We start from the raw sequence: 57,671 nt of genomic DNA, 5'->3' as shown, positions 1-57,671 counted from the left end.
AAAATGCCGTGTCAGTCACATCTAATGGCAGCAACTTCACTGATTCATTGGAGTAGTTATTCTCCTTAAACCACTCTTTAGCTGATTGCTCGCTCTTTGGATGATAGGCGGCAATAACACGAAAGCCTGCGTCAACTAAAGCCTGAGTAATTGAAGATCCGATACCACCTTTAGCACCTGTCACTAATGCTACTTTTTTCATTTCCAAGGCTCCTTCCTTTGATCTTATCTGTATTTGTTTAAATAAATTTTCAAGCTGGTTTGTCATTATTTATAGTTACATTTAGTTATCATTTTTCTGATAACAACTTCAACATAACTCTTATTAATTACAAACATATTGCATATGACAAATATAACAACACAGATGCATATCTATGGCAAGCAAAGGAGTTAACATTTTTAAAACCACTCACCGTGATTATTAACAACCAAATCACTAACAAACAATACGAATATATATTTTAACATTTTAAATTATTTGACAATTTACTCAAAAATAAAAAAGTCATACCTGTCAATATCTTATAATTACATAAAAATGACACCACATTCAATTGTTAACACTATGTTGCCGCAAATCTCATGGCATGATGTTTCAAAATAAAAACGACTAGGCAAAATTATTAAAACGATAACGATTGCTATACTTTTACTTTCTCTGAAAATGTTACAAAAATGGCACAAAATCATAAATCACAATTCATGAATTACATCTATAAATATCGTCGATATGAAATTAAACATAATAATTACTCTATCAAGCACATAATTTTCACGCTCACCATTCATCAATAAGATAATTAAATGTGAACTTAATCAAATATTAGTAGTCCGAAAAACAATTGTTTCAGCTTCAGTCTTTTGAATACCAAAGGAAATATTTGTATGTTAGCAAGCACATTTAAGCGCCTAAGTGATTACCTTCAAAGTCAGGTTATCGGTCAACCTAATTTAGTCAAACAGCTTTTAATTGCATTATTGGCCGATGGTCATATTCTTGTTGAAGGTCCTCCAGGATTAGCAAAAACACGGGCAGTAAAAGTACTGGCTGATTGTATCGAAGGCGATTTTCACCGCATCCAATTCACACCAGACTTATTACCTTCAGATTTAACAGGTACTGATATTTTCCGTCCAGAAACGGCTGAATTCACTTTTCAACCAGGACCTATTTTTAATTCATTAGTGCTTGCTGATGAAATTAACCGTGCCCCCGCAAAAGTGCAGGCGGCAATGTTAGAAGCGATGGCTGAAAAACAAATTACCACAGGGCGTAAAACATACCCGTTACCTGAACTATTTTTAGTGATGGCGACACAAAACCCAATCGAACAAGAAGGAACTTATCCACTACCAGAAGCACAGTTAGATCGCTTTCTATTACAATTGAATGTTGATTACCCTAATGCAGAAAGTGAACTCGAAATTCTGCGCCTTAATCGTGGTGAAGCACTTGGCATAGAAAAAGCAGAACCCGTTCGTCTTAGCCAAAGTGATATTTTTGCCGCACGAAAAGAAATCTTAAACATTCATATGGCTGATGACGTCGAGCATTACATTATTCGTTTAGTGATGGCGACACGCGAACCACATCGCTTTAGTGAACAACTACAATCATGGTTGCAAATGGGAGTGAGTCCTCGTGCGACATTAGCGCTTGACCGTTGTGCTCGTGCACATGCTTGGTTAAATGGCCGTGATTTTGTAACACCAGAAGATGTTCAAACAATGGCTTATCCTGTATTACGTCATCGTTTATTATTAAGCTATGAAGCACAAGCCGAAGGTATTGCAGCAGATCGTGTTGTTGAAACACTTATTTCGCAGGTTGCTAGCTTATGAAAACTACACACATCAACGTAGCGCTGCCACCTCATAGCGATGGCGTCAATGTGTGTCTAGCAGAGCTACTGCCATATAAAAATCAAGCGGTAAGATGGCTGGCACCCGCTAAAAGCATTTGGTCTCAGCTCAATGGTCACCATCAAAGCCGTCATAAAGGACGTGGAATGAACTTCTCTGAAGTGCGTCCTTATCAGGCAGGTGATGATATTCGATCTATTGACTGGCGAGTGACTGCGCGTACAGGAAAAACACATACCAAATTATTTACCGAAGAACGTGAACAACCGATCATGCTCTTTATTGATCTCAGTAGTAGCATGCAATTTGGCTCACAATTAATGCTAAAATCGGTACAGGCTGCGCATTTTGCCAGTTTATTAAGCTGGTTAGCTATTGATGAACAAGATCGTATCGGTGCTGTTATTTATAATGGAATTAACACCATCGAGTGTAAACCTACCGCCCGTCAGCGGGGACCATTACAGATCATCAATGCATTAATTTCAGCTCAACATGACGCACTACAAGCAATCAATACCAGCCGTCACGATGGTTTTTCAATCTCATTAAAACGGTTACATTATCTCTGCCCCAAAGGCAGCGAAATTGTTATTATCAGTGATTTTCACACCTTAAAAGCCACAGATAAACGTCGTTTAAGCCAACTTCGACAACATAATCGTATTCAATTTGTCCAAATTTATGATCCTCTCGAACAAGGACAAACACAATTCCGTGGCTATGAGCACGTAACCGATAATAAACAATCAGCATGGCTGGATTTCTCAGCAAAAAAAACACGTGATTCACTCAGTCAACAATATCAAACCCATCAGAATTTTATTCATGAAATGGCAACATCCCTTGCCATTCCATTACATAGTCTCTCGGCTGCACAACCCTTATTACAACAGCTTGGCGCTCATTCTCAAGGAATAAGGTAATGACAACACTGACAGCACCAGCATTACCATTGGCAGATATTCATCTTCACACAGTACCAAGCTATTGGCCACTCGCGTGGGGATGGTGGGCGGTGATTACTGTGAGCCTGATTGTAATCATTACTGTGGGTTACCAACTTCACCTCCGTAATCAACATCTTGTGGCGAAAAAAGAAGCCATCGCAATATTAAAAAGTTATCACTTTGAGGGCGGATTAACAGCTATTAATGTCTTATTAAAACAAGCAGCATTAAGCTATTTCCCCCGTTCCATTATTGCCCCTTTAACAGGTACGCAATGGTTACTATTTCTTGATCAACAGTTACCGCTTAAATACCGTGGTTTTATTGATCAACAATCATCGTGGCAACAAGGGCTTTTCTCCTCGATACCATTAACAGAACCGCAATTTAATGATTGTCAGCAACAGGCATTATTATGGCTACAATATGCCCTGCCAGCTAAAACCATAAGTCATGATAATCATGAGTGTGTGATCACCAAGGAGTCATCCAATGTTTGAATTTGTGTGGCTATGGGCGTGGGCCTTATTGCCATTAGCATGGCTAGTTTATCGATTCAGTAAACCCGTTGCACAACCTGCGGCAATCCATTTACCTCAGTTACCGCAAGGCGTTGGTCAAAAAAAGCCCAGTTCTATTATTCGAAAAGTATTAATGTCTTTAGTTTGGGTAAGCCTTGTGTGTGCGATAGCACGACCAGTGTGGTATGGCGATCCAATAGAAATAAAACCAGAGCACCGTGACATGTTATTAGCGGTCGATCTCTCAGGATCAATGGCGATCCCTGACATGGTAACCAAAAATGGTAAAAGTATTAACCGCTTAACGGCTGTGAAACATGTACTGTCTGATTTTATTGCTAAACGCAAAGGCGATCGTCTTGGGTTAGTGATTTTTGCTGATCATGGCTACTTACAAACGCCATTAACGTTTGATCGCAAAACCGTTGAACAACAACTCAACCGTACTGTCCTTGGCTTAATTGGTCAAAGTACTGCAATTGGTGAAGGACTTGGGGTAGCAACAAAAACCTTTATCGACAGTAAAGCACCACAGCGGGTGATTATTTTACTCAGTGATGGTGGTAATACATCCGGCGTTATCGGTCCAATTGAAGCGGCAAAACTGGCCCAAGAAAGCCACGTTAAAATTTATACCGTCGGTGTTGGCGCTGATAAAATGATTCAAAAAGGCTTTTTCGGTGATCGGGTTGTTAATCCATCATCTGATCTAGATGAAAAAACATTAAGCAAGATCGCCGCGATGACGGGTGGTGAGTATTTCCGTGCACGAAATCCACAGCAGCTGGAAAAAATTTACAACGTGATCAATAAACTTCAACCCGTTAATAATGCTCAACAAACGTGGCGACCACGTGATGAGCTATTCCGTTATCCATTAGCGTTAGCATTGCTTTTATCCGTTATCATCGCTTTCATGAGGAAACGTCATGGCTGATTTTACCTTTATGCACCCATTATGGTTTGCTGCATTAATTCCCTTGATCATTGTTCTGCCATGGTTAAAAGGCAAAGCACAGCATTCAGGCTTAATTGCTCCCCACCTTGCGCAAAAACTGGGTCTAACTCAACAACAGCCCAAAACATGGCCGATGGCTTTATTAGCATTAGGCTGGCTTATTGCTGTTGTTGCTATGGCAGGACCTAGTTGGCAAAAAGTCAAACTTCCCGCTTATAGCCTTAGTGGCGCGCGAGTGCTAGTGATGAATATGTCACAATCAATGTACGCCACCGACATTAAACCTAACCGCTTAACCCAAGAAAGATTTAAAGCTTTAGATATGTTACCGAGCTGGAAAGAAGGCAGTACAGGTCTTGTTGTTTTCTCTGGCGATGGCTATGAAGTCAGCCCTCTCACCACCGACAGCAGTACATTACGTAATTTAATTCCAAGCTTATCACCCGATGTTATGCCCATTGCGGGTAATAATGCAGCGGCCGGTATTGCTGAAGCGATAAGATTACTTAAACAAGCAGGTCACAATACTGGTGACATCATTTTAATGACCGATGGAATGACTAAGACTGTCGCAAAGCAAGCATTGACCGATCTCAAAGGGACTCACTATCGCGTTTCTATTCTGGCGATGGGAACCGTTGAGGGCGCTCCGATTCAACTTCCTGATGGCAGTTTATTATCAGAAAATGGCATACCAGTAATCAGTAAAATTAATATCAATACACTGATGTCAATTACTGACAGCACAGGTGGCATATTACAAATGGCACAAACAACTGATAATGATGTTAATGCTATTGCTAACTTCACAGCAAAGCCTTTAGATAATGGCAAAAAAGGCCATGAAAAAGAGCTGCAAGAACGTCTAAATGGCGGTTTCTGGTTAATTATTCCATTACTCTTATTGGCTCTACTGGGATTTCGTCGCGGCATTGTTTTAGCAGCAATGTTTGTTTTGTTACCCATCGATCACGCTCAAGCAAGCCCATGGACAAACACTAACCGCCAAGCATATGAAACATTTACTGATGGTAATTATAAACAGGCAGCACAAGATTTCACGTCGCCACAGTGGAAAGGTATTGCTGAATATAAAGCCCAGCAGTATGAACAAGCGATAGAGACATTAAAGCCACTACAAGATCCAATATCGCAATATAATCTCGGTAATGCTTATGCTCAGAAAGGAGATTATAAACAAGCGGCTGCAACTTATGAAAAGCTGTTAAAACAACACCCCGAATTTACCGATGCTAAAAAGAATTTCACCATTGTTGAACAAGCTAAAAAGCAAAAACAGGAAAAGAAGGAACAATCAAAGAAAGAAGGTCAGCAAGGTAACAAAAACCAGCAGCAAAAAGGTCAGCAAGGTAACAAAGACCAACAGCAAAAAGGTCAGCAAGGTAACAAAAACCAACAACAACAAGGTCAGCAAGGCAACAAAGACCAGCAGCAACAAGGTCAGCAAGGTAACAAAGACCAGCAGCAACAAGGTCAGCAAGGTAACAAAGACCAGCAGCAACAAGGTCAGCAAGGCAACAAAGACCAACAGCAACAAGGCCAGCAAGGCAACAAAGACCAACAGCAACAAGGTCAGCAAGGCAACAAAGACCAGCAGCAAAAAGGTCAGCAAGGTAACAAAGACCAGCAACAACAAGGACAGCAAGGAAACAAAGACCAGCAACAACAAGGTCAGCAAGGTAACAAAGACCAGCAACAACAAGGTCAGCAAGGTAACGAAAACCAGCAAGGTAACGAAAACCAGCAACCGTCAATGAGTGAAGCGGACAAGAAACAACAAGCTGAACAAAATGCTAAACAAGCATTAAGCCGACAAGCTCAACAGCAAGATAAGCAACAAGATAAAAACGGTAAAGACCAACAACCATCAGCAGTAACGATGCAGCAAGGCAAACCAAACGGTAAGCAGCAACAAGTGCTTTCAGTCAGTAACCCTATATTGAAAAAACTTGAGCAAGTACCTGATGATACCGCTGGGCTAATTCGAGCCCAATTAATGTTGCAAGCACAGCAAAGAGCCAAGCAACAACAAAGTAATAAATCATGGTAATAGAGAAGATGAAAATGTCAGTAAATAAAAGTAATTGGATTAAAAAATGCCGCTCGCCATGGTTATTACTTCTAACCATGTTCATCACATTATTGCCGTTACAAGCAATCGCAGCACAAGCAGAAGCGACGGTATCAAAAAATGTTGTTGCCGTGAATCAAGTCTTTCAGCTAACGGTTTCAATTGATACCGCAATCAACCCTAACAGTGTCGATTTTAGTGTATTAAGCCCCGATTTTGCATATGGTCAACCCAGTGTCAGTAGCTCGACATCATTAATAAATGGCGCGATGTCTCGTAATACAACTTGGACGCTTGCGGTTGCGGCAAAAAATGTCGGAACGGCCACGATCCCCGCCTTTAAAATAGGCAGTTCTCAAACAACACTGATCACAATTACAGTACTTAAAGGCAGTCAAAAAAACACGGCAACGGCATCTAATCAAGCTAATGTTCAAGTCACTGCTGAAATTGACAAAAATATACTTTATGTTGGTGAAAGTATTAATTATCGCGTTAAAATATTGATTGGCGAGCAGCTATCTCAAGCCTCATTAAGTGCACCATCAGGCGATGGCCTAGCCGTATCACAAGTGGGTCAAGATGCTCAACATAATATTGTTCAAAATGGTCGTCGTTATTTAGTCATCACGCGTAACTATCAGCTGACGGCAGAAAAGGCAGGCAAGATCATTATTCAAGGTTCGAAATTCAATGGTAGCGCAGTACGTGGCGCAAATGGTTTTAACTCAGGCATTACCGTACCAGTAAATGAAGATGCTCGAAATATCACCATCAACATCAAGCCTAAACCAACGGCTTATAAAGGATTATGGTTACCAACCTCCGACTTACAGTTACAACAAACATGGCAACCACAGGTTTCGAATCTCAATGATGTAACCACCAAAGTTGGCGAACCCATTACCCGCACCATTACTTTGCGAATTAAAGACGTTGCTCAAAGTAATATGCCAAATGTAAACCTGACCTACCCTGATACTGTGCGTATTTATAATGAGAAGCCTGAATACCGTACTGAAAATGGCTACAGTGTAATGACGTTAAAACAAGTCATTATTCCTCGTCAAACAGGTAAAGTAACACTACCACCATTAACCATTAATTGGTGGAATACAACCACAGAAAAACAACAACGCAGTAAAATTAAAGGGTTAACTTTAAATGTCATTGCTGATCCTACAGCAAATAACCAATTTTCATCACCAGCAACAATAACGCCACCAGCAGCAACAATACATTCAGCAAAAACCATTACTGCGGCGGGCATATGGCCATGGACAACGCTTGTTTTTGCCCTATTGTGGTTAATTACTTTAGTATTATTAATTAAAAAACGTCAGCAAACTGTTATAGCAACAACCGTAACAGCGACACAAACAACAGATATAACATCAATGCTTGAAGCGGCGATTAATGCTAATGAGCCAATTAAAGTACAAACTTATTATCAACAATGGCGTCAACAGCAATATTCAACATTGACGACTCAACCACAACTATTACAGCAACTTGATAATGAAGTACAAGCGATGATGGCAACGCATTATTCACCATTAGATAGTGCATGGAATAACCAAACATTGTTAGCCTTATTAACCCAAGTTAAACAACTTACAGCAACAAAAAAGGCACCAATGACATTATCTAGTCTAGATCCACAATAACCTCGGTTAAAAAATATAAGGCTATATTTATAGCCTTATTAAAACGCTTAAGATTGATTGATACATTCATAAAAACAAATCAATTTTAGGCGTTTTACTTTCTGTAACCAAATGTAAAATAACATGACATTAGCTACCCTCTTTACAAATAAAATCACCACTAAATCCTTAACAATTAAACATCTCATCTTAATTAATATTTTTTAGTTACGTGACACATACCAATAAAAATACACAGCTTGCTACTCAATTGTGAAGTTAACGTAATAAGAATTGTTAAAAAACAGCAATAAGTATGCTTATTAAAAGAAGACTGGCTATTTTAAACAGATCCTGTTAAAAAATGTTTCTGTTACAAAATATAAAACGTAAATACAAACACAAACACAACAATAAAAATGCAGGATAAACTATGAGCCAATCACAACCCTTTCTTGCCAGAGTCGCTAATGGCAGTTTAGTAATACAAATATTGGTGGGTATTATTGCCGGCGTTGCTTTAGCCGTTATATCCCCATCATCAGCATTAAGTATGAGCTCTTTGGGCGGGCTATTTGTTGCCGCATTAAAGGCAGTCGCACCTATATTGGTATTTATTTTGGTGGCGTCATCAATTGCCAATCAAAAAAAAGGCACTCATACTAATATGAAACCAATAATTTTCCTTTATTTATTAGGAACATTATTAGCCGCTTTTACCGCCGTAGCAATGAGCTTTCTTTTTCCAACCACTTTAACGCTTGTTACTAGCACGACGTCAATTGCACCACCTGAAGGTATTGCAGAGGTTATTAATTCACTATTTTTTAAAATGGTTGATAACCCAATTAACGCTTTAATGACAGGTAACTTTATTGGTATTTTGGCATGGGCAATCGCATTAGGTTTCTCACTACACCAAGCAAGTGATGCCACTAAACAAGTTTTCCAAGACATGTCTGATGGCGTAACATTAATTGTGCGCTTTATTATTCGTCTAGCGCCTATTGGTATTTTTGGTCTTGTTGCGCACACTTTTGCTCAAACAGGCTTTAATGCATTATTAGGTTATGCACATCTATTAGGTGTATTACTTGGTTCAATGGCTATTATTGCACTCATTGTTAACCCACTTATTGTGTTTGTAAAAATCAGAGCCAATCCTTATCCGCTGGTATTTCGTTGTTTACGTGAAAGTGGTATTACCGCCTTCTTCACTCGTAGCTCAGCGGCAAATATTCCAGTAAATATGCGATTATGTGAAGATCTTAATCTACATGAAGATACTTATTCCGTTTCTATTCCTTTAGGTGCGACCATTAATATGGGTGGCGCTGCAATTACCATTACCATTTTAACGTTAGCAGCGGTACATACGCTCGGTATTGAAGTTGATCTTGCGACAGCCGTATTACTCAGTGTAGTTGCCGCAGTATCAGCGTGTGGCGCATCGGGTGTTGCTGGTGGTTCACTGTTATTAATTCCGTTAGCTGCAAGCTTATTTGGTATTCCAAATGAAATTGCAATGCAAGTAGTCGCTGTTGGCTTTATTATTGGGGTAATTCAAGACTCAGCAGAAACAGCATTAAACAGCTCAACGGATGTCGTCTTTACCGCAGCAGCATGTTTAGCGGCTGAACGAAAAAAAGCAAAAGTACGCCTACAAAAATCATAAGTACGTTGCTAACAATATAAAAACACAACATTAAAAATACGGCTATCAAATGATGGCCGTATTTTTTTATCTATCATATCGTTTTTATTAGTAGATATTAGTCGCTTTACAAATAGCATTATTTGAGCAATTAATAGATTTGTATTATTTGAAATTTCATTCTTATTGTACAAATATTACCTACAAAAATACTGATTTCAGACTAAAATGTAATAATAAACACTAAAAATAGTGTTATTGTTACAATTTAATACGTAATCTAGTCGTTATTCTAATAAGTTAAACAAATATCGAAACTTAAATATTGATGAAAAAATCTAATGACGATGATTGAATTTTTTAGTTGGTAAGCAGGTGTATTCGCCCGATAAAATCGAGTGATATAGACAAACGTTACCCCTATTAACATCAATAAAAGAGGGCTTCGTCATGGTAACCATCACCGCGCATAACACGGGCTATACCATCGCTAAATCTGCGGTAACTAAAGCAAGTAACCAACTCTCTGCCGCTGGTTATTTTACTGATATATACTGTATGGATCATCGATTTAGATTAGTAATCGCTAACGATAAACAATTACCATATGAATATACAATCCACTTTATTCCCAGTGTTGATGGCGATGGAACACATATTGAAGTCTTCCTTAAAAATGATCAAAAACGCTATTTTGTCGATGATTTTTCAGAACCAGAACTCATTGCAGATATTATTAATCACTACCAACATTACAATAGCAGTGAGTTTTAACACGGCTTATAGTGAAATTAAACCGTATAGCGCAATAAAAAAAACCTGCCACTGGATAAACAGCGGCAGGCGAACCGGAATACAATAGTTATTATTATAATTTACAAATGCTTACATTGACCATACATAGAAAACTTGTGCTTTCATTCGAATGATAATGCCACGAATAACATCTAAAAAACCAAGAAAACTGATCGGTTTTTCAGCACTGACCCAAGCTAAACCGACGGAACCAACAGGAATATCATACCCTTCTGTTTCATAAAGCTTTAAGCGTACAAAATGGTGTTTATTCGCAATATTGACACCGGTTGTTTGACGAACATTGGTTTCACGTCCAATCAAATTACCCTGCGATTCACCCGTTGCCTCAACAATACCTTCAACTTCTGCGGCAAAGACTTTGCCCGGATAAACAGCAGAAGCAAACTCAGCCATTTGTCCTTGTTTTACATTACGAATAGCTTGATGATTAACGCGCATCAATACATATTTTTCATTGGTATACATTTGAATCCGTGGAACAGAGCCAACATATTGACCTTCACGCATAATAAAATTCGTTACAAAACCGTCAGCTGGCGCATAAACCTTAGTATTGTCCAGATCCCATTGTGCTTTCGCGACATTTTCTTGTGCAGTAATAATATCAACCTCACGACTCTCTAAGGTTAAATGGGCTTTTTCTATTCCTAATTGGGCTTTTTTAACCGCAATATGGGCTTTTTCAATTTGTGAATCCAACATCACTTGCTGCGATTTCGCTACATCAACCGCAGTACGTTGCTCATCTAACATACTTGCTGTTATTGTATGTTTCACGACATTATTTTGCTTCACATAACGCGCCAACATAGTGCTTTTTAAGCGATAATCCGCTTTTGCTGCTGACAACTGTTTAATTGCAATATCAATATCTTTCACTGCTGCAACTTCTGATGCTTGTGCCATTCCAATGTCTTGTTTAGCCATATTTCGAGCTACTTTTGCAGCATCAAGGCTGGCTTGTGCTTTGTTAAGTGCAATAACATAGGGTTCAGGCTCAAGCTCATAAATCAATTGGCCTTGAGTAACCTTACTGTTTGGTTCAACGTGAATGGCTTTTACACGGCCATTAATTGATGTCGATGCTGGGCGCAACTGTACATGTGGTGATTGCACTAACGAACCACCAGATAAATCCATTGGCGCATAAGTAATTAAACCAAACCAGACAAAGATTAACCAACTGCCGCCACCGATGTACGCAAAAGCTTGAGTGAATTTATTCCATGGCATGCCCACTAAACGCAGTAAATAGATAAACAGAGCCCAAACAGCTAAACCTTCTAACATACTATTTCTCCTCCGTATCTGTCGTCATAGCATCTGTAGACATAGCATCTGTAGACAGAGCTGGCACTACAGGCAAACGATCCCCATGCCAAATATCTCGAATACGGCACAAAGCTTTTTCACCATCAACAAATGCAATAATTACCGCCAACACCCATACCCAATGCCACACAAAGCCTATCCATGTTAAGGCTGTTATCAAGCCTATTTGGTGATGCTCTTTAGTCGATGCTTTATGAATCGGTAATTCATGTATTTTCCAAAAACCAATTCCAACAGCGGCAATAGTTGCAATTAAGACTACTCCCGCAAAAACACTTAATACTGTATCTATATTGGTATCGACAAAAGGCATACTCAATAAGCTCATCCACACTCTCCGGTTCAAAACTAAAATAGTTAATAAGCACCACTCATGCAGTGATGAATAGCCGTCATTATGGAGAGAGCTCACATTAACGGTATAAATCAAGTCTATTTAAATCGAAAATAGCTAATAATTGATATAATCAGACTTATACTAACGATAATAATCCTACTTATTTCAGCAAAATACCCATTAGCACCATAAGAAGAACATCATGATCAATATTGCCTTTATTCGAACCGCCTTTCTTAAACCATTAGAACTTGGCTTACAAAAACACTATGGGATCGGCTTGGCTGAATTAGGTATTCCCCCTCAATTACTTAAAGAACCGATGTCTTTAATCCCTTTCAATGATTATTTACAGTGGTTAGAACAGATTGAAGAATTAACCAACGATCCAGCGTATATGATCAAAATAGCCGCCGATCTAACATTTGAAAATATCGGGCCAATTGGTAAGTGGTATGTGACTTGCCCTGATCTCGCGTTAGCATTTCGACGGATCAACTATGGTGTGTCATGTTTACAAGGAGGGGCGTCTTTTCATGGTCAGCAATCAGGTAAAATTGTTAAGTGGGTATATTACAATAACTATGCACATGGGCGTGCGGCGAGTTTTGACAGCTTAAAAATTGCGATTTTATTTACCCAAGTCACCCGTAACTACATGGGGGATGATTATGTCCCTTTAAAAATAGAGTTATCGGGTGCTGAAATAATAGATCCGGCTATTCAACAGTTTTTCGGCTGCCCGATCACATGGCAATCACCTGCGACAAAGGTTTGGTTAAATCTTTCGATGTTAGAACATGGTAATCAACGCCCACTACCAATAACCAAGCCTATTCTTGTTTCAAATTTACAACTTGATGATTTACTCAACATGCCCCAACCGTTAGATCTGGCTAAAGTCATGTTTGAAATTATTAACTATTCACGTTATTACGGCTTTCCTACACTGGATTTTATTGCCGAAAAAATTGGGTTATCACGTCAACAATTACAACGTCGATTACATGATAATGGTTGGACATTTACGAGCATGACAAATTATATTTTATGTAATTTAGCCATAAAATATATGCTCTCAGGTATGAGTATCGAGATGATAGCGATGGTACTTAGCTACAGTAATGTGCAAAGTTTCAGTAAAGCATTTAAACGCAATCGAGGCCTAACGCCCGTACAATATCAACAACAACTATTAGAACGTAGTCTGAATTAATCGCTGTGCCTTCTTAAAAAACAGCCATAAAAAAACGCTAAATAACGATTATTATTTAGCGTTTTTCTATTGTCACATTACTTAAATCACACCACGACTATCCATTACCGATGGTTTAGATTATCGAACGATTTCATTATCAACAAAATGCTCTTTAATTGTCGACATCAATACAATCGGTCCCATCATAGTCACGTTAAGCGGTGTCCCACTTAAACCAAATTGCAAATCTGATAAGTCTGCTGTGGAGTAATTATAACGACAATCAAATTTATCACTCGCAATATGTAACAAATCAAAATCTTTACGATGACATGAAATATGCGCACACCAATACATAGCATCAATGATCTCATCTTGACACATCGCACGGATCACAAAGCGCCAACTTCCCTCTTCACCATAAAAATCAACGGGAAATTGATTTTTTTTCTTTCGTCTTTTAAACAACGCAAACCTTCCACAGCCCATTTAATACTTTAAGTTATCCCAAAATTTAATCATAGCTTGTAAAAAGAGATACTCACTGCAATATAATTTATTTCAAACTCATCAATAACATAAATTATGCAGAGATTAACAACAGATTAAAATTAAAAAATGATAAAAAAGAAGAGATTAATTATAAAAAAGTAGCCGTTATGAACAAATTCAGTTTCATTAGGATATATTTGTTTACATTTTAGGGGTTGTATTTAACAAATCTATGCCTATAATGCTGAAAACCGGAGCGTCTGCCAACGCTCCGGTTTTTTTGTGCCTGCTCAAAAGGCAAAAAAGTTACCTGCCAGTAACGATTTAACCTGAGCTATATTCGATAAGATTTAAGGAATAAATATCATGCGTATCGAACAAGATCTAAAATTAGGGTTTAAAGATGTATTATTTCGTCCAAAACGTTCAACATTGAAAAGTCGCTCTCAAGTTGACTTAACCCGCGATTTTACATTCAAACATAGTGGTCGTCAATGGTCTGGTGTGCCAATTATTGCTGCTAATATGGATTCAGTCGGTAGTTTTGATATGGCTATCGCATTAGCACAACACAAAGTAATGACCGCAATTCACAAACATTACACTGTTGAGCAATGGGCCGAGTTCATTAATGCTAACGATGCCTCAGTGTTAAATAACATCATGGTTTCAACAGGCACATCTGACGCTGATTTCCAAAAAACCAAAGACATCATGGCGCTAACCGATGACATTATCTTTATCTGTATTGATATTGCCAATGGTTACTCTGAGCACCTTGTCGAGTACGTTGAACGTATTCGCGCACAATTTCCTGATAAAGTAATCAGTGCGGGTAACGTGGTTACGGGTGATATGGTTGAAGAGCTTATTCTTGCGGGTGCTGATATCGTTAAAGTCGGTATTGGCCCAGGCTCTGTATGTACTACGCGTGTTAAGACTGGTGTTGGTTACCCACAACTTTCAGCAATCATCGAATGTGCAGATGCTGCTCACGGCCTAGGTGGTCGTATTATCGGTGACGGCGGTTGTTCATGTGCGGGTGATGTTTCAAAAGCCTTTGGTGGCGGTGCTGATTTCGTAATGCTTGGCGGTATGCTTGCAGGCCACACTGAAAGTAACGGTGAAATCATTGAGCAAGACGGCAAGCAATTCATGAAGTTCTACGGCATGTCGAGCCAGAGCGCAATGTCTAAGCACTCTGGTGGTGTCGCTACATACCGCGCAGCTGAAGGTAAAACAGTATTATTGCCTTACCGTGGTTCTGTAAATTTCACCATTCAAGACATCATGGGCGGTATACGTTCTACTTGTACTTATTTAGGTGCTGCACAGCTAAAAGAATTAACTAAGCGTACGACGTTTATCCGTGTTCAAGAACAAGAAAATAACGTTTACGGTAAAGAGTAAGCTTAATATTTTTCAATAAATATTATTGAAACAACCTTAAACGCTATATAAAGCCAGAGAAAGATAATGATCTTGCTCTGGCTTTTTTGTGTTCTTTTTTTAACAACAGCCGTCATTCCCTACAGTGAATGCCCACGAGGGCGATAGGGAATCTATTTACAGAATGTTGAAACCTTAAAGCGTTTAACAATCAAGTTAGCTCGTTTTTTCCCCAAAACTTGTTAGATCAAATACTCATTTATATTGTATTAACGTTATTTTGGATTAGTTTTAATAATAATTTTAATCTTGCGGTTTAAAAATGAGTTTTTTATTATCCTGTTTTTTGCGCAAGAAAGTGTAATGAATGTTATTTAGGTGCCAAAGCACAGTTGATTTTATCTATTTATTAATGCCGTTATGCTGTATTTTATTTTGGTGATTTAATTTTTAGCATTTATATGGATATAGAAAGTATGTCTAATACCGATTCATTTTTAACTAAAGCTATTGAGACAGAGACAGGAAAGTATGTTTCTGGACTATTATTTAAAAAATTAGATAAATTACTTGAAATTAGAAATAGAGATGTTGAAATCTCTAATGCATTAAGCTCAATTATTATACCTAATGATGCTGAAAAACGAGCTATTCTGGAAGAAAAGGTTATAGATAGATATCTAAAGTTTAAAACAATTAACTCTGATAATGTAGATGTTCACATTGATGATATTTATCACCCGCTAAAGTTTGTTTTTTGTGATAATGGACAAAAAAACTTAGTTGATGAATCTTTTACACTTGTGAATAGGAAAATAACTTGTGTCATAGGTAAAGCTGGACAAGGAAAAACAACAATTATAAGAAAGTTGGTACAAAAGGAGTTAAATGAAGAAAACGGTCGAATCCCACTAATAATAACTCTTCGGGATATAGACTGGGATAAACACAATAATGTGTGCGAAATTATAAGTTTAGAGTTTGACAGATTTGGTGTGAGTATTCCAAGTGAAACTATTATTTATCTCTTACAGTTTAATAAACTATTAGTATGTTTTGATGGTTTTGATGAAGTAAAAGATGAATATAGAAAGTTAGCACTAAAGGCTATAAATGATTGCTATTCAAAATATGATTGTCAGACAATTGTTACAACAAGACCTGGTACTGAAGTAACTTTATCTCTAGATTCATCACGAAATGCTAATCTATTAGATCTAACATTAGATGATGTTTTTAATATAATAGATATAAATAAAAACATCGACAAGAAATATAAAGAATTATTAAAAGATGCAGCTAAATCAAAAGAAGAAATTGGAAGTATACTTTTAACTCCAATAATTGTGGATATTTTCATACTAGTTTATAGTTCATTAGATTCAGAGCCAAAGACATTAGCTGAATTTTATGGTCAATTATTTTCTATCATTATAAATAAACATGATAGATTTAAGTTTCTAACGCGACAATCTAAATCAGGTTTAACTAATCATGAATTACACAATGTATTCTGTCATGCTTGTTTTCATATGATTGTTTTAAAAGCTCCTCTTGTTCTTTCAGAAGATTATTTAAGGAAAGTTTTTTCTGAATCATGCGAATCTCTTGGTATCAATGAGCATAATGACTTATCACATATTGATATAGTCGATAAAACTAGTTTATTAAAGCGTGATGGTGATTTTTTTTCTTTCATCCATAAAACAATCCTTGAATATCATGCCGCAAGGAAAATATCCGATTTAGACTCCAGCTTAAAAACTGAATTTTATGAATTAATTATAAATAACTATGATTCATCCTTTGAAAATGTACTCTCTTTTGTTAAAGATATTGATACACCATCATTTTATAAGTTATTTGTTTCACTTGTACTTAAAAATTCAAAAATAAAAGCATCGTATGATTTTTTTGATGACGATCTTTTATATATTATTTTGGGATATAATACTTTTGAATATAAGATTAGCTCAAAAGATATACACTCCAATAAATTTAGAGTTCAACCAATTTCTCTATATGAAAGCAGTTATCTTGAAAAATTAGATATGGTTTCAAAAATAATTAATATTCTTGATTATCCACGAAGTAATTTAATAACATCAAAATTAAATAGTATTGTTAATTTATCAAAACGAAGCTTACCAAAGCTAGTGGCTGAAAATAAGGTTAAGTTCCAGTTGACAAAAGAAAATATTGAAATAACCAAAAAATCAGGGACAACGGTAGAAACAATTTCAATTTATAAAGTAAAAGTTTTAGATTTGATAGATTATATGATAAACAACAAACAAGGTCATAAAAAAGATTATTTTTCTAAAAATATTAATGCTTTTTTATATAAGTTAAATTCAGATGTTAATAACTATCTTCAATCTTCAAAAGCACAATCTAATTTAATTAAATTATTGAAAAAGTGATATCTACTATTAAGTAGCCTTTTATTCTCACAGATTATTTAATGTTAGTTTGATAATCTCTAACTCGATCTCACCTTGCCTTTCATAGTAGGTGCGTTATTGACAAGTATAATCTATTACACCTTTGCCAAAATAATCGCCAAGTGACCTGAAAAATAAGGATATGTGTCGCGCAGCCGACACCTATCCGAAGTGTTGGACAAGCCCGAGCAACCTTATCTAAGTAAATATTGTAAATACCGTTAAGGGTGATGTTGAAAAGTTGAACATAACATTACCCTTATTTTTTCTAATACCTACCAGTCTAAATAGAGTAGAAAGTCTAACAAGCTTCTGTCCAATTTTGAGTTAGTCACATGACTAGCTCAAGCTTCATGCATCAGGATTGTTTAAACCACATATAGAATCTTACAGTATTTAAGACTAATACCATTTGACCTAAATTAGTCGCAATAAGTTAGGTCAAATGGTGGCTTCTACACATAACAGTAAAAAATATATAAGTAACATTCATAACTAGAGACCACTTTGATGTGGCCTTTTTTATTTTAAATAATATACTTATATATCTATCAAAGTATTAATAAATCATTAAACGATTTATTTTTGTAGCACTAATTGATTATCTTTTAATTGATATATTTGTGATTTCGCGACGTCAGCAGGTAGAGCATAAGGTGTGTTTTCACCATGCGTTTTATAATCAATTTTAATCATTAGCGGATTATTATTAACAATAGCAATTTTTTCTATGTTAATTCGATCGCCAATAAACACATTGGTCAGATTTTCAAGTTTTTTATTGTGCTGTTCAAATACGGATAAATAGTAAAATGTACCACTACCCGAATTCGTGGTTACAAAAGATGTCGCAATATACTTACCTTGCTGAACAGCCTGATTAGCATCAAGGTAAATTGTTGTATTATCAGCGCCATCAGGTGTTTGATACTCCCCCATAAGATAAGGTTGTTGTTGTAATTGTTTTATGGATGTTAAATGAATACTCGCCGTTGTATCGGGTACTTTAACCTGCCATTGTTGAGGTTGAGTTATTAATTCTTTTAATGTTATAGGCGGTTCTGTACGTGCTACCGTGTAAAAAACACCTGTTCCAAGTATGATCACAAAGACCAATATTATCCACTTTTTCATCATCTTCCTCTTATATTATTAAAGTAAAAAACCAGATCGCTGATTCACTAGGATCTTGATGCTAAATATTTATTGGCAATAACCATACCTAAAATCATAGCAGCAACAAAAGCAAAGACCGCATAATTACCACCGCCTAAATTAGTTATTGCAGGACCGGGACAAAAACCAGCCAGTCCCCAACCAATACCAAAAACAATGGCACCAACCGTTAATTTAGCATCAATCTTATTACTATTTTTAGGCGCTATTGTATCGCCATTAATGGCTGTTTTACGTTTTTTTATAATCAGATGATAACAAAGTGCAAACACAAGCAGAGCCCCTATCATCACAAAGGCAAGGCTTGGATCCCATTGACCAAAAATGTCTAAAAAAGCGATAACTTTATGCGGATTAACCATTTCTGAAATAATCATTCCAGAACCAAATATAATCCCAGCAATAGCACCAACAACAATACGGTTTATCTTTAAGCTGCTCATTATAAATCACCTAATAAACGACGAATAAATACAACAATAATGGCTGAAATCATAAACATACAGGTTGCATAAATTGAACGTTTAGAAAAACGTCCCATGCCAACAATACCATGACCACTCGTGCATCCATTACCTAACCGCGTACCAAAACCAACCAATAAACCCGCAATTAAAACAATACCTATATTAGGTTCACTAATAGTCGGCAACATTACGCCCAAGGGAGATAAGATAAATACGCTTAAAACCATTCCAACTAAAAATGCGATTTTCCACCCTAATTCTTGTTTATCTCTCTTAATTACGCCATTAATAATGCCACTGATTCCTGCTGTCTTACCAATAAATAACATCAATATAACGGCAGATAGCCCAAGTAACATACCACCAAAAAATGATGGCCAAGGTATTTGAAAAGTCATACTCACCTCACCTTAATCTTGATCACAAAAAATATCATGGAAACTGGTTATAAGGGCTGTAATACGCGGATCAGCTAAAGAATAAAAAACCGATTGTGCTTCTTTTCGGATTTTCACAATATTATTTTTTCTTAATATTGCTAAATGTTGTGAAAAGGCAGATTGACTTAATGTTGAATTAAGCTGCAATTGATTGGCACTCATTTCTCCATCCATTAACTGACAAAGTACGATTAATCTTTCCGGATGTGTCATTGTTTTCAATAAATCTGCAACTTCCGTTGCCTGTTGTTTCATTTTATCTAATTGCATTTTTATCGCTTCTTAATAAGAACATTAGAGATAAGGTCTAACTATAACCCACAATATTAGATAACGCTAATTTAGCATAACCTTTATTAGTAAAGTCTAATATATTGTCGTATAGTATGGTAAGTCTTAATATTGGAGTCAGTGATATGTCAAAAATTATAATCGTAGGTGGTGTTGCAGGGGGAGCTTCAGCAGCAGCTAGAGCACGTCGTTTGAGTGAAACCGCAGAAATAATCATGTTTGAACGTGGTCCATTTATCTCTTTTGCTAATTGTGGCTTGCCGTACCATATTGGTGGCGATATCAAAGATAGAAATAAACTGTTATTACAAACACCTGAAAGTTTCTTGGCACGCTTTAATGTTGATGTTCGTACCATGAGTGAAGTGGTAAGTATTGATCGAAAAAATAAAACAGTAACAATAAATACGTTGATCGATAACACTCAATATACTGAAAGTTATGATTTTTTATTATTAAGCCCTGGTGCTAATCCTATTATCCCGCCCATTGTTGGTATCAATAACCCATTAACTTATTCGTTACGAAATATTACAGATATGGATCGCATTATCCAAGCGATTGAAATCAATAAAGTTAACCATGCGACGGTTGTTGGTGGTGGTTTTATTGGTTTAGAAATGATGGAAGCATTCCACCAGCGAGGGATCAAAACAACATTATTAGAACGTTCTGATCAAGTAATGATGCCCGTTGATCGTGAAATGGCAGGGTTTGCACATGCTGAAATTCGCGATAAAGGGATTGATTTACGTCTTAACACGGCACTAACCGACGTTCAATTTACTCCAGACACAAAAACTAATGATCGTTTAACCTTATCATTAAGTAATGGTGATTCATTACAAACCGACATCCTCATTATGGCTATTGGCGTTAGCCCTGAAACCCAGTTAGCGAAAGACGCTGGTTTAGAGATTGGACTAATCGGTGGCATTAAAACAAACGCACAAATGCAAACAAGTGACCCAGCTATTTTTGCTGTTGGTGATGCGATTGAAGAAACTGATTTCGTTACTCAACAACAAACCGTCGTCCCTCTTGCTGGACCTGCCAACCGTCAAGGTCGAATAGCGGCAAATAACATGCTAGGCCGTCATGATAGTTACCAAGGAACTCAAGGTACATCAATCTGTAAAGTCTTTGATTTAGCCATTGCCGCAACAGGAAAAAATGAGAAACAATTAAAACGTGACGGCATTAATTTTGAAAAAGTTTATGTTCACACAGCCAGTCACGCCAGTTATTACCCTGGGGCTGAAACAGTCTCTTTTAAAATGTTATTTGACCCAATAACAGGGAAAATTTTAGGAGCGCAAGCCGTCGGTAAAGATGGCATTGATAAGCGTATTGATATTATGTCCGTTGCTCAACGAGCAGGAATGACGGTTGATCAGCTTCAACATATTGAATTAACGTATGCTCCACCTTTTGGTAGCGCTAAAGACGTCATTAATCAAGCGGCTTTTGTTGCGAACAATATCATCAATGGCGATGCAACGCCGATCCATTTTGATGAGATAGATAACTTAACTGAAAATCAAATATTACTTGATGTACGTAATCCGGGCGAATTAAGCACACAAGGCTATATTGGTAATGCGATAAATATTCCAGTCGATGAATTACGCCACCGCATGCACGAATTACCAAAAGATAAAGAAATTGTTGTTTATTGTCAGGTTGGTTTACGGGGTAATGTTGCTTATCGTCAATTAGTCAATAATGGCTTTAAAGCACGAAATCTTATTGGTGGTTACCGTACTTATCAATTTTCTAAAATATAAACGTGAATACGCTAACTTAAAAAGCCTTCACTGAAGGCTTTTTTTATCTATAAATTATATTCAACCATTAACAACTTAATGTACAAGCGATTATAGTATTTTTTCATTTACTGGTTCATAAACTGATAATACATCACCAATATTCACCTGTTCATGCATGTATTGCGAACCACCTTGGCTATCACAAGCACGTTGAACCTCAATTTGATAGACCCCTTCAATAGCAGAGTCACACAGAGCATAAGCACGTTTTAAACCATTGGGTAACTTCACGGTGACGTGTGCACCGGCACTAAACGGAGGCAAAGCACCAAGATCAGTTCGACTTAAGTAGAATCGCTTTATCATGGCTGATTTATCAACAATTTTTACCACTCGCATTTCTAATTTAATTAATCCTTCAAGTCGTGAATTCCAATCTTCAATCTCGTTAACGATTAAACGACGCTGAAAAACCTTTTTCACCTCCTCGCCTAATTCAGGCAAAGTAGCAAGTGCCGTTGTTGCTGTTACATTGTCGGTTTCGATATAAAGATAGTGCTGCACCGTGGCAATTGTCCATTGTGGATAAGGCCGTTCAATAACCTGTATTGAGTCATCTTGATGAATATCACCTGTTTGCAATACACGATAAAACCAGCCTGTTTTACTGTTATGTTGTGAATAGCGTGCAATCGTGGGTTCATTAAAACGATGATTAAGCTTAAAACAAGGTTGTCTTGGCTGAGTAACTTCTAACACAACGGAGCCAATAGTAATCTTATCGCCAATACAGACGTTATGCTCATTCATGCCAGCAACCACTAAATTTTCACCATAACCGCCATCGACAAACAATGGTGCAGATTCAGGAAATATATGTTGTAACTGCACGTAGTGATTACTATCAAATTGCAGTACTGCGCGATCTAAACCGCCATGAAAACGCTCAGCTTGCTCATCACCTGCAAATCCTAATGCTGTTACGTTAACCTTCTTTGTTATCGATTTTTCAATACCGGTACGGAAAAAATAATCTTGGCCAGTAACGCGACCATAACGTAATTGTTCAACGGTGGAATACGGGAACATAATCTTTTTCCTAACGGGAGGAACTCATTCAGCAATTATAAAAAAGGCCGTTAAAACCACTTAATATACGGGTTTTATACGGCCTTAAACATACTGTTATCAGTCAACTTATTTTTGTAGTTGCTCTTTCGCTGCTTCTACTTTTGAAAAGTCTAAACCTAACTCTTCAACAGCTTCTTTAATTAATGCAGGATTTTGCATTACTTGTGCCATTAGCATTTGCAGTTTATCTTGCGGTAAACCTAATTGGCTAATCGTTGCCATTGCTGCCAAAGGGTTTTGAGTTAGCATCTGGAATATATTATTGATCTGCTCATCGCTAATATTATTCTCTTTCAACAACGCAATAATCGGGTTCATCACACTACCTTTTTGTAATTACTCAATGAAATAAGCGACAGTTTAGCATTTGCACTTACTTTGTTGCACTATCAATAAAAAAAACGTAAATATCACCGACATTATCCATTTAGCCATGATCACTCCAGCCACTAGAACTATCTTGCTTATACCAATCAAGAACTAACTGATGCAAGAATTCATTGATCCCACCTTCAGTGGTATTAATCAATACAGTGCTATTTGATGTGTCCAATAACGTCGTGGTACGTTAATCTCATAATCCGACTTATATCATGATTGATAATGACGCTTAGCATCTCGTACTACAGAAAAAGGAATAAAAGCGCAACGAAGATATCCAATAATAATATGACTTTTATAAAGTGTATTAATTTTATATCGAATAGAGACAATATTTGCCACCATTAACCAACTACAGATCAGAGCCAAGATACTGCCATATAGAATAAAAAGACTAAAATCAGAGATCAAGAAAATAAGATTAATTATCAAAAGAGTTTTAGAAAGGAGTGATAATTTAGTGGTTACCGAAGGTGATGCTTTTTTCATAAAATAAAATTTATTGTTATCGAGAGATCTTTAATAATAATCTTATTATCAGCATCCATAACCTCTATTTGGTAAAAACATCTTTTCTGAAAGTTTATTATTTATGATGCATATTGTATTATTTACCGCTTATAACTATAAAAATATCAAACAAAAAAAGGCGATCCGAAGATCACCTTATAATTATTTTCTCACCTTACTTAATGATATTTATGCTTTTTGTTCTTCAAGCTCTGAAATTTCTTCTTTCTGTTTAATAATATCATTAAAGACTATTCGAGCTTCTTGAGCTAATTCTGATGCTTCCAGTTTAGCTTCTTTTGCCACCATTGCTTCTGCGGTTAGACGGTGCAACTCATCAGCTAATTCCTGAGGAACATCACCCATATCTGCACCACTATCACCACGCGCCAATGCTTCTGCTCGAATGGTTTTCTTAATCTTCCAGATTGCATTCAATGCATCACGCTCAGTGTTTGCAGCTTCAATCGCTATATCTTTTAATTGTTCAAACTTCGCTAATGCCATCCCTTCTTTTGACCATGGATCAACATCTGGCAGTTCTTCAATATTAATATTAATCACTGGATCTTCGTAACCATCTTGATGACTTAAATCAAGTGATGCTGCTTTTACAGCTGAAATCATTAGCATGACAGTAATGAATAACAGAGGTAAACCACCCACAATAGCCGCCGTTTGTAGTGTTTCTAATCCACCCATAAACATCAAAACAGAGGGCATAAATGACATTGCAAATGCCCAGAACAAACGGTTCCAACGCATAGGCTCTTCTGTAACATCATTTTGAACAACAGAAGCAAGAATATATGAAATTGAATCAAACGTTGTTGCTGTAAAAATTAAACATAACAGTGTAAATACAGCAATAACAATGGTACTAAACGGCAATTGCTCAAGAATAGAGAAAATTGCTTTAGTTGCGCCTTCTGCATTCAAAATACCAACAACATCAAGCGTTCCTGATAATTGTAGTGATAAACCGTAATTACCTAATACCATGAAGAATAAGAAACACCCCATAGAACCAAAGAAGATAGAGCCAGTCACCATTTGCTTAATTGTACGACCTCGTGAAATACGAGCGATAAATAAGCCCATACTTGGCGCAAAGACTAACCACCATGCCCAATAGAAAATAGTCCAATCTTGTGGGAAGTGAGTATCTTCAAACGTACCATAGCCACCAAAAGGTTCAGCCCATGTTGCCATAACGAAGAAATTAGAAAGCATACGACCTAATGAATCTAAGCCCGTTTCTAGCATGAAAATCGTTGGGCCAGCAATAAGAATAAAAGTCAGTAAACCTAACGCACCCCAGAAGTTAATATTACTCAGTACTTTAATGCCTTTTTCCATACCGGCATAAGCAGAGTAACCAAAAATACAAGTACATAGCAGTAATACTATAATTTGTGTTTGAGTATTTTTAGGCGTACCAAAGAGATAATGAGCCCCTTCTGTAATTAATGGTGCCGCCAGACCGAGTGTTGTAGCACCGCCACCAAGCAAACCAAAAATAAACAACACATCAATAACTTTACCCACCCAACCATGGCTACGTGCTTCACCAATAACGGGCATTAATGCAGCAGATACTTTTAATACAGGTTGTTTACGTACGTAAAAGAAATAAGCAATTGGCACGGCGGGTACAAGATAAATACACCATGCAATAGGTCCCCAATGGAATACACCATAAGTTGCAGCCCAGCGTACCGCTTCTTCACTTCCGGGTTCTAATTGAAACGGTGGACTTTGATAATAATAAGCCCACTCAATAGCACCCCAGTACAAAATACTAGCACCGATACCACCACAAAATAACATCGCAGCCCATGATGCGGTTTTAAATTCAGGCGCTTCATCTGCATCACCTAATTTAATTTGACCGATGTCAGAAAAAACAATGTAGATCATAAAGAAAAAAGCAGCCATACCAAGCGCTAAATATAAAAAACCCAGAGTATCTGTCATAAACGTTTTAGCAACGGCAATCCACTCTGCACCTTCTTTAGGAAATAAAAGAAGCGGAACTACCACCAAAATCAGCATTGTTAAAGCCCCAAAGAATGTGGGCTTATCAATTAATTCGAAATTTTTACGTAATGTATTCAAACGATATCCTTACTGCTATATATCATCCATGAAAAGTTACATATATGATGTTCTTTTAACACTAAAGACACAAACGATAACGGTAATGGTAACGATGAATTTTTTTTATTAACCTTAAATTAATCAATTATTTGCGCAAATAATAATGTATAGATGAATTAACAAGCAAAACAATTACCATACAGTTACAAATAGAAACATATAATCTCAATCATCACTTACTAGAAATAAAGTAATAATAAAATTATATGCTATTTAGCTTGTCTCTTAAGCAAGAATATATGCAACATTATCGATAATAGTAGTTAAATCTCTATTTCTAATCATGCTTATATTTGTTTATCCTTTGGTAGCATTGAAGTGACATATATACATAGTCTAAATACTAGACTATGTCGTTATCACGATAACTACTTACATTTTTCTAATTATTTTCATTCTAATAATAGAACTATATCCTCTTTCTTAATTTATACCCTTAATAAAAAATAACTAAAAATAGCAATTAAAAAGAAAAAATGAGATTTAGTTACAACTATGGTAATTATTTTTAGTGTCTTATTATAAAAGTTAAGTACAATAGGCAAAATTCCTTTTATTTAGAATTAATAACATGATTGAAACTCTTTTAAATCTACGCTCTTTAAGAGCTCAAGCGCGTGAAATGTCTATTGAAGATCTACAAGAAGGTCTACAAAAGTTCACCCAAGTCGTTGAAGAACGTCGCGTAGAAGAAGCAGCAGCTAAAGCTGAAAATAAAGAACAAGAAGCAAAACTGCAGAAGTACCGCGATATGCTTGCAGCTGAAGGTATTACACCAGAAGAATTAATCGCATTAATGGGTGATATCCCAAAAGCAAAGAAAAAACGTGCAGTTCGTCCAGCTAAATACAAGTTTGTTGATGAAAATGGCGATGAAAAAACGTGGACAGGCCAAGGCCGTACACCTAAAGCACTACAACAATTATTAGATAATGGCGATGCACTTGTAAGCTTCGAAATCTAATTTACACATAACTTCTTTATATTTAATTAAGTTAATGATGAATAAACGCTCGTTGTCTTAAACAATGAGCGTTTTTTATATCCACAAATAAATAGTAAGTAATAAATAATTACTTTATTTTGATAACTTTACTTATTTTCAGCAGCTTGTTGTTCTGGGGTATCATTGCGCGTTGTAAATAATTTATAACTCATAATAACAATAACTAATGCCTTAATTACCATCATTTGAGGGTTGCCAAAATAACCAACCATACCAACAAAACCAGATAACAACATCAATATGCGGTATTTTTTCAATTCAGTCATATATAATGCAATGACAATCACACCTAAATCGACAAATTGTAATCCAACCGCTAACGTGGGTTCTGCAATAAAAGCATTAATCGCAATATAAACTATATATGATATAGCAATGACCATTACCGCAGCTAACATTTGAATAACTATTTTAGCTGTTTGAGTAAAATCTTTAAAATATCGATATAAATTAATTGCTGTAACCGATAAGTTAAGAATCACTTTCGGCCACCACCCCATCAAAATTGACCATATTGTATCATTTGTTGCAGAAGCAAAAGCAGCATAACGTGTAACTTTCATCGTGTTAAATATAGTAATTAAGATATAAAACACCACTGATGTCCATCCTAATATATCTTTTAATAGATCAATCACAGCAATATCTCTCAACATACCATTAACGATTAATGGTGATTTTAATATTAACTTTTAACGTATATCCATATTTATGGCGGGATAACACTAAAATTACAGTGAATAGTATCATATGATTTTCTATTATTACATCAGGCTATAACACTAATTTAATCTGATTCATTTCTTATTCTATAAAATAAACATCTAAACATTAAATAGCCACAGACTTAATATCTATATTGGTTATTCTAGGTTCAATTAAACGTAAATAACAATAAATACATTTACATTATAATCGTTTACCTGAATCTTTATTTCATAAGGAGATAATTGAATGATTAGAAGTACCTTTCTTAAAAATCGGCATATATTTATAGTATATCTAAAATTCTTCTTCTTACCTCTCCACCAATTTCAAAAAAAACCGCTAATTCATTAACGGTTTTTTATATAAAATCTTATCATTTCAATTTAAATCAATTAGTTATCTAGAAAGTAATCATTATTAAAACTTGATTGACACATTGTTAACACTGAAGCGGTTACTCTTAGTGCCATATTAATGGAATCATCCGATTCGTCACAAGAGCGCAATAATGTAATATGGTTATTTAAGCAACTATAACCTTTGTTAACTAAACATGCAGCAATACACGCGTAGTAATAACTTGTTAGATCTTCAACATCTAATTCTTTTAGTGGTGCCAATTGCATCGCATTCGCTATATTACAGCTTAAGTCGATACTATGAATTGCCATATAATAGGTATTAGTCGCAGCCATTCTTACTACTGCGTGATGAATATCTTTACGTTGATTGATAGTTATATCACCAACAAGATGCTGAATAGTGTGTAACACATGCTTATTCTGAGAAGCCAAAGCAGCAGCATAAACAATATATTGCATTCGATTAGTAGATAATAGTGATTGCCGAGAGATTAATGCATTAAGTAATTCTGAATGTTCACATGCTTCATCGATAATTGGCATAACAATACTCCTAAACTTATGAGTGATAAAAATTTATCACTAAGTACGTAAATTTATAATATGCCTATCAATATAAAGTACAATCTGCAGATATGGAGCATAACTCTGTATTTATGATCAATCTATATATCAAAAATAAGATGACCACAGCCATCTATTTTAGAGTAATAGCTATAATTTTCTTTTTATGCTGATACTGAAAATAACATTTCCATATCACACTGATCATTAGCTAAAGATCGTTTTAATCGAGTCAGATTTTTAATTTGTAATTGGCGAATTCGTTCTCGTGTTAATCCAACAGCATCAGCAACCTCTTGTAATGTCTGAGGTTCATAACCCAACAATCCGAAACGACGACAAATAATTTCACGATCACGATCAGTTAATGTAAATAACATTTTTTTAGTGATAGTTTGCAGATCATTATCCTCTAATACCTTATCTAAATTAGAATTATCATCAGCCACAAAATACGATAGCGAATTATTATCGTCTTCATTCAATGTTTGATCAAATGATAAAACATGCTGGTTATTTGTCATTAAAAAGGAAACTTCACTCACATCACGCTTTAGATAATCTGCAATTTCTTCTTGTGACGGCTCATTATTATTCTTAGTCATTAAATCACGATGAGCGCGTAAAATAGTATTCACTTCTTTTGATACGTGTACTGGCAATCGAATGGTACGACTTTGATTATGAATAGCACGTTCAATAGTTTGTTTAATCCACCATGATGCATAAGTAGAAAAACGAAAACCCTTTTCTGGATCAAATTTTTCAACAGCTGTAATTAAACCAATATTTCCTTCATCAATTAAATCACTCAATAACAAGGTAGAAGCGCGATATTTTTTTGCCAAGCTAACAACAAGACGTAAATTAGATTCAATAAGAACACGTTTAGCCGCTGCATCGCCTAATAAAGACTTTCGACTATATAGAATCTCATCTGCTTTTGTTAATAAAGGCTTAAACGATATATCATTTAAATAAAGACGAACAACATCATTTTCAAATATTACTTCCTTCATACATCATCCTTGAATATCATTTGTTAACTATAGGTTACATGATAAAGCCATTGTTATCACTTCCGCAACAAAATATTATAGGAAAAACAACCTTTAACAGATAATAATCTACATAGCACGAAGATTAACCTTAATAGTGATTTTTTATGCATGCCATATATGCCTAAGGTATACTGTTTACTATCTTAAACACAAAGAATTAAAAGTAGCTCTCAATGCGTTCCTTTCTAAAGAATACAATTTTAGTCGCTCTTACTGTCGGCGCTCTATTTTCAACTACAGCTAATGCAAGCAATTCTATCGTTGTTCAATCATGTGCTAGTAATCAAAATTATGATGAGCAAGGTCTTATCCATTGTTTACAACAGGCAACAAAGAATGCCAAAGATCAAGTCTATAACCTCACTAATCAAGGTGATATTTATAATAGAAAAATCAATAAACAATGTAACAGTGAAAAAAAAGCAATTAATAAAGGAATAATTATCAGCAGTGATCATGCAAAATTAGCAAGATGTTATGCCAATGCATGGTCAACAGCACGTGATACTCTTCTTGGTGAAAAATACACCGTCAAATTAACAACTAACGTTTATAAGGATAAGTAATGAGACAATTATCTGATTATCAACAACAAATTCAGTCATTAATTTGTAATAACGAATATTCATTGACACAAGCCATCTCAATATTAAGAGCATTACTTGAAGATATTGAGAACAATGATGCAATTACAGATACAGCCATGCATATTGAGTGACTTAACATTCATACATTTAACCGCCGTTAGAATAAATTAAACATCAACGGCTATAATATCATCATCAATATATGACTCAATTTCTTGGTAAAGAAGTTGAGTTGCAGGATCTTGCATTTTTTCATAATTACTGACGAGATAATAACTCGGAATTTTATCTTCTATAATATTCATATCGATAGCTTCTATAAGAACGCCCAGCTCTAAATACGACTCAATAAAAATACGATTTACAAATGCAATCCCAACTCCCTGTATTGCCGCTTCAATCGCGTGCATTGAATTCTGAAAATAGATCTTACTTTGATGAGGATACGGTTTCATATTATTATTGGCTAAAATCAAATCCCATTGAATTAATCTATTTGTAGTCTCGATCAAAGTACTTGTCGCTAATAATTCTGCTGACAAATGCGTTAAGGGCTTATCAATATAACCAGGCGCACAAACAGCTATCATCTGTTCCTTAAATAATAATCGACAATATTTTTCATTAGGTTTATCAATACTATAACGAATTGAAATATCTATATTTTCTTTATTTAAATCTAACATCTCAATCGTATCAACAAAAACAACAGAGATATCATTTTCACTTAAATAAGTATAATTAATACGCGGCAATAACCACTTATTTAATAATGTAGGTGGTATCGATACCGTTATTTTCTGCATTTTTGTAATAAAATCAATATCCGTTGTCGCTTGATCTAAATCTTTCAAGATCAAAGCAATACGATTGAAATAACGTATCCCTGCATTAGTTAGTTTTATTCCTCGATGTTGACGAATAAATAATTTTTGACCAATAAAAGCTTCAAGTGTCTGAATTTGATGGCTCACAGCGCCCGGTGTTACAAATAGTTCTTCAGCTGCTAATTTAAAACTTTGTAACCTTGCAGAAGCTTCAAAATAAATAATACCTTTTAAGGGCGGAAATGATCTCACATTTTATCCTTGAGTGATTTTTTCTCAACTATTGATGCAGTTCTATTGATTTGAGCTATTGTAACTAATAACACATTATACGTATAAGATTTTTCACTCTAACGTTTAATGATTATTAGATAACGATAGAACATGAGAATAACGTCAGCTTTAACTAATCCATAGGTACTATCATGAAAATTAAAACACTTGCTGTGGCGATGCTTTTTACTTTACCCTCTTTTATGTCACAAGCGGCCATGACATTAACTAGTCAAAATATTACAAATAATCAAACATTAAGTAATCAACAACTATTTAATCAATGGGGTTGTACTGGTAAAAATGAGTCGCCACAATTAAGTTGGACAGATATTCCTGCCGGAACGAAAAGCTTCGCCGTAACAATGTATGATCCAGATGCGCCAACAGGAAGTGGTTGGTGGCACTGGAGTGTAATTAATATTCCTGCAGATGTACATTCATTAGCAGAAGGTGCTGGTACCGTTGGTGGTAAAGCATTACCGAAAGGTGCAAGTATGGTTACTAATGACTTTGGCTTTAAAGGTTTCGGTGGCGCATGCCCACCGCCAAAGGCAAAACCACATAACTACCAAATTACTGTCTATGCACTAAATACAGCAAATATCAAGCTACCAGAAAATGCATCTCCTGCATTAGCGGGTTATAACATCCTAGCCCACGTTATTGGTAAAGCTCGCCTTGTCGCGCCAACAAATGCACGATAATAACAATTAATGTATTGAAGCCACTTTACTGATAGTGGCTTTTAACCATCGACTTCTTAGATATATCTCTCTACTGCCGCCTAATTATAAGTAATTTATACTTCATTATCGCCAGATACCAACTATCATTCTGTTTGTTTATTCAATGTAAAATATGGCTATCATTCACATACAGAATGACATACTATTAAAAAACACATTGCACTCACAAAGGAATAACATGCAATCTTGGAAGGAACTTCATCTAACAAATCAAACAATAACGGGCATATCACTATCAATTAATGTCGTTTATCCACCAGAATTTGAATGTAATATACTCGATGAAATACAATCTTTAAAAACAACTTATCATTGCCCACAGATATTTAAGAGAGCTGTTATTAGTATAATTTGTGATTATGATGGTCGCTTAGTTAGTTTTACTCAAAGTAACAACTAATTTTATGATTTGATTATAATTAAAATGTTATTTCAGATAGGTAAAAGTATTTCGATCGAAAACAGTGCAGGAAATGATACATTAGCAGAAGAAATTAACGCGGTGATTAAATACAAACCCCAGATACTACAAAAGCGTAAATAACAATGTTATTTACGCTTTTATCAAATTTTATAGATTAACTATAAAATTATAGAGCTACAACGTTTGCAGCTTGAAGACCTTTTTGGCCTTGCTCTACTTCAAAAGACACTTTCTGGCCTTCAGCAAGAGTTTTGAAGCCTTCAGAAGCGATTGCACGGAAGTGAACGAATACGTCAGCGCCGCCATTGTCTTGAGTAATAAAACCAAAACCTTTCTCTTCGTTAAACCACTTTACTAGACCAGTTGATTTGTTAGACATGATGTGTCCCTTATATAAATTCTTTAAAATTATCGCAAAATGCGATGCACTGCAGCTCAAATTATTTAATATGATGATGAAAAGCGAAGGGAAACACTAGCTTACACAACAATAACGAAGATGCTTCTAAGGGTTTTTCTTTAACTTAATTATCAATCAACAACTCTAGCTACAGAGTGAGAGCATATTGTCATTAAACAGTGTCTTTGTAAAGTTTTTTATAGGCCACAATTTACAACTGTCTAAAAAAAAAGCATACATATCAATAACCATACGTTGACCTTCTTATAAACAATAACAATGCCAGTAAAATAAGTTAAGTCTAATATGTCATTAAATTATAGTTAGTAAAAAAGACAGAAGATCTGTCTTTTTTACTAACAAATAAAGGGATCAGGATAGAATCATGAACGTACACTAACCGCCTTTTTCTTAAATCGATACAATGCTAACAATGGTAGTAATGCAACATAGGAAAACATCAAAAAACCGAACGTATATACAAATGCTAATAATGTCGATTGTTGATGTAATAACGCACTAACTTGAGCGATAAAATTAGGATCCGTCACCGTCGTATGATGTTGCATAGCTTGTTGCTGTAAGATTGGATTAGTTGCAGTAATATCTGCACCTAACGCATGCCACTCACGTTGTTGCGTACGACTAAAATATGTATTTACAATTGAGATACCAAATGAACTACCAATGGTTCTACAGAGATTATACATCACTGCACCACCGACGGCGTATTTTGCATCTAAGGTACGATATGCCATTTGACTTAGTGGTGCAAAAACCAATCCCATTCCCATTCCCTGAATGATTGACGGTACAAGTACCCAATATAAATTAATATTCATTGAGTACTCCATCATCAAATAGGTACCTAGAATACTAAAACAAAGTCCTACCGCCACCAGCATTCTTGGATCTAATCGATCCATATATTGTGCCATTACCAACAACACAATCGCAGAAGTTAATCCACGCGGAGCCATCACAAATCCAGTCATCTCTACTGGGTAATGTAATAACTGCTCCAACATCATGGGTTGTAACTGGGTAATTCCAAATAACCCCATTGAAAAACCAGCCATGATCAAACATGACACCGCAAGATTACGGTCTTTTAATAACCACATAGGTGCCACATCCCCTTTTGTACGCCATGAACGCACAATAAAGAAGACCCATGCAATTGCACTAATAATCAATGAAAAGAGAATAAAGTTAGATTCAAACCATCCTTCTTCATTACCTCTATCGAGTACCATTTGCAATAAACCGATACCCACAGTCATACCAATAACTAGCGGCCAATCTAATTTTGTTTCGCCTTTACCTTCAGTTTTGACAAATAGGTAAACCAAGGTCAGACACAATGCCCCTACAGGTACGTTAACATAGAAAATCCAGCGCCAGTCCATATTCTCAGTGATAATACCACCGACTGTTGGACCTAAAATTGGGCCTAATAAAATACCCACACTAAATAATGCCATCGCTTTACCACGCTCATTAGCAGGGTAAATTTGCACCATGGTTGATTGTGCCAGTGGAATAACTGACGCACCAAAGGCTCCTTGCATAATACGAAAAGTAACCATCTCAGCAAGGCTATCTGCTTGACCACATAAAGCAGAAGTAATAATAAAACCAACAACAGAAACGATTAATAATCTACGGACACCAAACTTCAGCGCAAAATAACTCGCAAGGGGTATGAAAATAGCTTCAGCCATTGAGTAAGAAGTAAGTACCCATGTTACCTGTTCAGATGTAACCCCTAATGCCCCCATCATATGCGGCAGCGCAACGTTGGCAATTGTCATATCCAGCAATACCATGATTGCTGACAACATAACGGCTAAGGTGATCCATAACCGATTAGCGGGTGTAACTGACTGACTCATTAGTTAGTCTCTGATTGTGTATCAATAGTAACGTCAGCACTGGCACCAACACGAAGTAATGGCTTATTTTTTAAATCAATAAACTTCACTCGTACAGGGAAACGTTGTGGCACTTTTACCCAGTTACCTGTGGCGTTTTCAGGAGGCAATAACGAGAAAGATGAACCACTCGCAGGAGAAAGGGCTTCAACTTGAGCTTGATAAGTTACATCAGGATACATATCTAAAACCACTGTCGCAGACATGCCTTTTTTGAGTAAACCAATATCTTTTTCTTTATAGTTCGCTTGTAGCCACGCAGTGTTATCTTCAATTAATGGCATCATCGCAAGACCTGGAGATACGACACTTCCAGGGCGAACACTGATCTTACCTAACTCACCATCATATGGTGCATAAATATTGGTATAAGATAAATTTAACGTTGCTTGACTTAATGCAGCAGCCGCTTGTTTTACCTGTGGAGCTTCATCACCTTTTGCACCTTGTTGATTAATCAATTGCGACATTTTTGCTCGTGCTGCTTCAAGTGACGTTTGAGCGCCCGCTAACTTCGCTTTTACATCATCACCTTGCTGTGCTGGTAACAATTTACGTTTCACTAAATCCATCACACGATGATATGTTTTTTGAACATCAACCAAATTTGCATCCGCCGCACGTACATTTGCACTTGCTGCTAAAATTGCATCATCAGTGGCTTTATTTTGTTGTGTTGCCACTTCATAAGCCGCTTTTGCTTGTTCTAATTGAATTTCATAAGACGCAGGATCAATCTTAACTAATAAATCACCTTCAGCAACATGTTGATAGTTATTAACATTAACATTAAGAACCTTGCCACTAATTTGTGGCGCAACATATAGAATATTGGCATGAATATAAGCATCATCAGTACTTGGGTATAATTTTTGATGGTGAATATAAAAATATCCTGCAGTACCTAGACCCGCAGCAATAACAACAAAAACAATTAAATTACGAAGCTTATTTGATTTTTTTTCTGGAATTGAAGGTTCTGTTTGAGCCATATTTGTCGTTGTCATTGATTTATCCTATTTAGCTAATCATTAGCTAAATTTGAGTCTAGATGATAGGGAGTATTTTAGCTGAAAATATTTACCTACTCATAACTAATACATATTGATCATAGTAAAACGGTATTATTATGGACATAAGCACAACAATTAAAGCGTTGAAATAATAAGCCTGCAAACCAAGGCTTTCAAGCATAAGAAAATGTGATAGAGCGCACAAACCTTACTCATAAGCGCCTATTTTAGGGCGTGGTCTCATATGAATTAGAGTAAAAGCATTAGTTTTGTGATTTTCCCTTATGAAATCACCATAATTATATAAAATACAGTTCTTTTTATTGTTTCATTTTAAATATAGAAACTTAATAACCATTTTTATTTAAGGCTGTTTTTTAAGCATTTCGTAACCAATGCACACAAAAAAATAAAATTTTTCATCAATAACACTATGATTAGAATATCTATAAAAAGAAAAACTCCAAGATATATGGAGTTTTTAAAAAGGCTAATAATATAGAAAATACACTATTCGTTATTATTAATAACGGTGACTCACTTTATCAACTAAATATAATATCGAACGATACTCAATACCACTATGTTCCGATAAACCAATTTCACAAGTGCGGCTATTTGAATAACCTTCATGGCATCCAACGGGAACTTGTGCTTTTAATGGTGCCAGCGCACTGGCATTAAGTTCTGGTTTAGTAAAACCTTTATCCCCTGCAAAACCACAACATGTAATATCATCAGGAATAATAACCTCCTCTGCACACGCTTTTGTTACACGCTCAATAACCGCTGCCAACCCTTCTCGTCGTGATGTACAAGTAATATGTAACATTACAGGCGCTTGTTGTGGAATAATATTCAAGCGAGGTAATACAAAATCAGCAACAAATTTAAACGGCTCATAAATAGTGAGATCTTTACGTAAATGTTGCTTACTAGTACTGGCACATGGGCTAGTATCCATTAATATTGGATATTGCCCTTGATGAGAGGCTTGCCATAATGCTTGATCAAGTTGTTGCGCCTTACTCTCTGCCGTTGTAGGAAAACCTTTACTGGTATAAGGCATACCACAACAAAGATTATTTAAATCCTCAGGCAATATCACTTCATAACCTGCTTTTTCAAGCACTGAAATAGTCACTTCAGCCAATGACCGTTTATCTTGTGCTTCAACCGCGACGCCCATATTTCGAGCGGCACAACTTGGAAAATACACCACGCGTTCTTTTGTTATACCACTAATAACTGGCACTATTATCTTAGCTGCAGGTAATGGCATCTGTGGTGTCCATTGCGGTATTTTATGACCTGATAACTGATAAGCTTTTTTCGTCAGTTTCTGCATAGTCTGTGTGCCTAATACTTTATGCATCTTACTCGCAACGGTTAAACCCGCTTTTGCTGTCGCTGTTACTGTCGAAAAATGATCCCCTGTCCATGACGCAATTCTCTTCGCTTTTTCAGTATGATTTTGACGTAATTTACGCACTAAATCACCCGTATTAATGCCGACAGGACAACGTTCAGCACACAAGCCAGTTGCTGCACAAGTATCTAACCCATAATAACGGTAGGTTTTTTCCATTGCGGCTAAACGAGCAGGATCTTCATTACTGCGTCGTAAACGAGATATTTCACGAAACACGGTATTACGCTGACGCGGTGTTAACGATAAATTACGCGAAGGACAGACAGGCTCACAAAAGCCACATTCAACACATTTATCAATAAGCTCATCTGCCACCGGCATCGCTTTCAAATTTTTAAGGTGTGCCTGTTTATCAGTATTAATGATGACACCCGGATTTAATATACCGCGAGTATCAAAAATACCTTTAATTGCGAGCATTAACTGATACCCGTCATATCCCCACTCAAGTTCAATAAAGGGAGCCATGTTTCGCCCCGTACCGTGCTCTGCTTTTAATGAACCTTGGTAATCGACGGCAACAAGCTTAGCCACCGCATCCATAAATGCACTGTAACGTTCAATTTCAGGTTGAGTATCGAACGCTTGAGTGAAGACAAAGTGTAAATTCCCTGCTAACGCATGCCCAAAAATAATCGCTTCCGTATAATTAAATTGAGTAAATAACATTTGTAGATCGCGCACGGCAGGTGCTAATTGCTCAATAGGGAACGCAACATCTTCAATAATAACCGTCGTACCACTTTCACGAACAGCACCAACAGCAGGAAATAGCTCCTTACGTATCCCCCATAATTGATCACAAATCGTAGCATCTCGACTAAAATTTACTTGTTCAATCGGAGAAAACACATTGATTATTTGCTGTAATCCTTCTGCTTGGCGTTGTAAATCTTGTTCATCTTCAGCATGAATTTCAATTAATAATGCCGCCGCTTCAGTATTGCCTGCAGCCCCTAGTTGAGCGATAAAATCAGGCATACCTGACTTTTCCGCAACGGAGGCTAATGAACGGTTATCCATTAACTCTACTGCCGCCACCCGTGTTTTACTTAATTGACTTACGGCTAAACACGTTTGTTCAATATCAGTAAAAACAAATAACCCGGATGCTTTAAAAGCATGGTTAATAACCGTGTTATAGGTGACATCGGCAATAAAACCTAATGTACCTTCAGATCCAATGAATAAATGTTGTAAGACATCAATCGGATCATCAAAATCCACCAGCGCATTTAAACTGTAACCAGTAGTATTTTTTAAACGGTATTTATGTCGAATCTTATCGGTTAATACCCGATTAGCCTGACACTCACTCACCAATGACATCAACTCGGAAACCATCTTAGGGTGGCTTTTTTTAAAGGCCGCAATACTATTGATATCTAACGTATTAAGTAACGTACCATCCGCTAATACCACCGTCATTCCCGCAATGGTACGATAGCTATTCTGAGAAGTGCCGCAACACATTCCTGACGCATTATTAGCGACGATGCCACCAATCTTACAACTATTAATAGAACCTGGATCAGGGCCAATTTTACGTCCAAATGGCGCTAAAATAGTATTTGCTTCAGCACCAATAATCCCCGGCTGCAACCAAATTTGAGCGCCATCATTAAACACTTTATGATCACGCCAACGCCGCGTTAATGTTATCAAGACAGAATCTGATTGTGCTTGACCGGAAAGACTCGTCCCTGCAGCACGAAAAGTTATTGGGATTTGACGTTCATAACAGGTTTTAATTGCAAAAATAACTTCATCAAGCGTATCAAGCTGCAGAACCAATTGCGGTAACAAACGGTAAAAACTCGCATCAGTACCATAAGCTAACGTTAAGGTTGGATCGGTAATAATTCTTTTTTCATCAATTTGCTGGCGTAATTGTTCTATCAAATCCATATAAGCAGGCTGCATCATTGCTCCGTATAATTATTTTCAAACATAATCTTTATGTTTGGTATTTCAATAGAAGATGAATAATTTTACTGCTATCGGTATAATTAATATACATTGATTAATTCACATCTATATTGCAAAAACTATACTAACGCAATCCACTAAAAATTTATGCGGTATATCCTTATACCAAGCAACAACCCACCAAAGTAAAATTATTCATAAAACGTTTATATCATTATGACCAGCGCCATCAAAATCAGGTTCAATAATATTACTCAATATTGATCACATCAAACCCGATGATATTACCACCAATATGAACATTAACATCTTCATCAACTTCACATCCAAGCAATGCTTCACCAAACGGAGAGCTTGGTGTGACAATAATAACCTCTTCACCTTCAATGATAAATTTTAACCCACCAGCTACAGGTCCTAAAAAAACCAATTTAGGCTCACCATGTTGATCTTCTAAAGAGATTAAATGTCCTACAACGACAGTTTTTTGTTGAATGGGCATTTTGTTTAGCAAATGTTGATAAGCACTAATATCCGCCTTACATTCAGCCACTCGTTGAGCTTGACCATGAGCAAGATAAGATGCTTCTAATGCAAAAGTATCATATTTATTTTCAGCTACATTCTCATCATCTGTCGCAGTATTATAAGCCCGCATTGCCGCTTCAGTTGCTATTTGTAACGTTTGTTCTAGCTGCACTTGAATACGTTCAAGTAACACATTTTTATTCATCACCGATCAACCAACTTAGCCAAATGGGCGCTGATTATACATGGAATGAAGAGACAAACAAAAATAGTGCTAAACCCTATTCATAAATGCGTATCTAGGGCTCAAGAAATATTTATACCGTCCGATATAGATACTTATCATCATCAAAAATGACTATGCCTATCTATATGCGTATTTTTAAACAATGCTTATTATTTATAACCTTACTCGTTGCAGCACAGCCAGCTTTAGCTCTCACATCGATCCATTTGCTTAATTATGAAGATAGCTATGGCAATATTTCATTAAAATACAGTGGCGATATTCATTTACCCAATCCCCTAATCGTCAATGGTAATCTTAATCTCGAAAATAGCCGTATTAGAAGATTACCTTTAAATCTTACGGTTAAAGGTAATCTTAATTTAGCCTATAGCAGTATTGAACAGTTACCATTAGCGCTAAAAGTAGAGGGTTACATCAATCTTGCTTACTCTAAAATTAAAGAACTTAACTTTGGTTTACAAGTACTCGGCGATCTCAGCGTTGCCCATACACAACTTAAAAAATTACCGGATAATCTCTACGTTAAAGGCAATTTATTTCTCCAAAACAGTAATATTCTTACTCTACCCAATAAATTAGTTGTCGACGGCAATATTTATATTGGCAATATGCCACTCAAAGATCTTCCAAGCGATATTATTATTGGCGGCTCGTTATATAGATAACAATAAAAATTGCATATATATGAATAATACCAATCTACTTAACATCAAAGCAATCGATTGCTTTAATGTGGAAAATTAATATCAACATTATATTTTTAAAGGAAGTATAAGTTAGCCAGAAACGTAACGTGAATATGTATTTCTGGCTACTTTTGCAGTTGATGTTTGTTATGAACAATTTTCAACACATACTTAATTAGAAGGTAATTAAGTATCTTCATTTCTTTCGTTATCTACAAAGAAATGTTTTTCTCAAACTTAAGCTTTTAGTGCTTTAGTTGTTTGATTTTTATGGTAAAACCACTGTCTACGACTGCGTGTTTTCATTATAAACCTCTCATTTTTTTCCCAATGAGCAAGGTTGATATCACTGTATATTAATACCGTTCTTACTCGACTATTCGTGTTCTACTTAACCAATGTTATATGACATTACAATGACATATTAATTTAATTATTATGAACAACATTTTTTACGTCTCTATTTATGACAACAACGGCTAATAATAAGTTCCGTTGTGACTAAATATTACGGTGATAAGACTTCGTGGCAGGATAATTTAGGAAAGAATACAAATTAATACTTTCTGTTTTTTTAAATTTTTCACCTAACAATCTATATCAACCTAGCTAATATAATTATATTTTTACTTTTTGACAACTCCCATTATCTATTTTTTTGTGAGATCTATCATTATTTAGTTAATTAAAAGATTAAAAAACAGCTAACATCTTGCTGAATAAGATAAAAATCCTCTTTTTTAAAAAAATCATTCGCCATTTTTATTTAAGATCGAATATTTACGTTCAAATCACAAACAACGCCACTGATTATTTAAATGCAACAACATATCATCGTATACTGACAAACCACATAACAATCACATTAGTACAAATTAGTCGATCAAACATACCTAAGATCTACCGCTACAGTTAATGATAGAATTCACACAAGAATAATAATTTCGTGTCACTCCACAGATTTTACTATTTAAACCTGTTACTCACTCAATAATTGATCATAACCCTATAAATAAATCCTTATTTATTGATTAATAGTCACATCTAGATATATTTGTGAGTCATATTCTATGAACCAAAATCAACCACTTCTAACAACTGAACGCTTAATTCTTCGGCCTTTAGAATTATCTGACGCGACTAAAATACAACGACTAGCTGGCAATGTGGATATTGCTAACGGCACAATCAGTGTCCCACATCCTTATTCTGATGGAATGGCAGGAAAATGGATAGGTAAACACTTAGCAGGTTGGCATAGTCATCAATCTGCTATTTTTGCTATTACGCTAAAAAGTAACCATCAACTTGTAGGTTGTGCCGGACTGGAGAATATCAACCAACACAGTGCACAGCTTGGCTATTGGATTGGTGTTCCTTTTTGGGGAAATGGTTATTGTACTGAAGCGGTTGAGCGTATTAAAGAGTTTGGTTTTAATCGACTTAATTTACGCCATCTTTATGGCCGACATTTAAAAACAGTCTCTGGGCCAGAAAATGTGATGCTTAAAATAGGCATGAAAAATGTACCAACATTAACGATTCCAAGTCATCATGTGTCACAAGACAATATTGCGATTTATGAATTACTTAAACAAGTTGCCTGTTGAATACATAAACTGACAACCATCATATTATAATGACAGAGAGAGTAGTATTTAGACTTATTAATCGTTAGCATACTAATCACTTAACGCTACTTATTAATAGGTATTAATTGTGAAATCCCCCTGTGTCGCTAAATGTAAAAACAATGCTGGCATTTGCAGTGGCTGCTTACGTACAATGACAGAAATCAGCCACTGGATAGCCTATTCCGAACAGCAACAACTAACAATAATGGCTGAGATTAAAGCCATTAAAGCAACTCATCAATGTCCACAATGCCAACAACCCGCACAATGTGATATTCAAGCAGGAAAGTCGACATGCTGGTGTTTTGATATTGAGCCACGCCAAACACTGACTGATTCGGCTAATACTTGCCTGTGTCGACAATGTTTATCATTAATGCCTACTCTATAATATTTTACTATTATAACTACATCACCAATAACCATTACGGCATCAATAGCAAATCAATAGGTTATAATTATCTCCGCACTATAAGATAATCCAACGTACATACGCGCTCGATACTATCTGGAACAAATATGGATATAAAAGTTAATAAGCGTCAAGAGCAACTTCTTAATGATACCATTGCTCAATGGCAGCAACAGCAGCTGATTGATACCCAACAAGCGCAACAATTACGTCAAAGCTATCACGTTATCAGTTTTGATTGGAAGTTACTGGCTGTCTATTCATTTTGGGCCGCTATTGCCTGTTTCATCTTGTCTGTCATTTTATTAGTTGCTGATGATTATTTAATTGCATTAATCTCACATCTCATTGATACGCCAGCAAGCGTATTAACGATTCTTAGTGCCATCATTGCAGGACTATTGTTTTACTTCGGTGTTAAACGTCGACAGCGTTATCCAGAAAAAACTGTGAGCAATGAAGCGATATTCTTTTTTGGCGTACTCATAACTGCAGTTGCTAGTGGTTTTTTAAGTCACACAACCTTAGCGCTTCATTGGCGTGAAAGCCTCTTTATTATCATCCCCACCGTTATTTATCTTATTATTGGTATTCAGCTACGTTCAGTTTTAGTGTGGTTATTTGCTTTGCTCGGTGTCGGCTTATGGGTTTTAACTGAAACCTCTTATCTTGCACACGATCATTATCTCTTTTGGGGAATGAACATTCCATTGCGGTTTACTGTGATTGGTCTACTCATTGTAGGGTTAAGTTCAATATTTAAACCTAATTCCCGTTTCTATTTTACGAAAGAGGCCACTCAATTTATTGGATTAATCTATTTCTTTACTGCGTTATGGATGCTCACTATTTTTGGTAATTATGATAGTTTACGTGCTTGGTCGAACATCAAACAGATTGAGTTATGGGGCTGGAGTGTTGCCATGCTATTGATCACTTTAAGCGCCATTTTTTATGGTATTAAATATAATGATCCCTTAGTGCGGGCTTTTGGCATTATATTTTTATTGCTGTGTTTATATAGCCGTTATTTTGAATTTTTTTGGGACACACTACACAAAGCTCTCTTTTTTGCAATATTAGCATTAAGCTTTTGGATAATAGGCGGTCGTGCAGAAAAAATTTGGCAATTAGGAAATAAAGGTTGATAAAAAGCCGCTGTCTTAATAAAAATTAACCAGCGGCATTATTCATAATTTATCGCGTTAATCGTAAAACTATAAAATAGAAACATATATTATTTAACCGCATGCCTTTCTAAATTATATAACCGAATTTCATGCAGTACACGCTCAGTTAACATATTATTCATGGTATTTCGCATTGATTCCTGCATATCAGAAATAACAGGAAATACATTCTGATTCATTTCATCTAAACAATTTTTAGATACTTTCATTTTTAAATCAAACTCAAACGAAGCAAGTTCTAAAAATTTTCCCATTCGCTCGATAACAACATCAATCATGTAACTATCAGCGCCTAAATCCAACAATTCTTGTTCAACAATTAATTCTAACGGTGTACGATCTCTAGATTGCTCTTTTACTGGAAAAGCAAGAATATTTGACATCATATCCTCCTCATAATCAGTAATAATCATCCGTTGATAATTATTATAATAACATTGCTGTTACATTCATCCTATGTGTAATTTCTGTAATTGAAAAGACCATTTTTAATAAAATGTATCATTTATTTATCAATATCAGTGTTGTCTCACAATAAAATATTGGTTTTAACACTTTATTATCATTAACTTAAAATAAATTCAGTTCTCTATTAAACTCTATCATATTTATTATCATTACAACCACCTTGATCTCTTTTGTTCATAATAAACACCAAATTTAAAACCGTATGATGAAAATAATTTAAATTTCGCGTATAACTTAGTGTAATAATAACAAACTATAATTTAAGTATGATTATTCATTTAATAGGAAGTATTGTATGAGAAAATTTTTGACGGTTGCTAGCTCACTCGCAATTGTATTAACCCTTAGTGGCTGCTCAGATAATGAAGTTGGAGATGTTTCTTTAGGCATGTTTACCACTAAAGATATTAAACTAAACACATTAATTGATCCCGTTGTACCCGGTGTTACTTGTCATATAGCAAGTATTGAAGCCGATTTAAGTTTAGCGGATCCTTCAGACTCATCAATTTCATGTCGTCAAACGGGTGAAATAACCCCAGAAATGATAGCTAAAATAGATAAATCCAAATCAGGTGAAGTTGTCTTTACAAAATCGAAAAGTATTTTCTTTAAGACAATGAAAATACGCCGTATTTATGATCCTCAATCAGAAACATTAATGTATTTATCATACTCAACTAAAACAACGACTGGGAGCTATAAACATAGCCTATCAACAGTACCATTATGGGGTACAAAAGCTTATATCTCACCAACAATAAATAATAATTGATAGCAATATAGCCTCTTTACTATTAAATATAACTAAGAGGCTTTTAAAACTAACAAATAAAAAGTAAACGACTGTTAGTTTAATAATTAAAAGTCTGAAATACTATTTATTAAAATTGCACTCTATTTACTAAAAAAAGGGATTTCTTTTCGTAATTTAACCATCACTAAATATTTTATTTTCCTATATATATTATTGTATTTAGATAAAATATTTTTTGAATCAATAACAGTTATATTGCCCCAGTATGATAACGTATGAATACCGTCAGAAAATGGAACGATAGGCATTACATCTTTAAAAAACTCCTCTATATAAATAGTTTTTGATAGCGTAGTAATGTGCATTATTTTCAAACTGCCACCATATGTTATGGCACAATTTTGGCAAACACGGTAATAATTATTATCACGATTAATAATTGGCCCACCATTACGACCAAAATCCTTCTCACTTGCGATAGGAGAACAAGGATGAAGTTGATAATTACCTAATAATGCATCTGAAAAAAATAATTGCTGCTTAAAAGGCTCATCAGAGGTCGACGTAAATAAATAAAATACGCCATTAACCTTTTTTATACAACTATCAATATATTTACCATCACTAAGTAACGTTTTTACCTTCTCAAATTTAATACCGTTAAATTTATACAATGACATTTCATTCAAATCTGACGTTTCAATAATAGAATATAATTCATTTTCCTCTTCAAATATAAAAGGAAATGATTTATGCCCTACAATTTCATTTACACTTTCAAAAAAATTATAACGCTTACCATCGAAATCAACACATTCAATTTTTCCATTGCCATGAGAGTAATCAAAAATTTCATAAGCAATATAATTTTTATTGTTTAATGTAAACACGAATGGATCAGCTTCAAAATCTTTATCTGTAAAATTAAACCAATGAATATCATAAGCATTTAACCCATTGATAATCACATCTAATGGATGCTCTCTAATCAATCCAATACGCCAGAAATCTTGATCTGTAAATTTGTTTAACCATTTCATTTTATTTAACTCCTGATATTCTTTTATAAAGTATAAATGCAGAATATAGAACAAATATAATTATAAAATAATTCAACAAATGCCACACTTTACTTATTTTAATAAAAATAAACATATCCTTTATTATTACTATTGTAAAAAATGCAATTTAAAATAGTCCCAAATACCAAACGAAAAATGCTTAAATATATCAATCCCTAGCGCTGATTTAATCAAATATAATACTAGAACTGCAGATGTAAATATAACGCATAGTCCAAATACTATATGAATTGCTTTAATAATAGTAGTAATTGTCATTTGATGCCGAGGAGCTTTACGGCGATCTTTACCTAATAAAAATACAGCATAATAACGCCAACGCCCAATACCAATGACAGGACGAAAATCAACATAGTGATCATTATAACCACTATTAATAGCTACCGATTTTTTAATGGCAGCTAATTGTTTATGATCAAATGAATTCAAGACCTCAGTAGGTATCGTATTTATAACACGATCAATAACATCTTGCTGAATTTGAGTATATTTATCATATGAACCAACTGCACACTCATCCATCACAATTTACCATTTTCTGTAGCTAAAAAAACATCATACGTTTGCTGTGCAATCAAATTCCAATCATATTTTTTTAAATATTCGGTATAGCAAACTAATGGCTGATCGACTGCCATCGTCAATAATGTTGCTAACTTTTGACTATCACCACATGAAAAATAGCATTTATCTTCCAAATCTACTGCCTTATTTGCGGGTATATCACTAACAATGACTGGTAAAGAAAATGACATAGCTTCTAATAAAGCAATCGGTAGCCCTTCACTAAATGATGGTAAAACAAATATATCTGCTTGTGAGAATATACTATGTAATTCATCTCCAGATAAAAACCCAGTTAATACAACGTTATCCATTTCTCTTGCTGTATTTTTTAACCTATAACTGTATTCAGTAACATGGTCACTATCACCCACTAATACTAATTTTTTATTAATGCCGCTAAGTTTATAAGCTTCTAATAAAACATCTAATCCTTTTTCTTGTGAAAAACGACCAACGGCAATGATATAGTCTCTTGGCTTAAGATCATACTTCGATAAATAGCCATTTATTTTATTTTGCACAGGTAATTGGGGTGGATTAACACCATTAAAGATAAGATGAGTATCTTCTCGTCCATACTTCTCAATCATTAATTTTTGCATAAAATCAGAGATCACAATCACCTCGGTTGAATATTTCATCGCCCATTTTTCACCAAGACGAAAAATAAACTTAGCTAACTTGCCCCATTTTTGGTGATCATAGTTTTGGCTATGATGGGTAAATATCACTTTTTTGCCAAATAAGCGTAATAATGGAATAACTAAACCAGAACCAATAGCATGTACATGTACAATATTAGCGCCTTCTTTTATTGCATAAAAAGCCGTTAAAAAGGAGTGTAATGGGGCTTCTAAAGATTTGTTTGTTACCGCCGGTAAAGCTTTTAGCTTAACGCCCTCATACACACTTTCTGTATAAGGAACATAAGGTTTACGGGCTATTACCGTTATATCTAAACCATATTTTTTAACTAATAGAGGATATAACGACTGGCAATGAGATTCGACACCACCAGGTACATTGGGTATACCGCGCGTACCCAAAACTAAAATAGATTTATTCACAATACCGTCTCTTTAAATGTAAAATGCCAGCGGTTACCTGACATTTTATTATTCGGGGAAATTAGTTAGCTAAAAGCGATTGATATAATGCAATCAAATCTCTTTTATGGACATCTAGTGAATATTTCTCTAATAATCGAGCGCGCCCCTTGTGTCCCATTGTAACGACTAATGCTTCATCATCAGCCAATAACTGCATTTTAGCGGCAAGATCATTAGCATCACCAGATGTAAATAGATAGCCTGTTTCACCGTCGACCACTTGCTCAGGAATGCCACCAATATTTGCTCCAATAACCGGCTTACCATAGCTCATCGCTTCTAACACTGACATAGAGCAGTTTTCATTCCACTCAGATGGCACAATAACCGCTTTTGCATTTTTGATAATTTCAGTCAATACATCTCCAGTTTGAAAACCTAATAACTCAACATTATCAAAATGTTGTTTAATATGATCAAACATTGGCCCAGTGCCTAATACTTTAAGCGGCGTATTTCCCGTTAGTTGACTATGCGCTTGTGCTAACGTCACAATGCCTTTTTCTTGCGTTAATCGACCACAAAATAAAAAGTAACCACCGTCGTTACCAATATCAGTGGTTGATGCATCAATACCATTGACGATCACATCAACATTTACTGATGGAATTTGACGTAAGATCATTGATTTCATAAATTCACAAGGTGCTATAACAGCGTCTAATGCTTCATAGCTCTTCATCATACGATGATATAACGCTTCTAATGATAACAATACACTGCGCGGCCATGAACCATCCTGCCACTGGTATTTAAAGAGATTAAGATTACTCCCCGTGATCCAATCTAATTCAATATTCTGCCCAGCAGCAAGCATGCTGTAGTTGGGGCAAACAGACTTATAATCATGCGCTGTTAATACTGTTTTACAGCCTAACTTTTGTGCAATCTTGATCACTGACGGTGTAATTTGATGATAAATATTATGGAAATGAACAATATCAGGTCGTTCAGCTTTAATTAGCTTTTCAAATTGATCACATGCATATTGATTATGTATAAAATTTACCGCGACTTTAATATTATTAAAAATAGAATGTTTGCCATGATAATCAACATTATCAACAAAATAATCAGCATAATCTGATAGGGTGTTCTTTTCATGCTTCATTGAAAAATCAATAACTTGATACCCCGCGTCTTGAACCATATCGCGTTCTTGAAAGAAAACAGTTTCAGCACCGCCATGTGGGAAGAAGAATTTATTAACAAATAGAACTTTCATTGAATCACCAGCCATTAGGAATTTTTTTGATTAACAACATTCTTAATATCAGCAGCAACTTGCTCACCAATAAACGCGTAAGAACGGTTATTTTTAATGTAATTATATCCAGCATCTAGCTCTGTTAGTGTCATTGGCTGTTGTGCCAATTCAACCATCGCAGCAGCATATGATTGGCTTGTTCCATTAGTTACTCGCCCACAGCCAGATTGCTCAATCACAAATTGCTGATCAGGTGAATCATTACAAATCATGGCTTTTTTAAGTGCCATATATTCCATTGCCTTGGTCGGTGTTGATACATCTAACAACAATCCGCGGTTCATAAAACCAATCACCATATCGACACCTTTAAGATATGCCCACGCCTGCTCTGTTTGTACCCAACCTGTAATATGAAAATCATCACTCAATCCCATATCATCAGCTGTTTGTTGTAAAAACTCGCGATCTTTCATCACTTCAGAATCACCAACAAAAAGTAATTTAAGATCTGGCACAGTAACCTTAGCTTCTTTAAATGCTTCAATAATAACGTCAAGTTTACGAAGTCGATCAAGACTACCTAGATAACCAATAACAGGCGCATCACCCCATTGTTGTATTTTTATAGCATCGGTATTAACAAAGCCATCAATCTTCTCAAAATCAACACCCATTGGCACAACCATCATATTGCTTTGTTCAATGCCTTTATCTTTAATATAATTAAGCATAAAGTCACTTTGTACATATATACGCTCTGAGTGCGGTAAAATAATACGATAAAGAATAAACGCCTCAAGCAAACCACGCGCTAAAATAATCGGACGCTTCCAGCTCGGTATATTTTCAGTTTGATCTTTCGCTCGCAGAATACGACTTTCAGCATACAAAAATGACACCCAATAGGTATAAGGTAGCTTAATTAATTTAGCGATCACTAAACAAGTTAAACCAACCCACACCATGTCACGCACTTGAATTAATTGAAAACCGTCTTTTTTTGCACTAAAAGCTAACTTTGCAGCATTAAAGAAATAAACCACTGAATCTAAATGACGATTAGCTGTTTTTTTACTTGTTTTTAATGTGCTACCTTCTGTTTGAATATTCACAGTTTCAGTTTTAGGCATACCAACAATCGTGGTATTGACGCCCTCTTTGGGTAACTCTTTAGAATATAAAACATCAACGTCTGGACGATAAGATGGTAACTCTTCAGGCACAAAGTTAATCACATTGACTTTATTATCCATCAGTCAGCCCTCCTCGACTTGTTTAATCACTTTTGCAGGATTCCCAACCGCAATCGAATTTTTAGGTATACTTTTCACAACAATTGCTCCCGCACCAATAATTGAATTGTCGCCAATACTCACGTTACCTAACACAACCACTCCAGGGCTTAATTCAACATTATTGCCAATAACGGGTGATACATGCAGGCCAGTAACATGATCGACTTTATTACCAAGAGTAACATTGTGTTTAAGCATCACATTGTCTCCTAATATACTATCCGCATTAATGACAATATTTTGAGGGTGATATAATATGAACCCAGCACCAATCTTTGTTTTTGGTGATATATCAAGCCCACAGATAAATTTAAGTAATTTAAGAATAATAACGTTAATAATAAATATTTTTTTTATTCTTCCAGAAGTATAAAATAAAGACGCTAATCGAAAGTTAACAATAAAAAATTTAGATGTTAAACTCGGATTTAATATTAACTCTTTTTTAATCAATTCAAGCATGTCAAACCTCTTGCTTTTGTTAAGGTCGCTTTACGAATAATCATTATTGCACCTAACACAAAATAGAACTGAAATTGAAATACAGGTATCAATGCAAGTAACGGCGAATAAGGCAAAGTAATTAGACCTGCAATAATAAATCCAATAAAAGCAGGCTGATAAGCGAGTAATTTAATATCTTCTTTTGATAAATCCTTAGTCGAAAATAATGGTTTTGGCTTTGACCCTTTCAAAATAAGAAATACAATCGCTAATAATAATCCAGTTCCTACAAGGCCAATTTCCCATAAAAAAATGGCTAATGCTGTTGAACCTAAACTTAATTCAAACAACATTGCAATATAACCAGGATCGACCCCACCAGCATTTGAACTATTTAAACCATAACCAAATAATTGATTCACAAGGCCATAAATATCAGAATGGTATGACCAAAATGCTAATGCCGTTACACGTCCTAATTCATCTAAGTTACCATCAAGACCTGCGACGATGATCGTTGGATCAAAAATATAACCAATATTTTGTAGAAACATATCAAAAATACTCATCGAATGTGATTGATATTTACTTGAGAATCCTAATGATAAAATAGTTATTATTAATGATAATAGTATAAAAATCCCCACAATAGATAAAATAATTGTTTTAAAATCAATAACTCTGACTTCTTTAATATAACTAGATTTAATATAGACATAAAGTAAAAAGAACGGTGCTAATAAAGTGACAAATTTCACTTCAGCAATAACACAAATACTAAATCCTATTATTATATGAAGAGCTAATGACCATAACTTAGCGACACCATGCTTATATTCAGACAATTTCATCATCATAATAAGTAAGGTAAATAACCCCATAGATGCCCCATTACCGCCAGCAACCATACTACCGCCAAAGGTACCTACTACAGAATCCCATGAATCCATTTTACCTTGAAAAGCTACACGAGCAGGAACAACCACTAAAGCTTGATATATTACCAATGGTATTTGAGCATAGAATACCCAATATAACTTTTGAGTGATCCGATACAATTGTGATTCACGACAAAAACCAAGGATCAAACAAGGTAATAACAATGATATTCCTAACCCATTTTTAATACCTGCAATAGTGGTTTTTAGCCCTTCTTGCATCAATGTACTAGTTATCGCTAATACAAAAAAACCACTAAAAAGTACTAATATTGCCGCTTCAAGCTGATCCAGTTGCGCATAATTATAACGGGTTTGTAATGGTACCAATGCAACCATTACCATCGTCATAATAAAAGGTAACCATAGAAAAGCATCAATATTTGAAAAATACTGAGCAGTACCACTAAAAACAAGTGTGATAAAGACATAAACCTGAAAAAAGGTGCCAGTATTCATCTACATGACGCCCTCATCACGCAAAACAATGGCATGCTTATTAATTTTAATATAAATCATTAAGTATCTTCCTGCCGTTAACACAGTGAAGGCTAACAATGAAACTGCATAGCTTTTATAAATTAATGGCATTATTAAAAATGCTAACACAACAATGACTAGCTGCTCACATTGAATGCGTAAAAAATAATTAGGCGTCCCAAATATTAATTCAATAACAGTCATTGGTACAAAAGCAAGCATCACAAATACATAAGGCAACATTAAACGTGAGGTTTCAACAGACTGTACCCATTGTTCACCAAGAACATGTTGCGTTAACCATGGATAAACAAAATAAATACCGCTAACAATCATTATTGCGATCGCCATTAAAAATAATCGTACTTGCTTAAACTCACCGTAATTAAATACTTTATTACGAAAATCTTCAGACCATTTAGAAAACGTATAATTACGCACTGATTGTCCAAGAATAAGTACAGGTGATAAACAAAAACGGTTAACGACAGCAAAATAACCTGCAACTAATGGACTAAACCAATAATTAATCAACACCGTGGGTAACTGTAAGCTTGCATTAGCCACAACTTCAGCAGTACCTACTCGTGATAAATGATTCCAGTGTTTAATAAAAAAACGAACTTGGGTTGTTGGTAAAAAATCAGATTTAGAAAAAACACTAAAGTCTAAATACTTATACAACCAATAACCAATCAAACATAAATGTGCACTCGCCCATATATAATAAAAACACTCAATATTCCATGATATTAATAGTGCCAAAAATACGATTGAAGTAACGGATATGCGTTGAATAGCTAATTTACTAAACACCTTATTTCGTAAGAAAACATACTCAGAAATAATCATCATTGAATAACTGGCGGTTAATATATAAATCGCAAAAAAAGGTAATGTAAAAAAATGACTGACAATATAAATATAAATTGCACTCGAAATCCAAGATTGCAACAGACAAAACACAATAGCTTTACCTATATCTTGTTGATCAACTTTAGGGAGTAAAAAATGCGAACCATAAAGTGCGATTTGAGCACCAATTATAATAATACTAAATGTAAGTGCATAATTACCCACATCAGACATACCAAAACGGTATGACATAAAAAGGATAGTACACGCACCTATCAATTGTGAAATAACGGAAGCGCCACCTAACGTAGAGGCCCCTTTTATTAAACTCATAAAAGAACATCCTTTGGCGAAGTTACTGTTATATTCTCATTTGATTCTAAAAGTGATTCACTTACTTTAGTCAATATACACCCCAACACCGTTGCTTTATATTGTTTAAGTTGATTTATCGCAGATACAGAAAGATTAGAACTATTATAATTAGAAGCAACCACAAACAAAATAGCATCAGTAAGCTGGCTAATTAAAAAAGTATCTTTAGCATCCATCACCGCAGGTGTATCTATAATAATATAATCATATTCATGTCGTAGTTCAGCACATAAAGATCTTAACTTATTATGCGTTAATACTAATAATGGTGAACGCGTTGTATCACTTCCAACAGTTAAAATATCAACGCCATGATGATTAACAATAACATCTCGCGCAAATACATTATTATAAAGAATATCAGTTAATCCACTATTATTAGCATAGCCAAAAGAATGAGTAATGCTGGGATGACGTAGATTCAGATCAATCAATAATACTTTAGTATCAATAGCCATCGCTTTAGCAACTAATGTCGAGACTAATGACTTCCCCTCTCCCGTCGTTGCCGATGTCACAGCTAACATTTTAGCATCAGTATTAAACAATAATAGCTGACTACGAATACCTAACGAGGCTTCATCTAATGTTGAAAATTCTACACTATTATCAAACACTAATTGAGGAGTAACATGTTGTGGATATAACTTAATCTCACCAATAACCTCAAGGCCTAAGCGTCGTTTTACTTCATTGATAGACATTACTTTATTATTTAAGGCCGCCATTACAATGACAAATAAAACCGAGATCAGTAATGACATAATAGCGATAACGATAATTAATAATTTTTTATTCGGTTTTGTTGGCTTTAATGGCACGATCGCACTATCAATCACTTTTGCCGTAGGTTCAGAAAATTGGCCACTTACTTGTGTTTCATTCTGGCGTTGTAGCAGTTGATTATATAACGTACGCGTTTGACTAATTTTATCCATCATATTGTTATATATCGTTTTTTTCTCACCTAATAGCTGAAATGCGTTTGTCCGTTTATCAACAGCAGTTTGTAATTGATTTTGCTTAATTATTGCCAATTGATATTGCTCTTTAATCCCTTCTGCTATTTCATTAATTAAGTTAGTTGCTTGACGTTGAAGAATATTCAGTTGTGATTGAGCTTGAATTACTTTCTCGTATTTAGGACCATAACGGTGTTTAAGATCTGCCAATTGTGTTTTCTGCTCAATAATCATCTGCCGTAAATTTTCCATCTGCGGATGACGAGAAACATCAGGAATAGCCGCTAATGCATTGAATCCTTGTTTTTTATAAGTCGTCACAACATTATAAAGCGCTTCTAGATTTACCCGTTGAGCGGTAGCCGTCGCCAAATTATCCATCAATAATGATAATTGTTCAGTTTGAAAACCATCAACACCACGAAAAGTAATTAAACCTTCAGTCTTTAGGAATGCATTTAGCTTAGCTTCCTTAGCTTTTAATTTATGATTTAAGTCACTTACTTCTGTTTTTAGCAATGATGATACATTTAAATTAGCATCTCGATTATCTTCAACTGAATAATTAACAAACACTTTAACAATATCATTAGCAACAGCTGCTGCATCTTTTGCTGTTATTGATTCAAAACCAATTGCAACTAATTGTGTTTTTCGAATAGGTGATACCGTCATATGTTTCAATACATATTGAATGCTACGTTCTTTTTGTTTCGCTAACGTATCTAGTTTGTCTTCTTTATTTCCAATAAATTCGTGATTTTCATACAACTTCAAATTATCAACCACCCGTGAAATCACACAGCGAGATTTTAATAATTGGTACTGCGTTTCATAATACTCTCGACGTGTAGAATCAAAATCAATGACTTTATCAAATGTTGTTGGATTCGCGAGTTGAGCCTTTAGCAATACGGTAGCATAAGCTTCATATTTTGGTGTTAATTTTAAAATAAATGGAATTGATAGACCTGTTACAATCACAACAAAAGCTAAAATTTTCCACCAATTTTTCTTTGTTAATTTAAATAATCGTGAAAAATCAATAGTACTTTCTAATTTACTTCCTTCTTCAACAAATAATGAACTCATCGATAACTATCCTATCTAGAAAAAACTTTGATCAATAATAACTATATCACCAGGAGAAATGGCCTGAGTTACTATAACATCTTTCAAAAGTTGCCCATTTGAGCGACGAAGATCAATATCACTACGATCGGCTCGATCAGTAAATCCTCCAGCAACTGCGATAATTTTCTCTACGGTTAACCCCGGTTGGTATTCATAACTCCCTGGCGTCTTAACTTCACCAGAAACATACACTGGACGAAACTCAAGCATTGAAACAGTTACCATTGGATGGTTAATATAACCGTCTTTCAGCCTATTCCGAATATCAATAGCAACTTGATTAGGTGTTTTCCCAGCTAATTGTAATTTACCAATCAGCGGATAAATTATATTGCCACTGCTATCAATAATTACTTTCATCGATAAATCAGGTTCATTAAATACTAAAATCTGAATATGATCACCAGCACCAAGTAAATAATCATGCACTTCTGTTTTTGAGGAAGCTGATACAACTGAACTCATAAACAAGCCAAGAGTTAATACTAAAATAATACTTATTATCTTTTTCATTTTAAATCGCCACTTTAACTGATAAACCAAATTGATTTTTCTCATAACCTAAACGTCTCTCATAATTTTCACCATTAATAAATACCGGATCAGTACTATTATTGGTATGAAACAATGCATATTGATAATCGAAAATAAACTCAATTTTAGGTCGAAATAAATAATGTAAATTAAAAACAACATTATCATATCGATCTGTACGTTCTCGAATCTGATACTTATCAGAGATATGTTTATAAGATAATGAACTCGTTATATGTCCAAGAAATTGATGCTTCCAAGTAATACTATTTTCAAAAGATTGTATAAAATCACCTGTATTTTCAGGCTCTTTTACTTCACTTTTTGATTTTACAAATAAAGTAGAATAATCAGTCGGTTGCAATTTATAACTAACATTCCAATTTATACTATAAAAATCATCACCTTGCATTTTCTTTTGTACTTTAGATACCGTAGCTTCTATTTTTGATTTTCCTGTTATTTGACTAATAAATGAAAATGCTATAATAAAATCATCATTATCACGCTGGTTATCCTTATAATTATAGTTTTTATATATAAGCTTATAGTCAAAACGAGTTCGATCAGTATATTGATGCTTAAATGTCACATTAGCATCGGTTTCTGTCATATTTTCATCATTTAAATATGTATTAAAAGCAGAGGTGTAACTACTAAGAATATCATAATCTAATCGATCTTGTGATAAATCAAAAACAATATTTCCTTTAGCGTCTTTAGCACCATAGATATATTTTATATTTACTTTTTTATTTATTTTTTGAATGGGGCTCGTAATATTAAACAAATCAAATGTCGCGTATTTTTTTGATGGATTTTCATCAGAAAAATAAAAACCATTAGTGACACCAGTTCCAAGAGCTTCATGGCCAATATCATAATTCGCTAACAATTCTAAATGGTGTCGAAAACCAAGTTCCCAAGTAAAAACACCCATCAGATTATGATCTTTATAATTTTGATCACTTTCCCCCCGATAGCTTAAGACATCGTTATTATATTTTCGATAATTACCCGAATAATAAAAACCAAAATCTTTTGTATTTCGCTTACCAACAATTGATATCGAAGGGTTTAAAAAATAAAAATCTGAGCCAATAATATGATCATCATGTTGATTAAATACATTATCATCAAAACCATATTCTGTATTCACTGATGAAGAAAACGTCAAACCTAAAAAAGGGTCTATATGATTAGACTCTTGGAAAGTACTATCCGCACTTACAGCCAAGCTATAAGTCGCACAAGTACAACCGACTAATAATAAATAAATATTATTCATCTTAAATAAACACATAGTTTAGTATGCAGTCTCACTGACGAATCCTTTAAAGATCCTGATTACCACCGAGACTCAGCCAGAGTTAATAATTTCTCTGGCATCGGTGGTGATTTTGCACCACATTTAATCAGCGTATTGAATATATCTTCAACTCGAAACCGATAATTAAATCTAAAACAGA

53 protein-coding genes and 3 pseudogenes (1 of these 56 running past the window's edge) are annotated in these 57,671 nt (G+C 35.2%); 22 read left to right on the top strand and 34 right to left on the bottom strand.

Going from position 1 to position 57,671, the window contains the following annotated elements; genetic code table 11:
- Window positions 1-202 carry the start of an SDR family oxidoreductase gene (locus tag CIK00_RS05375; protein ID WP_101767894.1) on the bottom strand. The gene continues 539 nt to the left of window position 1, outside the view, so the window shows 202 of its 741 coding nt (coding positions 1-202); its start codon is at window positions 200-202; its stop codon lies off the left edge, out of view.
- 686 nt (window positions 203-888) lie between these two features.
- Between CIK00_RS05375 and CIK00_RS05370 the strand changes: the two genes are divergently transcribed.
- The 8 genes from CIK00_RS05370 (at window position 889) to CIK00_RS05335 (ending at window position 10,461) form a co-directional block, all read left to right on the top strand.
- A complete protein-coding gene (locus tag CIK00_RS05370) occupies window positions 889-1,845 on the top strand; it encodes an AAA family ATPase (protein WP_101767893.1) in 957 nt (318 codons plus the stop codon).
- On the top strand, window positions 1,842-2,792 hold the full coding sequence (locus CIK00_RS05365; protein ID WP_101767892.1) for a DUF58 domain-containing protein: 951 nt from the start codon (window positions 1,842-1,844) through the stop codon (window positions 2,790-2,792). The genes CIK00_RS05370 and CIK00_RS05365 overlap by 4 nt, the downstream gene beginning before the upstream one ends.
- Window positions 2,792-3,316, top strand: a complete 525-nt coding sequence (locus tag CIK00_RS05360) for a DUF4381 domain-containing protein (protein ID WP_101767891.1) — start codon at window positions 2,792-2,794, stop codon at window positions 3,314-3,316. Before CIK00_RS05365 ends, CIK00_RS05360 begins: the two co-directional genes overlap by 1 nt.
- Window positions 3,309-4,274 (top strand): vWA domain-containing protein, encoded by a 966-nt coding sequence (locus CIK00_RS05355; RefSeq protein WP_101767890.1) that lies wholly within the window; start codon window positions 3,309-3,311, stop codon window positions 4,272-4,274. The genes CIK00_RS05360 and CIK00_RS05355 overlap by 8 nt, the downstream gene beginning before the upstream one ends.
- On the top strand, window positions 4,267-6,366 hold the full coding sequence (locus CIK00_RS05350) for a VWA domain-containing protein (protein ID WP_101767889.1): 2,100 nt from the start codon (window positions 4,267-4,269) through the stop codon (window positions 6,364-6,366). The genes CIK00_RS05355 and CIK00_RS05350 overlap by 8 nt, the downstream gene beginning before the upstream one ends.
- Window positions 6,367-6,380: 14 nt before the next feature.
- Window positions 6,381-8,054 (top strand): BatD family protein, encoded by a 1,674-nt coding sequence (locus CIK00_RS05345; protein WP_101768011.1) that lies wholly within the window; start codon window positions 6,381-6,383, stop codon window positions 8,052-8,054.
- 412 nt (window positions 8,055-8,466) lie between these two features.
- Window positions 8,467-9,708: a serine/threonine transporter SstT gene (gene sstT, locus CIK00_RS05340; RefSeq protein ID WP_101767888.1), complete on the top strand. Its 1,242-nt coding sequence runs from the start codon at window positions 8,467-8,469 to the stop codon at window positions 9,706-9,708.
- 429 nt (window positions 9,709-10,137) lie between these two features.
- Window positions 10,138-10,461, top strand: a complete 324-nt coding sequence (locus tag CIK00_RS05335; RefSeq protein WP_101767887.1) for a hypothetical protein — start codon at window positions 10,138-10,140, stop codon at window positions 10,459-10,461.
- A 111-nt stretch (window positions 10,462-10,572) separates the two neighbouring features.
- Here the strand turns inward: CIK00_RS05335 and CIK00_RS05330 are convergent, their stop codons facing one another.
- Both CIK00_RS05330 and CIK00_RS05325 read right to left on the bottom strand, forming a co-directional pair.
- Window positions 10,573-11,796, bottom strand: coding sequence for an HlyD family secretion protein (locus CIK00_RS05330; protein ID WP_101767886.1), 1,224 nt, complete (start codon window positions 11,794-11,796; stop codon window positions 10,573-10,575).
- A 1-nt stretch (window position 11,797) separates the two neighbouring features.
- Window positions 11,798-12,166 carry an MFS transporter gene (locus tag CIK00_RS05325; RefSeq protein ID WP_232576711.1) on the bottom strand — a complete coding sequence of 123 codons (369 nt, stop codon included), beginning with the start codon at window positions 12,164-12,166 and terminating at the stop codon, window positions 11,798-11,800.
- A 211-nt stretch (window positions 12,167-12,377) separates the two neighbouring features.
- Between CIK00_RS05325 and CIK00_RS05320 the strand changes: the two genes are divergently transcribed.
- Complete coding sequence (locus CIK00_RS05320; RefSeq protein WP_101767885.1) at window positions 12,378-13,391, top strand: AraC family transcriptional regulator; 1,014 nt, start codon at window positions 12,378-12,380, stop codon at window positions 13,389-13,391.
- Window positions 13,392-13,511: 120 nt separating this feature from the next.
- On the opposite strand, the gene CIK00_RS05315 is transcribed toward CIK00_RS05320, so the two are convergent.
- Window positions 13,512-13,841, bottom strand: a complete 330-nt coding sequence (locus CIK00_RS05315) for a hypothetical protein (RefSeq protein WP_227990338.1) — start codon at window positions 13,839-13,841, stop codon at window positions 13,512-13,514.
- Between the two features lie 390 nt (window positions 13,842-14,231).
- On the opposite strand from CIK00_RS05315, the gene CIK00_RS05310 reads away from it, so the two are divergent.
- The gene (locus tag CIK00_RS05310) at window positions 14,232-15,275 is read left to right on the top strand and encodes a GMP reductase (protein ID WP_101767883.1); all 1,044 of its coding nucleotides are present in this window, start codon (window positions 14,232-14,234) and stop codon (window positions 15,273-15,275) included.
- A gap of 455 nt (window positions 15,276-15,730) precedes the next feature.
- Complete coding sequence (locus CIK00_RS05305; RefSeq protein WP_167388518.1) at window positions 15,731-17,677, top strand: NACHT domain-containing protein; 1,947 nt, start codon at window positions 15,731-15,733, stop codon at window positions 17,675-17,677.
- A gap of 600 nt (window positions 17,678-18,277) precedes the next feature.
- On the opposite strand, the gene CIK00_RS05300 is transcribed toward CIK00_RS05305, so the two are convergent.
- The 4 genes from CIK00_RS05300 to CIK00_RS05285 are packed head-to-tail and all read right to left on the bottom strand — an operon-like array spanning window position 18,278 to window position 20,051.
- Window positions 18,278-18,832: a hypothetical protein gene (locus CIK00_RS05300; RefSeq protein WP_101767881.1), complete on the bottom strand. Its 555-nt coding sequence runs from the start codon at window positions 18,830-18,832 to the stop codon at window positions 18,278-18,280.
- A gap of 47 nt (window positions 18,833-18,879) precedes the next feature.
- A complete protein-coding gene (locus tag CIK00_RS05295) occupies window positions 18,880-19,317 on the bottom strand; it encodes a YeeE/YedE family protein (RefSeq protein ID WP_101767880.1) in 438 nt (145 codons plus the stop codon).
- Window positions 19,317-19,739, bottom strand: a complete 423-nt coding sequence (locus tag CIK00_RS05290; protein WP_101767879.1) for a YeeE/YedE family protein — start codon at window positions 19,737-19,739, stop codon at window positions 19,317-19,319. The genes CIK00_RS05295 and CIK00_RS05290 overlap by 1 nt, the downstream gene beginning before the upstream one ends.
- A gap of 12 nt (window positions 19,740-19,751) precedes the next feature.
- Complete coding sequence (locus CIK00_RS05285) at window positions 19,752-20,051, bottom strand: ArsR/SmtB family transcription factor (RefSeq protein ID WP_101767878.1); 300 nt, start codon at window positions 20,049-20,051, stop codon at window positions 19,752-19,754.
- Window positions 20,052-20,197: 146 nt separating this feature from the next.
- On the opposite strand from CIK00_RS05285, the gene CIK00_RS05280 reads away from it, so the two are divergent.
- A complete protein-coding gene (locus CIK00_RS05280; RefSeq protein WP_101767877.1) occupies window positions 20,198-21,859 on the top strand; it encodes an FAD-dependent oxidoreductase in 1,662 nt (553 codons plus the stop codon).
- Between the two features lie 90 nt (window positions 21,860-21,949).
- On the opposite strand, the gene CIK00_RS05275 is transcribed toward CIK00_RS05280, so the two are convergent.
- The 4 genes from CIK00_RS05275 to CIK00_RS05265 form a co-directional block, all read right to left on the bottom strand.
- Window positions 21,950-22,930, bottom strand: a complete 981-nt coding sequence (locus CIK00_RS05275; protein WP_101767876.1) for an MOSC domain-containing protein — start codon at window positions 22,928-22,930, stop codon at window positions 21,950-21,952.
- A gap of 108 nt (window positions 22,931-23,038) precedes the next feature.
- Complete coding sequence (locus tag CIK00_RS05270; protein WP_101767875.1) at window positions 23,039-23,290, bottom strand: DUF2999 family protein; 252 nt, start codon at window positions 23,288-23,290, stop codon at window positions 23,039-23,041.
- Between the two features lie 109 nt (window positions 23,291-23,399).
- The gene (locus tag CIK00_RS21610; protein WP_267893086.1) at window positions 23,400-23,525 is read right to left on the bottom strand and encodes a hypothetical protein; all 126 of its coding nucleotides are present in this window, start codon (window positions 23,523-23,525) and stop codon (window positions 23,400-23,402) included.
- Between the two features lie 527 nt (window positions 23,526-24,052).
- Entirely contained in the window at window positions 24,053-25,981 is a 1,929-nt protein-coding gene (locus CIK00_RS05265) for a BCCT family transporter (RefSeq protein WP_101767874.1), read from the bottom strand.
- Window positions 25,982-26,585: 604 nt separating this feature from the next.
- Here CIK00_RS05265 and CIK00_RS05260 point away from each other — a divergent pair.
- On the top strand, window positions 26,586-26,987 hold the full coding sequence (locus CIK00_RS05260) for an H-NS family histone-like protein (protein ID WP_167388525.1): 402 nt from the start codon (window positions 26,586-26,588) through the stop codon (window positions 26,985-26,987).
- 128 nt (window positions 26,988-27,115) lie between these two features.
- Here CIK00_RS05260 and CIK00_RS05255 read toward each other — a convergent pair whose 3' ends face one another.
- From CIK00_RS05255 to rpoS, 3 genes are all read right to left on the bottom strand, one after another.
- Window positions 27,116-27,685: a hypothetical protein gene (locus CIK00_RS05255; protein ID WP_101767872.1), complete on the bottom strand. Its 570-nt coding sequence runs from the start codon at window positions 27,683-27,685 to the stop codon at window positions 27,116-27,118.
- Between the two features lie 444 nt (window positions 27,686-28,129).
- The gene (locus CIK00_RS05250; protein ID WP_101767871.1) at window positions 28,130-28,642 is read right to left on the bottom strand and encodes a hypothetical protein; all 513 of its coding nucleotides are present in this window, start codon (window positions 28,640-28,642) and stop codon (window positions 28,130-28,132) included.
- A 185-nt stretch (window positions 28,643-28,827) separates the two neighbouring features.
- A complete protein-coding gene (gene rpoS / locus CIK00_RS05245; RefSeq protein ID WP_101767870.1) occupies window positions 28,828-29,682 on the bottom strand; it encodes an RNA polymerase sigma factor RpoS in 855 nt (284 codons plus the stop codon).
- Window positions 29,683-29,897: 215 nt separating this feature from the next.
- Here rpoS and CIK00_RS05240 point away from each other — a divergent pair, with 215 nt between their 5' ends.
- Together CIK00_RS05240 and CIK00_RS21280 are read left to right on the top strand one after the other, a co-directional pair.
- Window positions 29,898-30,290 (top strand): hypothetical protein, encoded by a 393-nt coding sequence (locus tag CIK00_RS05240; RefSeq protein WP_101767869.1) that lies wholly within the window; start codon window positions 29,898-29,900, stop codon window positions 30,288-30,290.
- Entirely contained in the window at window positions 30,290-30,442 is a 153-nt protein-coding gene (locus CIK00_RS21280; protein WP_167388517.1) for a hypothetical protein, read from the top strand. Before CIK00_RS05240 ends, CIK00_RS21280 begins: the two co-directional genes overlap by 1 nt.
- Before the next feature lie 36 nt (window positions 30,443-30,478).
- Here the strand turns inward: CIK00_RS21280 and CIK00_RS05235 are convergent, their stop codons facing one another.
- Window positions 30,479-31,390, bottom strand: coding sequence for a LysR family transcriptional regulator (locus CIK00_RS05235; protein WP_101767868.1), 912 nt, complete (start codon window positions 31,388-31,390; stop codon window positions 30,479-30,481).
- A gap of 173 nt (window positions 31,391-31,563) precedes the next feature.
- On the opposite strand from CIK00_RS05235, the gene CIK00_RS05230 reads away from it, so the two are divergent.
- The gene (locus CIK00_RS05230) at window positions 31,564-32,118 is read left to right on the top strand and encodes a YbhB/YbcL family Raf kinase inhibitor-like protein (protein WP_101767867.1); all 555 of its coding nucleotides are present in this window, start codon (window positions 31,564-31,566) and stop codon (window positions 32,116-32,118) included.
- 632 nt (window positions 32,119-32,750) lie between these two features.
- Here the strand turns inward: CIK00_RS05230 and cspE are convergent.
- From cspE to CIK00_RS05205, 4 genes are all read right to left on the bottom strand, one after another.
- Window positions 32,751-32,963 (bottom strand): transcription antiterminator/RNA stability regulator CspE, encoded by a 213-nt coding sequence (cspE, locus tag CIK00_RS05220; RefSeq protein WP_036791338.1) that lies wholly within the window; start codon window positions 32,961-32,963, stop codon window positions 32,751-32,753.
- 404 nt (window positions 32,964-33,367) lie between these two features.
- Window positions 33,368-34,879, bottom strand: a complete 1,512-nt coding sequence (locus tag CIK00_RS05215; RefSeq protein ID WP_101767865.1) for a DHA2 family efflux MFS transporter permease subunit — start codon at window positions 34,877-34,879, stop codon at window positions 33,368-33,370.
- Complete coding sequence (locus CIK00_RS05210; RefSeq protein ID WP_101767864.1) at window positions 34,879-35,925, bottom strand: HlyD family secretion protein; 1,047 nt, start codon at window positions 35,923-35,925, stop codon at window positions 34,879-34,881. Before CIK00_RS05210 ends, CIK00_RS05215 begins: the two co-directional genes overlap by 1 nt.
- A gap of 529 nt (window positions 35,926-36,454) precedes the next feature.
- Complete coding sequence (locus tag CIK00_RS05205) at window positions 36,455-39,286, bottom strand: FAD-binding and (Fe-S)-binding domain-containing protein (RefSeq protein ID WP_101767863.1); 2,832 nt, start codon at window positions 39,284-39,286, stop codon at window positions 36,455-36,457.
- 143 nt (window positions 39,287-39,429) lie between these two features.
- Here CIK00_RS05205 and CIK00_RS21685 point away from each other — a divergent pair.
- Window positions 39,430-39,540 (top strand): annotated as a pseudogene (locus tag CIK00_RS21685) (LysR family transcriptional regulator); the annotation flags it as partial.
- 2 nt (window positions 39,541-39,542) lie between these two features.
- Here CIK00_RS21685 and CIK00_RS05200 read toward each other — a convergent pair.
- The gene (locus CIK00_RS05200) at window positions 39,543-40,025 is read right to left on the bottom strand and encodes a transcription elongation factor (protein WP_101767862.1); all 483 of its coding nucleotides are present in this window, start codon (window positions 40,023-40,025) and stop codon (window positions 39,543-39,545) included.
- Between the two features lie 167 nt (window positions 40,026-40,192).
- Between CIK00_RS05200 and CIK00_RS05195 the strand changes: the two genes are divergently transcribed.
- The 4 genes from CIK00_RS05195 to CIK00_RS05180 all read left to right on the top strand — a co-directional run bounded on the left by CIK00_RS05195 (window position 40,193) and on the right by CIK00_RS05180 (window position 43,950).
- Window positions 40,193-40,735: a hypothetical protein gene (locus tag CIK00_RS05195; protein WP_227990336.1), complete on the top strand. Its 543-nt coding sequence runs from the start codon at window positions 40,193-40,195 to the stop codon at window positions 40,733-40,735.
- A gap of 1,091 nt (window positions 40,736-41,826) precedes the next feature.
- Complete coding sequence (locus CIK00_RS05190; protein ID WP_101767861.1) at window positions 41,827-42,366, top strand: GNAT family N-acetyltransferase; 540 nt, start codon at window positions 41,827-41,829, stop codon at window positions 42,364-42,366.
- A 109-nt stretch (window positions 42,367-42,475) separates the two neighbouring features.
- Window positions 42,476-42,781, top strand: coding sequence for a DUF1289 domain-containing protein (locus CIK00_RS05185; RefSeq protein ID WP_101767860.1), 306 nt, complete (start codon window positions 42,476-42,478; stop codon window positions 42,779-42,781).
- 128 nt (window positions 42,782-42,909) lie between these two features.
- Complete coding sequence (locus tag CIK00_RS05180; RefSeq protein ID WP_101767859.1) at window positions 42,910-43,950, top strand: hypothetical protein; 1,041 nt, start codon at window positions 42,910-42,912, stop codon at window positions 43,948-43,950.
- Window positions 43,951-44,039: 89 nt separating this feature from the next.
- Here CIK00_RS05180 and CIK00_RS05175 read toward each other — a convergent pair whose 3' ends face one another.
- Entirely contained in the window at window positions 44,040-44,375 is a 336-nt protein-coding gene (locus CIK00_RS05175; protein WP_101767858.1) for a hypothetical protein, read from the bottom strand.
- 380 nt (window positions 44,376-44,755) lie between these two features.
- Between CIK00_RS05175 and CIK00_RS05170 the strand changes: the two genes are divergently transcribed.
- Complete coding sequence (locus CIK00_RS05170) at window positions 44,756-45,235, top strand: CreA family protein (protein WP_101767857.1); 480 nt, start codon at window positions 44,756-44,758, stop codon at window positions 45,233-45,235.
- Between the two features lie 122 nt (window positions 45,236-45,357).
- Here CIK00_RS05170 and CIK00_RS05165 read toward each other — a convergent pair whose 3' ends face one another.
- The 12 genes and pseudogenes from CIK00_RS05165 to CIK00_RS05110 form a co-directional block, all read right to left on the bottom strand.
- The gene (locus CIK00_RS05165; RefSeq protein ID WP_101767856.1) at window positions 45,358-46,257 is read right to left on the bottom strand and encodes a glucosamine inositolphosphorylceramide transferase family protein; all 900 of its coding nucleotides are present in this window, start codon (window positions 46,255-46,257) and stop codon (window positions 45,358-45,360) included.
- 129 nt (window positions 46,258-46,386) lie between these two features.
- Entirely contained in the window at window positions 46,387-46,821 is a 435-nt protein-coding gene (locus CIK00_RS21440) for a 3-phosphoshikimate 1-carboxyvinyltransferase (RefSeq protein ID WP_101767855.1), read from the bottom strand.
- Window positions 46,821-47,933 carry a glycosyltransferase family 4 protein gene (locus tag CIK00_RS05155; RefSeq protein ID WP_101767854.1) on the bottom strand — a complete coding sequence of 371 codons (1,113 nt, stop codon included), beginning with the start codon at window positions 47,931-47,933 and terminating at the stop codon, window positions 46,821-46,823. The genes CIK00_RS21440 and CIK00_RS05155 overlap by 1 nt, the downstream gene beginning before the upstream one ends.
- 61 nt (window positions 47,934-47,994) lie before the next feature.
- The gene (locus tag CIK00_RS05150; protein ID WP_101768010.1) at window positions 47,995-49,200 is read right to left on the bottom strand and encodes a glycosyltransferase family 4 protein; all 1,206 of its coding nucleotides are present in this window, start codon (window positions 49,198-49,200) and stop codon (window positions 47,995-47,997) included.
- A 14-nt stretch (window positions 49,201-49,214) separates the two neighbouring features.
- Window positions 49,215-50,438, bottom strand: a complete 1,224-nt coding sequence (locus tag CIK00_RS05145; protein WP_101767853.1) for a glycosyltransferase — start codon at window positions 50,436-50,438, stop codon at window positions 49,215-49,217.
- A 3-nt stretch (window positions 50,439-50,441) separates the two neighbouring features.
- Window positions 50,442-50,603, bottom strand: a pseudogene (locus CIK00_RS21680) (sugar O-acetyltransferase); the annotation flags it as partial.
- Between the two features lie 326 nt (window positions 50,604-50,929).
- On the bottom strand, window positions 50,930-52,321 hold the full coding sequence (locus tag CIK00_RS05135; RefSeq protein ID WP_101767851.1) for a capsular biosynthesis protein: 1,392 nt from the start codon (window positions 52,319-52,321) through the stop codon (window positions 50,930-50,932).
- Window positions 52,322-53,530 (bottom strand): lipopolysaccharide biosynthesis protein, encoded by a 1,209-nt coding sequence (locus CIK00_RS05130; protein ID WP_101767850.1) that lies wholly within the window; start codon window positions 53,528-53,530, stop codon window positions 52,322-52,324.
- Window positions 53,527-55,626 carry a GumC family protein gene (locus CIK00_RS05125; RefSeq protein WP_101767849.1) on the bottom strand — a complete coding sequence of 700 codons (2,100 nt, stop codon included), beginning with the start codon at window positions 55,624-55,626 and terminating at the stop codon, window positions 53,527-53,529. Before CIK00_RS05125 ends, CIK00_RS05130 begins: the two co-directional genes overlap by 4 nt.
- Before the next feature lie 15 nt (window positions 55,627-55,641).
- On the bottom strand, window positions 55,642-56,181 hold the full coding sequence (locus CIK00_RS05120) for a polysaccharide biosynthesis/export family protein (protein WP_101767848.1): 540 nt from the start codon (window positions 56,179-56,181) through the stop codon (window positions 55,642-55,644).
- A 1-nt stretch (window position 56,182) separates the two neighbouring features.
- Complete coding sequence (locus CIK00_RS05115; protein WP_144043153.1) at window positions 56,183-57,490, bottom strand: hypothetical protein; 1,308 nt, start codon at window positions 57,488-57,490, stop codon at window positions 56,183-56,185.
- Between the two features lie 59 nt (window positions 57,491-57,549).
- Window positions 57,550-57,671, bottom strand: a pseudogene (locus tag CIK00_RS05110) (IS1595 family transposase); the annotation flags it as partial.

The organism is Photobacterium carnosum (genome assembly GCF_002849605.1).
In the GTDB taxonomy this organism is placed as follows: Bacteria; Pseudomonadota; Gammaproteobacteria; order Enterobacterales; family Vibrionaceae; genus Photobacterium; species Photobacterium carnosum.
The sequence above is the reverse complement of the archived record's forward strand: the minus strand, read 5'-3'. Positions and strand labels throughout refer to the sequence as shown.

Coding starts and splice junctions, on each gene's coding strand:
- CIK00_RS05285 (WP_101767878.1), bottom strand. CDS start 20,051: ATGCAATTAGATAAAATGAAACAACAGGCAACGGAAGTTGCAGATTTA.
- CIK00_RS05195 (WP_227990336.1), top strand. CDS start 40,193: ATGCGTATTTTTAAACAATGCTTATTATTTATAACCTTACTCGTTGCA.
- CIK00_RS05190 (WP_101767861.1), top strand. CDS start 41,827: ATGAACCAAAATCAACCACTTCTAACAACTGAACGCTTAATTCTTCGG.
- CIK00_RS05125 (WP_101767849.1), bottom strand. CDS start 55,626: ATGAGTTCATTATTTGTTGAAGAAGGAAGTAAATTAGAAAGTACTATT.
- CIK00_RS05325 (WP_232576711.1), bottom strand. CDS start 12,166: ATGAGCTTATTGAGTATGCCTTTTGTCGATACCAATATAGATACAGTA.
- CIK00_RS05170 (WP_101767857.1), top strand. CDS start 44,756: ATGAGAAAATTTTTGACGGTTGCTAGCTCACTCGCAATTGTATTAACC.
- CIK00_RS05300 (WP_101767881.1), bottom strand. CDS start 18,832: ATGAAAAAGTGGATAATATTGGTCTTTGTGATCATACTTGGAACAGGT.
- CIK00_RS05165 (WP_101767856.1), bottom strand. CDS start 46,257: ATGAAATGGTTAAACAAATTTACAGATCAAGATTTCTGGCGTATTGGA.
- CIK00_RS05120 (WP_101767848.1), bottom strand. CDS start 56,181: ATGAAAAAGATAATAAGTATTATTTTAGTATTAACTCTTGGCTTGTTT.
- CIK00_RS21440 (WP_101767855.1), bottom strand. CDS start 46,821: ATGGATGAGTGTGCAGTTGGTTCATATGATAAATATACTCAAATTCAG.
- CIK00_RS05250 (WP_101767871.1), bottom strand. CDS start 28,642: ATGCCAATTATCGATGAAGCATGTGAACATTCAGAATTACTTAATGCA.
- CIK00_RS05305 (WP_167388518.1), top strand. CDS start 15,731: ATGTCTAATACCGATTCATTTTTAACTAAAGCTATTGAGACAGAGACA.
- CIK00_RS05145 (WP_101767853.1), bottom strand. CDS start 50,438: ATGGATAATAAAGTCAATGTGATTAACTTTGTGCCTGAAGAGTTACCA.
- CIK00_RS05210 (WP_101767864.1), bottom strand. CDS start 35,925: ATGACAACGACAAATATGGCTCAAACAGAACCTTCAATTCCAGAAAAA.
- CIK00_RS05130 (WP_101767850.1), bottom strand. CDS start 53,530: ATGAGTTTAATAAAAGGGGCCTCTACGTTAGGTGGCGCTTCCGTTATT.
- CIK00_RS05115 (WP_144043153.1), bottom strand. CDS start 57,490: ATGAATAATATTTATTTATTATTAGTCGGTTGTACTTGTGCGACTTAT.
- CIK00_RS05215 (WP_101767865.1), bottom strand. CDS start 34,879: ATGAGTCAGTCAGTTACACCCGCTAATCGGTTATGGATCACCTTAGCC.
- CIK00_RS05180 (WP_101767859.1), top strand. CDS start 42,910: ATGGATATAAAAGTTAATAAGCGTCAAGAGCAACTTCTTAATGATACC.
- rpoS (WP_101767870.1), bottom strand. CDS start 29,682: ATGAAGGAAGTAATATTTGAAAATGATGTTGTTCGTCTTTATTTAAAT.
- CIK00_RS05175 (WP_101767858.1), bottom strand. CDS start 44,375: ATGTCAAATATTCTTGCTTTTCCAGTAAAAGAGCAATCTAGAGATCGT.
- CIK00_RS05365 (WP_101767892.1), top strand. CDS start 1,842: ATGAAAACTACACACATCAACGTAGCGCTGCCACCTCATAGCGATGGC.
- CIK00_RS05240 (WP_101767869.1), top strand. CDS start 29,898: ATGCGTTCCTTTCTAAAGAATACAATTTTAGTCGCTCTTACTGTCGGC.
- cspE (WP_036791338.1), bottom strand. CDS start 32,963: ATGTCTAACAAATCAACTGGTCTAGTAAAGTGGTTTAACGAAGAGAAA.
- CIK00_RS05370 (WP_101767893.1), top strand. CDS start 889: ATGTTAGCAAGCACATTTAAGCGCCTAAGTGATTACCTTCAAAGTCAG.
- CIK00_RS05135 (WP_101767851.1), bottom strand. CDS start 52,321: ATGAATACTGGCACCTTTTTTCAGGTTTATGTCTTTATCACACTTGTT.
- CIK00_RS05310 (WP_101767883.1), top strand. CDS start 14,232: ATGCGTATCGAACAAGATCTAAAATTAGGGTTTAAAGATGTATTATTT.
- CIK00_RS05355 (WP_101767890.1), top strand. CDS start 3,309: ATGTTTGAATTTGTGTGGCTATGGGCGTGGGCCTTATTGCCATTAGCA.
- CIK00_RS05345 (WP_101768011.1), top strand. CDS start 6,381: ATGTCAGTAAATAAAAGTAATTGGATTAAAAAATGCCGCTCGCCATGG.
- CIK00_RS05150 (WP_101768010.1), bottom strand. CDS start 49,200: ATGAAAGTTCTATTTGTTAATAAATTCTTCTTCCCACATGGCGGTGCT.
- sstT (WP_101767888.1), top strand. CDS start 8,467: ATGAGCCAATCACAACCCTTTCTTGCCAGAGTCGCTAATGGCAGTTTA.
- CIK00_RS05330 (WP_101767886.1), bottom strand. CDS start 11,796: ATGTTAGAAGGTTTAGCTGTTTGGGCTCTGTTTATCTATTTACTGCGT.
- CIK00_RS05280 (WP_101767877.1), top strand. CDS start 20,198: ATGTCAAAAATTATAATCGTAGGTGGTGTTGCAGGGGGAGCTTCAGCA.
- CIK00_RS05350 (WP_101767889.1), top strand. CDS start 4,267: ATGGCTGATTTTACCTTTATGCACCCATTATGGTTTGCTGCATTAATT.
- CIK00_RS05230 (WP_101767867.1), top strand. CDS start 31,564: ATGAAAATTAAAACACTTGCTGTGGCGATGCTTTTTACTTTACCCTCT.
- CIK00_RS05205 (WP_101767863.1), bottom strand. CDS start 39,286: ATGCAGCCTGCTTATATGGATTTGATAGAACAATTACGCCAGCAAATT.
- CIK00_RS05270 (WP_101767875.1), bottom strand. CDS start 23,290: ATGAACCCGATTATTGCGTTGTTGAAAGAGAATAATATTAGCGATGAG.
- CIK00_RS05290 (WP_101767879.1), bottom strand. CDS start 19,739: ATGACTTTTCAAATACCTTGGCCATCATTTTTTGGTGGTATGTTACTT.
- CIK00_RS05295 (WP_101767880.1), bottom strand. CDS start 19,317: ATGAGCAGCTTAAAGATAAACCGTATTGTTGTTGGTGCTATTGCTGGG.
- CIK00_RS21280 (WP_167388517.1), top strand. CDS start 30,290: ATGAGACAATTATCTGATTATCAACAACAAATTCAGTCATTAATTTGT.
- CIK00_RS05360 (WP_101767891.1), top strand. CDS start 2,792: ATGACAACACTGACAGCACCAGCATTACCATTGGCAGATATTCATCTT.
- CIK00_RS05320 (WP_101767885.1), top strand. CDS start 12,378: ATGATCAATATTGCCTTTATTCGAACCGCCTTTCTTAAACCATTAGAA.
- CIK00_RS05335 (WP_101767887.1), top strand. CDS start 10,138: ATGGTAACCATCACCGCGCATAACACGGGCTATACCATCGCTAAATCT.
- CIK00_RS05200 (WP_101767862.1), bottom strand. CDS start 40,025: ATGAATAAAAATGTGTTACTTGAACGTATTCAAGTGCAGCTAGAACAA.
- CIK00_RS05255 (WP_101767872.1), bottom strand. CDS start 27,685: ATGTTGAGAGATATTGCTGTGATTGATCTATTAAAAGATATATTAGGA.
- CIK00_RS05275 (WP_101767876.1), bottom strand. CDS start 22,930: ATGTTCCCGTATTCCACCGTTGAACAATTACGTTATGGTCGCGTTACT.